The sequence below is a fragment of the Pseudarthrobacter sp. rb genome (assembly GCF_056389225.1).
On sequence record NZ_JBWJAR010000008.1, the window covers coordinates 1 to 57,671 of the forward strand.

The following is a 57,671-nucleotide window of genomic DNA, read 5'->3' on the forward strand; positions in this document are numbered from 1 at the left end:
TCATCGCGTTCGGCGCCGGCATGCTGATCTCCTCCCTGATCCCGGCCAGCGACAAAGAACGCGAAGCCGCGGACCAACTCAAAACCGCAGCCCAGCCCCTGGCAACCCAGGTCACCGACGCCGCCAAGACCATGGCCCAGGACCTCAAGGAACCCGCCCAGGAGGCCATGGAAAACGTCAAGGCCACCGCCACCGACGCCGCCCAAAACGTCAAAACCGAAGGCCAATACGCAGCCTCCGACGTCAAAGACCGCGCCACAGACGCCAAAGACAACATCCAAAACACCTAGTCCGCGCGGGCAGCAACGGACTGCAGCAAAGCCGGTTCCGCGTCATGCGGGGCCGGCTTTCTGTTATCCGGCCACCCACCAAATACCTGGAGGCCCCTGGGCTAGCGCTTGCCCTTCTTCCGCGACCCCTTGCCGCGGCCCTTGTCCGGGTTGGGGGCATATCGCTGGGCCACCTTGGGCGCTTTCTTGGTGCCGGTGCCGCGGCGGTCGGGTTTGGGTTCCTTCTTCACCTTTTGCGGCTGGGCGGAGGGCTGCCGGGAGCTCTGCGCGGTGCGGCCGCGCACGACGCCAATGAATTCCTCCAGGACGTCGTCGGTGGCCTCCGCGGGCCAGGCCAGGGCGATCTCGGTCCCCTCCGCGCCGGTGAGCCTGCGCGCCACGGTGTCTTTGACGTTGAAGTGGCGCGCCACTGACATCGGGAGGATCAGCAGCCCGGCCCCGGAGGCCACCACCTGGAGCGCCGCCTCGGGTCCGCCCAGGGCAGCAGCATCGAGGAAGGATTCCTGGGCGAGGTCGGCAAGCGCCACTTCCTCGAACACGGAAATCTCGTGGCCCTTCGGAGCAACCACCACCGGTTGTTCCTCGTACAGCGGGATGACGCTGAGGCCCTCCCGGTCAATGGGAAGGCGGACGAAGGCCATATGCGCTCTGCCGCCATCCAGCACCTGGCGCTGGGCGTCGTCGTCGATCATGAATGCTTCAAGGGGAATATGCGGCATCCGCTCTTCCCAGCGGCGGATCCACTTGCCCGGCGTTACCCCTGCCACATACGCGATGCGCAGCACCCGCGGCGCCGCCTCGTCGGGGGCGGGCTGGGCATCAGGCATGGGGGTATCGTCGGCGGGCACGTCTTCACAGTACCCGCCGCCCGGATACCCTTGAAGCATGACCTCTGCAAACTCCCAGTCCATGAAGCCGGCCACCGTTGCCAAGAAACTTGGCATCTACCTGCCGGCCACCCCGCAGGAGTTCCAGGATTCAACCATTACCCGCGAGGAGTTTGCCGAACTCCAGACCAACCCGCCGGAATGGCTTGCCGAACTCCGCCGCAACGGGCCGCACCCCCGCCCCGTGGTGGCCCAGAAGCTGAACGTGTCCATCAGCGGCCTGGCACGCGGCGGCGTGGAGGAAGCGCTTACGACGGCGGAGATCACCGCGCTGCTGCAGGCTCCCCCGCAGTGGCTCGTCACCGAACGCGCCACGCACGCTGCCGTCCGCGCCGAAGCCCAGCGGGTCAAGGACGAGGCCGCGAAGAAGCAGGCCAAGAAGGACCGCGCGCAGGCGTAACAGGCGCAGCCACTCCGTTCGTCCCGGGCCCTCAGTCCTGGTGGATCTGGATGTAGTTGCCGCACCCGTCGTCGAACACGGCGCTGGTCCCGAATGAATCGGTGGTGGGCGGAGTCTTGAAGCTGACCCCGGCAGCCGACAGGCGGTCATACTCTGCCTGGACGTCGGCTACCCCGAAAACGATGGCGGGGAGGCCGGCCTCACGCACGGCGTTCATGTAGCTGGCGCCGATCGGGTTGTCGCTGGGTTCCAGGAGCAGCCCCACCGAACTGTCGGCCGCCCCCGGATCCTTGATGATGTACAGGTTGTACTCCGGCATGGCCATGAGGGTGTCAAAGCCGAGCGTGCCGGTGTAGAACGCATGGGCGGCTGCGGGGTCCTGGACGTGGATGCTGCACATTTTGAGTCGCATGGTCCCACGCTACCGCCCATCATGGCGCCCTTTGGGGTGCCTGTGTCCGCATTTTGCAGCCATTGACGCTGTGACCGGAAGACGGTCCAATGGAAGGACCAGCCCGGGCTTTCCGGCCGGGGCCAAGTCTTTGTGGGGAATGACGGGCGCGGGAGGTGCAGGATGTCAGTCGTGGCGGAGTCCTTGACCCAGGGACTGCTTCAAGGTGCGGGGGTGGTCCTGCTGTGCGGTCCCGTGTTGGTTGCCAGCGTCGCGGCCACGGTTTTCGTTGTACGACGACGGTCCCTGGCGTCCCCAGGCGGTGCCCCGGAGGCTCCGGACCAGCTGTTTTGGGACCTCTTCCTTGGTTCCTGCGTGGCGCTTCCGGCCCTTCTGATCCCGGCCCTGGTTTCGCCCTGGGCGGGGCTGGTGCTCGCCGGGGCAGCTGCGGCTTCGGGCCTTGCGGCCTACCGGGGCAGCCCGAAGTTCCTGGTGTGGCGCGCCGCCCGGCGCGAACACCGGGAACAGCTCACCGCCCATCAGGCCGCGCGGATACAGCACGACGAGCTCATGCTTCGCTGGCGGCGCTATGAACTGGATCCTGTCTGCAGCATCGACTACCCGGCATTGACCGACGTGCGGCTGCCGGAAACGTCCGCGCTGATCAAGGCCATGCGGACCGCTGACCAGCTGCGGACGGCCACGCACAAGGGCTACCCGGACGCCGTCGGAAGCCTGGCTGCATCGCTCGCAGCAGCGGAACGGGCGGCGGGAATTCCGGCGGCCATGCCGATGAAGCAGGCCGGCTGAGGTTAACTGCTGTGTCGAAGGGGTTGGATCGGCGCGGAGGCCCGGCGATAGCATCCCAAGATGAAGCCTGAGGAACTGCCTGTCCATGACGAGTACGGCCGGCTGCTGGAGGACCGCGGAGTCTGGCGGCAGGCCACCACGCTGGAGGCGGCCGGCGAGCTGACGGCACGGTGGCTGGAAGGCGGAAGTTCGTACCAGCCGGGCCATTTCGCTGCAGCGTTCGACGCCGAGACGGAACCACTGGCCGCGGAACTGGCGGAGTTGAACCGCAGCGGACTGTTCACCAAGGAGTCCCAGCCGGGCATCCTGGCCGATGGGGCGGCGCAGCGGCAGTACGTCACTGGCTTCTGCAGCGCGGAAACCGCGCGCGGCCTGCTGGCACTTTCCACCCGGACCGAGCTGGTGACGGTAGCCCACGCTCCCGGTGAGGCAAGCAGCGCCGCCATTCCCGTCACCCTGGCCGGAGCAGAGATCACCACGGTGCTCGGCTCCAGCGAGAACCCCGTGGAGGAGGCCCAGATCCAGGATTGGGCCGGGGAGACCAACGATGCACTGGCCCTCCTGCTCGCGGATTCCTGGTATGTGGAAATCCTGGATCCTGTGTGGGGCCGCAATGACGTGCTGCTGCCTGCAGTCCTGGAGACATTGAAAGGGGCGGAGCAGCAGTAGCCGCCCCGCCCCTCGTCAACAGCCCGCGCTACAGCTCCACAGTGCCGCTTTCGCCGACGCTCATCCGGCTGTTGGTGACCTTTGACTTCACCCACTGCAGAACCGTGGCGGCCGTGCCGCCCGGGCTGGTCCAGTACTCGGCAGAGTCCGAATCGATGCGCAGCAGGCACACCTCGGGAGTATCCGGGCCGTCGGGGAACCAGGCTTCAACCGCCTGGTTCCACAGTTCATGGATCTTGGCCCGATCCGTGACCACCTCGGCGGTTCCGGCCACGGACACCCATTCAGTGTTCTTGCCAAAGGCGACGTTGACGCGCGAATCAGCCCGGACATGCGCAACCTGGGACGTGCCAAGGCCCGTGAAGAACCACATGTCGCCGTCGTCCTTCACTTCCTGGACGGCCAGCGGCCGGCTGACGAGGGCGCCTTCTTCGTTGATGGTGGTGACCATCCCGATCTTGGAATCGTTGATGATGTCTGTAACCTTGCTGATGCTCTGGGCGTCAGTCATGCCTCACCTCGTTCGTCGAAAGTCGGGGACGCTCCCCGTCGCCAGCCTATTAGTAAGCATGCTTATTTACCAGCCGGCGGTTACCGGCACCTTCGCGACCTCGGCGATGCGGGCAGCGGTGATGCGGCCCATGCGGATGGCGCCGTCCACGTGCTGGTAGCCTTCGGCGGCGAGGTCGGAGGATGACCAGTAGATGGGGCCGACGGGGGCATGCTGGTCCTTGCCGTAGCGGTGGAGTCCGCCCAGGTCGTAACTGGAAGCGTAGGCGCCGCGGGTCCACTCCTCGGAGCCCCAATCGGACTCGTAGTAGACCTCCGGCACCAGGGCGCCCGCACCCAGGTAACCGGCGATCGAGTCAAGGATCGCCTTCCTGCGCTCTTCGGCACTCAACTCTAAAACGGCGTCGGCCTTCTCATCGGAGACGAAGCCCACCAGCGTGCCGCGGGCGTCGCCGTGGTTGGTGTTGTCGTAGACCTCCTGCACCAGGGCGTCGGCACCGAAACAGGTCCCGGAGAGTCCCTTGTCCCGCCAGAACGGGGTGCTGTAGACGGCGTGCACCTTGATGACCAGGCCCAGGGACTGGTGCTGGTGCATCTGGTGCTGGCGGCGCGGCAGCGGCGGGTTGAAGGAGACACGGGAGTACAGGTTGGGCGGCACAGCCATGATGACGAACCGGGCGTTCACTGTGGCCCGGTCGGATTCAACGGTGACGCGGTGGCCGCCGTCGGCATCCGGCTCCCAGTTGATGGTGCGTACCGGGGAGCCAAGGACCACGTCTTCCCCCAGTTCCTGTGCCTGCAGCAGCGAGACCTGCTGCATTCCACCCACGACGCGGCGGTCCAGGATGAAGTCCTCGTCCGTCAGGTGGGTGAAGGATCCGGCGGAGGCGGCCATCAGGACCGCCTGCAGGGCGGAGAAGGAGTGCGCGGGTTTAGTGAGCATGCCGCCGGCGATGAACAGGCCGATGTTCCTGCAGGCTTCCTCGTTGGCTGAGTTCTGCCGCAGCCAGTGATGGAAGGAGATGGTGTCCAGTTCGCGCGCTTTGGGGTGTGCCCAGGGTTCGGTTGGTCCAATCTCTGCGGCGAGTCCGTCCAGCAGCGCCACCAGGCGGTCCATTTCGACGGCGGTGTCCGGGTTCACCGGGAAGGTGTCCCCGGTGTAGCGCACGGGTGAGCCGTCGGCGCCGATGTAGATAGACTCCCCTTCGCGGTAGCGCGGGTAGGTCTCCAGGCCCAGTTCCTGGAGCAGTTCCAGGAGGGCGGTTTGGTCCGGAGAGACCCACTGGCCGCCGATTTCGAGCATGGCGCCATCCACGGTGTCGGTCCAGGTGCGGCCGCCCACCCGGTCGCGGGCCTCGAGCACGGCGACGGTGAGGCCGGCTTTCTTCAGTTCACGGGCGGCGGTGAGTCCGGACGGCCCGGCTCCAACGACCACGACGTCGCGGTTCAGGTTCAGCATGATGTCCTCTCTGCGGCCCTTGGTGACGGGGACCACTAAATGAATATCATTCATTTAGCTAGAACTATAGCCGGTGCCTGCCGGGAGCGGAAGTGCTGGATGGAATAATGCAGGGGACGCCGACGAAAGGGCAGCAATGCCGGCAGTATCAGCCGCACAGGGGCGCTCCGCCAGCAATGGCGGCGCACAAAGGAGGCGGGCAGGCCGGCCGTCGGCTGCAGTGCTGGACAAGGCGGGGATCACCGCAGCCGCCCTGGAACTGGTAAGCCGCAAAGGTTACGACGGCCTGACCATGGCAGCGCTGGCCAAGGTGCTCGACGTGGCACCTTCCGCCCTTTACAACCATGTGGCATCAAAACAGGACGTACTGCTCCTGGTGGAGGACCATCTGATGTCGCTGGTGGACGTCTCAGGCTTCGGGGACGGCAGCTGGGAAGACGCCGTCCGCACCTGGGCGTGGAGCTACCGGGATGTCTTCGCCGAACATACCCCGCTCATTCCCGTCATCGCAGTCCTGCCGGTGACGGACGCCCCGCAGACCCTTGCCATGTATGAAACCGTCAGCAAGGGGTTTTCCGACGCCGGGTTCCCCCGGGAGCGCATTGTCCCCGCCATCGTGGCACTGGAGTCCTTTATTTTCGGCTCTGCGTACGACGTCACGGCACCGGAGGACATCTTCGATTCCGGCTCCATGGCCGGGTCCACGCCCCATTTCACGGCGGCCGTGCAGAGTTCGGCCCAGGGGCAGGACAAGCCGGCCGGGCAGGAACGTGGCCGCCCGGCCGACACCGCCTTCCAACTGGGGCTCGAGGCCCTGATTGCCGGGTTCGGGGCCATCAGGACCTAGCGGCTGCCCCGGGCGTCAGGGGGTTTGGTCCACTGCCACAACAATCTTGCCGCGGGTATGCCCGGCCATGTTGAGCCGGAATGCGTCTGCGGCCTGGTCCAGCGGGAATACCTCGGCAACCTCCACGCGCATCTTCCTGTCGTCCACCAGGTCGGCAAGCTCCTGGAGCTGGGCGCCCACGGGGCTTACCCACATCCAGGTTCCACCATGTTCCTCGACGTCGCTGTCGGCGATGGAGGCATGCCTGCCACCGTCGGCAAGCACCGCGAGGGTGGCCCCGAGATTGCCGCCGACAAAATCGGCAACCACCTCAACCCCGTCCGGACGGAGCGACCTGACCCGGTCGGCAAGGCCGTCGCCGTAGGTGATGGGATCCGCGCCCAGGGACCGGAGGAAATCGTGGTTCTTTTCCGACGCCGTCGCAATGACATGGGCACCCAGGGCCACAGCGATCTGGATACCCAGGGATCCCACGCCGCCGGCTCCGCCGTGGATCAGCACGGTCTCGCCGGACGCGAGGCCAAGACGGTTCAAGACCTGGTAGGCAGTCAATCCCGCCAACGGTAGCCCTGCCGATTCGTTCCATTCGAGGGAGGCGGGCTTTCGGGCCAGGAGCCGTTCAGGAAGGGCAATGTATTCGGCGAAGCTGCCGCTGTGGACATAATCCTTCCGGCCATAGGAGATGACTTCATCCCCGGGCTGGAACTGCCGTGAATCAATTCCCACGGATTCCACCACGCCCGCCACATCCCATCCCGGGACCACCGGGAACTGCACGTCCATCGCAGCATCCAGGTAACCGGCCAAGATCTTCCAGTCCACAGGGTTCACCGAAGCCGCTTTGACCTTGACCAGGACCATTCCGGGTCCCACTTTCGGCATTGGCTGCTCAGTGAGCTCAAGGACGTCGGGGCTGCCATATTCGCTGTAAGTGATCGCCTTCATGCCTGCATCAACAGCCTCCTGGCCTGCAGCTATTCCGGCTGCGCACCGTTAGTGGTGCATCGCACGAACAGCCCTACCTTCTTGTAATACAAGTAGGTAACTTATATCCTAAAAAGGTGGGCGAAGGAGCCCTGTCCCGCCCAAGGAGAATAAATGAGCACCGTCGATCTCATCCGGCACGTTAAGCTGTCCACCGCCAGGCTTCCCCTCGCCGTTCCCATCAGCGACGCCAAGGTTTTCACCGGCCGGCAGAAGCCCATGACTGAGGTGGTGTTCCTGTTCGCGGAGATCACCACCGAACTCGGCCACTCCGGAATCGGCTTCAGTTATTCCAAGCGCGCCGGCGGACCGGCCCAGTATGCCCATGCCAAAGAAGTTGCCGAAGGCCTCATCGGTGAGGACCCCAACGACATCGCCAGGATCTACACCAAGCTCCTCTGGGCAGGCGCGTCCGTGGGACGGTCCGGCGTCGCCACCCAGGCCCTCGCCGCCGTCGACATCGCTTTGTACGACCTCAAGGCGAAGCGCGCCGGACTTCCGCTGGCCAAATTCCTTGGCTCCTACCGCGACTCCGTGCGGACCTACAACACCTCCGGCGGCTTCCTGAATGCCACGCTGGAGGAAGTAAAGGCACGCGCCACCCAGTCGATCGAGGAGGGCATCGGCGGCATCAAGATCAAGGTGGGACTGCCGGACAGCAAGGAAGACCTGCGCCGCGTTGCCGGAATCCGAGACCACCTCGGCCCTGACGTTCCGCTCATGGTGGACGCCAACCAGCAGTGGGACCGCGCCACCGCCCTGCGCATGGGCCGCCGCCTCGAGGAATTCGACCTTATCTGGATTGAAGAGCCGCTGGACGCCTACGACTTCGAAGGCCACGCCCACCTGGCCCAGGTTCTGGACACCCCTATTGCCACCGGCGAAATGCTTGCCTCCGTGGCCGAGCACAAGGGCCTCATTGCCGCGAACGGCTGCGACATCATCCAGCCGGATGCCCCGCGCGTCGGCGGCATTACCCGGTTCCTCCGCCTCGCCGCCCTTGCGGACGAGCGCGGACTGGGACTTGCCCCCCACTTCGCCATGGAGATCCACCTCCACCTCGCTGCTGCCTACCCGCGCGAGCCCTGGGTGGAGCACTTCGACTGGCTGGACCCCTTGTTCAACGAGCGCCTGGAAACCAAGGACGGCCGGATGATCGTCCCCGACCGCCCCGGCCTGGGCGTCACACTAAGCGACCAGGCACGCGCCTGGACCACCGAGAGCGTGGAGTTCGGCGCGTAACCCCGAACCCGTACCCTTGAGCCATGAGCCGGAACCTCACCGCGGACCTTGCCGCTGACCTCCGCAACCGCATCGTGGACGGCGTGATCCAGCCGGGCGAAAAGCTGCCCAGCGAGAACACACTCATCAGCGACTTCGGCGTCAGCCGCACTGTGGTCCGGGCCGCCCTCACCCGGCTGCAGGCGGAGGGCCTCGTCGAAACCGAGCGCGGCCGCGGCAGCTTCGCCCTTACTCCCCCCGCGGAAGGACCGCTGGCAGTGCCCGGAGCCCGCCCCGTGGCCACTACAGAGGACCGGCTGCACCTGCTGGCATTCCGTATGGGCGTGGAGACGGAAGCTGCGGCCCTGGCCGCCCGGAACCACACGGACCGGCAACTGCGCGCCGTCAGTACGGCACTGGACGCCTTCAACGGAAGCGCCGGCCATCCTGCCAATGCCATGAAATCGGACTTTGAGTTCCACCGGGCCGTGGCTGCAGCATCCGGCAACCCCTATTACTCGGATTGCCTGGCGGCCCTGGGCCAGACCATGATTGCCATGCCCCGCACCCGACTGATGACCGGCGTCGAGCATTACGCGCGGGACCATTTTGACCAGGTGGTCCAGGAGCACCGGTCCATCCTGGAGGCGATCGCCGACCGTGACGAGGCTGCCGCGGCGGCAGCCATGCGCAGCCACCTGGCCAACTCACGACGCCGGTTCAAGGCTTCGGCGCGCCCGTCCAGCTAGAGCCCCGTCCGTTTGCGGTGCCGGACAGGCGCTCAACGCACCCGCCACCGGACGAACCACCCTGGAACGCGCGGGTGCAAAGTCCGTGCGCGGGTGCAATCCTTCAGAACCGCCGATCCATGCGCGAAAAGCAAAAGAGCCCCGGTCCAAGACCGGGGCTCTTCCATTTGCGTGCGCGAGGGGGGATTTGAACCCCCACGCCCTTTCGGACACTGGCACCTGAAGCCAGCGCGTCTGCCGTTCCGCCACTCGCGCGCAACTTCTTCCACTCCGCGGGTCCGGTTTCCCGTTCCGCGCCTCGTAAAAGCAGCGAGATCAAGCATAACGGACAGATGCCGCAAATTACCAATTGGCCCCCGTCCACGCCCCCGCATAACTCCACACCAGGCAAAAAACCGCGCAAAAGCAGGGATCACCGGGCAATCGGCCGCGTCCGTCATTCCCCGCCGCAACAGGCCGGAGCAGTCAAGCATCCGAACTTTTGCCGGCGCCCGGCCGTTGTGGATTAAGGTCATTCGCAGGACTGGCCATTAGTATCGGATGTAGGAGTGGCCACTGCCCGCGGGCGTCACCGCACATCGGTGGACTGCCCTGCAGGTGCTGGCCAGCAACAACTACTGCCCCGGAGCCGGGGGGAAAGGAGAAGAACCATGGGTCTGCTGGACAAGGTTGAACGTGGCATTGAAAAGGCCGTCCGCGGTGTCTTCTCCACCGGTTCCAAAGCACAGGTTGAGCCCGTTGAGATCGCCAGCCGGCTCCGCCGCGAGGTGGACCACAAAGCCCTTACGGTGGCTGCCGGGCGCACGCTGGTACCCAACGTTTTCGACGTCCAGCTCAGTGACGATGACTTTGGCCGCGCGCAGGAATGGGGCACGCCGCTGGCCGAAGAGCTCTGCGACGTGGTCATCAACCACGTCCGCAGCCAGGGCTACACCCTCCAGGGCCCCGTCCGCATTTCGTTCCGGCGCGACTCCGAACTTCGCGCAGGCGATTTCGAAATAGCTTCCTCCACCGAAAAGTCCCAGGGATCCGGCGCCGGCCAGCCGAAGCCCCAGCCCAACGTTCCCGCGGCCCCGAGCCGGCAGCCTGTCAGGCTCCAGCCGGTGCTGGACATTGACGGCCAGCGCTATTCGCTCAACGCCCCGTCCATCGTCCTGGGCCGGTCCTCAGAGGCAGACATCCACATCGAAGATACGGGCGTTTCCCGGCGCCACCTGGAGATCCGCACGGCCAACGGTGTCACCAGCGCCGTGGACCTGGGATCCACCAATGGCAGCTACGTCAACGGCCAGAAGGTGTCCGGAAGCACCGAACTCACAGACGGCTCCACCATCACGATGGGACGGACAAAGATCATCTTCCGCCTGCTTCCTGCCAACCAGGGTGGCCACGCATGAGCGACCTCACCATCACCGCGCTGCGGTTCGGCTTCCTGCTGCTCCTCTGGGTCCTGATCTTCAGCATCGTCTCCGCCATGCGCCGGGACCTGATGCTGGGCCGCAAGGCTGCCGCCGGCGCGCCCACGGCCCGGCAGCTCCGGCGCAACCCGGAACTGGCTGAAGCGCCGCCACAGCCTGTTAAGCAGCAGGCCCGGCAACTGGTGGTGCTCGAGGGTCCGCTCAAGGGCCGGACCCTGCCCCTGGCTGCCAGCCCCATCCTGCTGGGACGCGCCCAGGAAGCCACCTTGGTCCTTGAGGACGATTACGCCTCCGGCCGCCACGCCAGGCTCTTCCCGCAGGGCAGCCGCTGGTTCATCGAAGATCTTGGTTCCACCAACGGAACCTACCTGGGAGACCAGCAACTTACCCGTGCCCTGCCTGTCGAGCCAGGGGTACCCGTGAGAATCGGCAAGACGGTCATTGAATTGAGGCCGTAGCTGTGGCCGAGGCTGAAAACCCCGCAACCGGCTCGAGTCCGGCTCAGCGGCCCCTCATCATGCGCTTCGCCGCGCGGTCGGACGTCGGCCGGATCCGTTCCAAGAACGACGATTCCGCCTACGCCGGCCGCCACCTCGCAGTGGTCGCGGATGGCATGGGCGGCCACGCGGGCGGCGATGTTGCCTCAGCTGCGACCGTCCTGGACATGATCCACCTGGACAGCGCGGACCACGGCGAGGACGCCGGGACCGTTTTGGCCGACGAGATCCAAACTGCCAACTCCCTGCTCTCTGAACTGGTGCACATCAACCCCAAGCTCGCGGGTATGGGCACCACCGTCACCGCGCTCCTGCTGGCGGATGGCAAACTGCATTTCGCCCACATCGGCGACTCACGCGCCTACCGGCTCCGCGATGGCGAGTTCAAGCAAGTCAGCGTGGACCACACTTTCGTCCAGCGGCTCATCGACGAAGGCCGGCTGCGGCCTGAGGAAGCGGAAACGCACCCGCACAAGAACGTCCTCATGCGCGTCCTGGGTGACGTCGACGCCAGCCCGGAGCTGGACCTGGACACCCTGGATGCCCGGCCCGGGGACCGCTGGCTGTTGTGCTCGGATGGCCTGAACTACGTAGCCGCGCATGCCGTGGAGCGGACTGTCCGCGAAACCCACAACCTGCATGAGTGCGCCGAAACCCTTGTTGAGCTGACCCTCGAGGCCGGTTCCCCGGACAACGTCACCGTGGTCATGGTGGACATCGTGGAGGAAACGCCCGACGACGTCAGCACGGCCGCCGTCGAAATTGTCCCCCCGGTGCAGGGCAGCAGGCCCGCTGCCGCGGCGGATGCTTCCCCGGCGGCCCAGGCTGCTGCCGCCGCCCCGCCCGATGGCCAGGAGGCAGCCGGTTCGGAATCTGGAGCTGCCAGGCCGGGCTCCGGGCCTGCCAAGGAATCGGCAGGCGGCGCCGACGCCAGGGACGGCGACGCCAACCCGGCTGACTCCGGCGGCACCGACCCCCACCTTGGGGAACACCTCTCCGCTGAGGTCCTGCGCGAAGAACTTGCCTCCCGCCCGCATGAGCTGGTGGGCGCCGCCGCTGCTGCCGCAGAGTCCGGTTCCATCCCCACCGTCGCGGGCCGTACCGTGGCCCGTCGGGCAGCAACGCTCCTCACGCACAAGGCGGAACCGGCTGACGGGGAAGACACCCTGCCGCCACTGCGTCCCCGCCGCTGGTTGACCTGGTCCATCGCGGCCGCCGTGCTGGTTGTGGTGGCCGTTGGCCTTTGGCTTGGTTACGCGTGGACGCAGACCCGCTACTACGTGGGTGAGTTCGACTCCCGGGTGGCCATCTACAACGGGGTGTCGCAGAGGCTGGGTCCCATCCAGCTTTCCTCCCTCGAAGCAGTGACGGATATCCGGATGGACTCCCTCCCGCCGTTCTCGCAGCAGCGCGTGCGCCAGACGGTTCCCGCCAATGACCTCTACGACGCCCAGCGGATCGTCAAGAACCTGGAGCTCACCGGGACAACTTCGCCCGAGGAAGAGTGCCCCAAGCCTTCCGCGTCCGCCAGTGCCCCGGCACCCTCCAGCAGTGCGCCCCCTGCCAGTGCAGCGGCGCCGCCACCGGCACCGGATGCGTCCGCTCCTGCCCCGGCGCCGTCTGCACCGTCACCCTCACCTACTCCCACCATCACCTGCGAGGCGGCCAAATGAGCCAGGTAAGCACCATGCCCAAGCCTCGCCGCAACGTGGAACTTGCGTTGCTGCTGCTGGCCCTTGCCGTAGGCATCGGCGCCAACATGATGGTGGGCGTGGACCAGGAAAAGGCCTTCGACTCCGATTTCTGGTTCCAGTCGAGCCTGCTGGCGGTGGCCGCCCTGGTGTTCCACGGCGTCCTGCGGTTCCGTGCTAAATATGCCGATCCAGTAATACTTCCCATTGTTGTTGCCCTGAACGGCCTGGGTCTGGCAATGATCCATCGACTTGACGCGCCTGGCGAGGACACCGGCAACAACCAGCTCCGGTGGACCCTCATCGCCATGGCGGTGGCCATCGCCGTGGTCTTCTTCCTCAAGGACCACCGCATCCTGCGCCGGTTCACCTTTATTTCGCTGGCAGCCTCGGCCCTGCTGCTGATCCTGCCGCTTGTCCCGGGGATCAGCGCCGGCGAAATCCTGGGCGCGAGGGTGTGGATCAGGGTCGGTCCCATGACGTTCCAGCCCGGCGAAGTCGCCAAGATTACGCTGGCCATATTCTTCGCCGGGTATCTGTCCTCCAACCGCGACCTCATTCTGCTCGCCGGCCGCAAGATCGGCCCCATGCAGTTCCCGCGGTTTAAGGACATGGGCCCCATGATCACCGCCTGGCTGGTCAGCATCGGCGTGCTCATCTTCCAGCGCGACCTGGGCTCCTCCCTGTTGTTCTTCGGCCTGTTCATCGTCATGATCTACGTGGCCACCAGCCGGATCAGCTGGGTGGTGATCGGGCTGGCCCTGATCATTGGCGGCGGCTTCGTGGCGGCCCAGGTGTTCGCCCACGTCCAGCAGCGCGTCTACGGCTGGCTCAACGCCTTCTCCCCCGACGTCTATGAGAACGGCAGCCGGCAGGTCATCGAAGGCCTGTTCGGCATGGCCAACGGCGGCCTGGTGGGAACCGGCCTTGGCCAGGGGCGTCCGGACCTTGTCCCTTTCGCCAACAGCGACATGATCATCGCCTCACTGGGCGAGGAACTGGGGTTGATCGGCCTGTTCGCAGTGGTCCTGCTGTACCTGCTGTTCATCACCCGTGGCTTCCGCGCCGCCCTGGGCACCCGGGACGCGTTCGGGAAACTCCTCGCCTGCGGCCTTTCCTTCGCGGTCGCCCTCCAGTGCTTCGTGGTCATCGGCGGCGTCACCCGGCTCATTCCGTTGACCGGGCTCACCACCCCCTTCCTCGCGGCCGGCGGATCGTCCCTCCTGGCCAACTGGATCATCGTGGGACTGCTCCTGATGATTTCGCACACCGCCCGCGGACCCGTGGATACCACTCCGCTCCCGCCCGCAGGCGTGGCGGCGGCAACCGGCATTGACACTCCAACCGAGGCGGTGAAGCAGGCGTGAACCAGGCAATCCGACACTCATGGGTAGCCGCAGTGGCCATGTTTGCGCTGCTCTTCGGCGCCATCAGCTTTGTGCAGGTGGTGGGCGCCGACGATCTCAAGACCAATCCGCTGAACCAGCGCGCCATTCTCCAGAACTACTGCAATGACCGCGGCGCCATCATCGTTGGCGGCACTCCCGTGGCCGAGTCGGTGGAGACCGGCTCGGAGACCTGCAAGTTCCAGCGCACCTACGCCCAGCCGGAGCTGTATGCCGGGATCACCGGCTACTTCTCGAAGAACTACGGGGCCACGGGCCTTGAACAGGCCATGGGCGCCGAACTGGCAGGCAACTCGGACCAGCTCTTCCTGGACCGGGTGGGCCAGCTCTTCCTGGGCAACCAGCCCAAGGGCGCCTCGGTGGAACTGACCATCGACCCCCAGATCCAGCAGCTTGCCTACAGCCTGATCCCGGACGGCCAGCGCGGCTCGATCGTGGTCACCAACCCCAAGACCGGTGCCATCCTGGCCATGGCATCCAAGCCGTCCTACAACCCGAACCTCGCCGCCACGCAGGATGCCGCCGCCGAAAGCGCGAACATGAACGAACTGGTGAAGGTCCCCGGCATCAACCTGAACCAGAACGTCAGCGGCCCCACCGGCGAGCTCCTCGCCCCGGGATCGGTCTTCAAACTGGTGGACACAGCCGCGGCCCTGGCGTCGGGGAAGTACAACAAGGACAGCGTCCTGCCCAACCCGGCAGAGATGCCTTTCGATGGCATCCAGTACAAGCTTCCCAACTACGCCGGCGGCAACTGCTACACCAGGGACACCGCCGGTTTTGCCTTCGCCCTGCAGCAGTCCTGCAACACCCCGTTCGCCAGCATCGCCCTGGACCTTGGCCGCGACGCCATCGCCGCCCAGTACAAGAAGTTTGGGTTCGGCGAGGACGTCGGGAACCAGCTGAAGCTTGGCCACGCAACGGGGAACGGCTTCCCTGACAAGCTGGACGCGCCGGGCCTGGCCCAGTCCGCCATCGGCCAGAAAGATGTCCGGGTGACGCCGCTGCAGGTGAACATGATGACGAACGCCATCGCGAACGGCGGCGTCCAGATGGCGCCCAGCCTGGTCAAAACGCTGCGGTCCCCGGACCTGCGGGTCATAGATGAGCCGCAGCCGGCCCAGCTCAGGACATCCACCAGCCCGGAGATCGCCAAGCAAATCACCGAATGGATGACCAGCGTGGTGACGGACGGTATCGCCAAGGGTGCTGCGGTGCCCGGCGTGCAGGTCGCGGGCAAGACCGGCACCGCCGAACTCGGCAACGGAACCAACAACTCGTGGTTCACCGGGTTCGCCCCCGCTGACAATCCCAAGGTCAGCGTCACGATCGTCATGGAAGGCGTAGACATCTACGCGGGAGCAAAGCTGACCAGTCCTAACGCGAAGAAGATTTTTGAGGCGGTGTTGAATAAGTGAGGCCTACAACGGGAATCACCCTCGGCGGCAGATTCCAGCTGACCACGCGGATTGCGATCGGCGGCATGGGGGAAGTCTGGAAGGCCAAAGACCTCGTCCTGGGCCGCATCGTCGCCATCAAGGTGCTGAAGGAGGAGTACACCGGCGACCCGGGATTCCTCCAGCGCTTCCGCGCCGAGGCCCGCCACACTGCCCTCCTGAACCACGTGGGGATCGCCAACGTCTTCGACTACGGCGAAGAAGAGGGCTCAGCCTACCTGGTCATGGAACTGGTCCCGGGCCAGCCGCTGAGCAGCATCATCGAACACGAGCAGGTGCTGTCGCCGGACCGTACGCTGTCGATCATCGCGCAGACCGCCCGCGCGTTGGCCGTTGCGCATGCCCAGGGCCTTGTCCACCGCGACGTCAAGCCCGGCAACCTCCTGATCACCCCTGACGGCCGGGTCAAGGTCACCGACTTCGGCATCGCCCGCCTCGCCGACCAGGTGCCCCTCACCCAGACCGGGCAGGTCATGGGAACCGCCCAGTACCTGGCACCCGAACAGGCGACGGGCCAGACCGCCACCGGTTCGTCGGACATCTACTCACTGGGCGTCATCGGATACGAGTGCCTTAGCGGCCACCGCCCGTTCTCCGGCGAATCGCAGATCGCCATTGCCCTGGCCCAGGTGAACGACGCCCCGCCGCCCCTTCCGGAGAGCCTGCCCACGCCGGTCCGCGCGCTCCTGATGTCGATGCTGGCCAAGGATCCCAAGGACCGGCCGGCGAATGCCATCAAGCTCGCCGAAGCTGCGGAAGCCATCCGCAACGGGGATGTGGGAGCGGCCCGTGCCGCGGTGCCCGGCATGCTTCTTTTCGACGCCGAAACCGGCCCCATCACCGCACCCGTGGACACGGCCACGGCCCCCACGGGCGTCATCGGCACGCAGCGTGACTCCGCCCCCACCGCCACATCCGCGCTCCCGGTGATGGGCGCGGCCGCGGCCGGCGCTGCCGCCGGTATGGCTGCCAGCGCCCACGGCGCATCAGCCGATGGCGGGGAGCGTGCGCCGGGACCGCTGGCCCGCGCCAACGCATTGGCTGCCGAGCGGAACTGGGACCAGGAGGAGGAAACGTACGACGACGCGCCCTCCGATGAGCCCCGGCGCAAGGGACGCAGTCCGTGGACCTGGCCCTTGGTGGCCCTGATCCTGCTGCTCCTCTTCGCCCTGGTGGGCTTCCTCCTGAACCAGGTGGGGCTCTTCTCGCCGGCCGTCACCCCCAGCTCCACCGCCACCGCCAGCAGCGCACCGCCGTCGTCCGCAACGCCCACGCGGACCAGCGCCTCGGCCACGCCCACGCAGACGCGCAGCACGCCGACGCCCACACCCACCACGCAGCCCACCCAGGCCACGGTCAACGTAATACCGGCCGCGTACCTCGGCAAGGACTACCGCCAGGTCCAGTCCGCGCTGGCAGGCCTGGGACTCCAGGTGACCGTCCTTCCGCAGGAGAGCAGCACCGAGACGCCCGGTACTGTACTGGAGCTCAACCCCACCGGGACAGTGCCCAAGGGTTCGCTCATTACCGTCATCTACGCCACGGCTCCCAGCCCCGCGCCCACCACGGCGGCGCCAAGCCCTGCCCCCACGTCCTCGTCCCCGGTAGCGGGACCAACGCCCATCTCGCCCCTGGCAACCTGTGCGGCCGGTCAAACGGCGGGAACGCCCCCGACCTGCGCACCTTAAGCCTCGGGACTACCACCAGTGAATGAGTCACCACGCACACCGTTGCACCGGGAGGACAGCCTGCCGGTGGACAACCGGCGTGTCCTGAACGGGCGCTACGAGCTGGGTAACCTCATTGGCCGCGGCGGCATGGCGGACGTCTACAAGGGCACCGATACCCGCCTGGGCAGGACAGTCGCCGTCAAGCTGCTCCGGCCCGACATGGCCCGGGATCCGCAGTTCCAGGCACGGTTCAAACGTGAAGCGCAGGCGGTGGCCGCCCTCAACCACCCCTCCATCGTGGCGATTTTCGACACCGGGGAACACGTGGTCCACGACGGTTCCGCCGAGGACGTGCGGGTGCCGTACATCGTCATGGAATACGTGGAGGGCAGGACCCTGCGCGAATTGATCCGCGCCAACGAGGTCACTATCAGCCAGGCAATCGATTATTGCCTGGGCGTCCTGGGAGCCCTCGAATACAGCCACAAGGCCGGCATTGTGCACCGGGACATCAAGCCTGCCAACGTGATGTACTGCCCGGGCACCAACTCCGTGAAGGTGATGGACTTCGGCATTGCGCGGGCCATCGCCGATTCCTCCGCCACCATGACGCAGACCCAGGCAGTGGTGGGAACGGCCCAGTATCTCTCGCCGGAACAGGCCCGGGGCGAAACCGTCGACGCCCGCAGCGATCTCTATTCCGCCGCGTGCCTGCTCTACGAAATGCTGACCTCGCGGCCGCCGTTCGTCGGGGACAGCCCGGTTTCCGTGGCCTACCAGCACGTCCGCGAAATCCCGGAGCCGGCCAGCAGCCTCAACCCCGAGGTGTCACCGGCACTGGACACCGTCCTCGCCAAGGCCCTGCAGAAGAACCGCGCAGACCGCTTCCAGGATGCGGCAGCCTTCCGGCGTGCCCTGCGCGCTGCAAAGGCCGGAGTGGCCGTCCCGGCTGTGCCGGCGTCTGAGGCACCCACCGATCCGAATGACCACGTACCCCAGGCGGCGCCGCCCACCGAGGCGTTCGCCGCAGCGGGGGCAGGCTTCCTTGATGACGCGCCCACCGGGCGGTTGGCTGCCACCAGCCTGTTCGGTGACGACGGCGGATCCGCGGTTCCCCTGGAGCTGGCGGATGGGCACGATTCGGATGGGCACGGGCCGGATGGGTATGGTGCGGATGCCTTCGGGGCCGGTCCGCTCCCGCTTGGCCTCGCTCCCGAAGGCGAGCGGTCCACCCGCCAGAAGTCCCGCCGTCGTGCCTGGATCGCCACCCTGGTGATCTTCACCCTGCTGATTCTTGCGGGCGGCGGGCTGTGGCTGTACCAAACGGTGAACCGGCCAGCTCCCGCTCCGCCAAAGGTAGCAATCCCATCGGTGGCGTCCATGACGGAAACCGCTGCACTCCAGGAACTGTACAACGCGGGCCTTCGCCCCAGGATCGCCAGGTCGGCAAACGACACGGTGCCCAAGGGGACCGCCATCGGGACGGATCCGGCGGCGGGCGGTTCCCTGGATCCGGGGGCCGAGGTAATCCTCAACGTCTCTGACGGCCCCAGCTCGGTGAAGATCCCGGACAGCCTCCCCGGCAAGACCGAGGCAGCAGCACGGGACATCCTCCGCCAGGTGGGGCTGGTTGGCGCTCCGTCAACCACCACCGCCAACAGTGCCACTGTCCCGGCCGGAATCGTCATCACCTCCAACCCGGCACCGGGGCAAAGCGTCGGCGTCGGCACCAGCGTGGAGCTCATCGTCTCCACCGGCAAGGTGGTTGTCCCCGAACTGCGCGGCATGACCCGCGAAGAGGCCGAGGCCACACTGAAGGAACGGGGCCTGGTCGCTTCAGTGGTCGAGGCGGAAAACTCACAGGTGGAGCCAGGCCGGGTCACGGACCAGAGCGACCCCGTCAACGCCGCCGTCGACCAGGGAAAGACCATCACCATCGTGGTGGCCAAGGCTCCGCCGCCACCACCGGCGCCCACGGAAACCCCCACGGAAACGCCCACGCCGACAGCAACGCCGACGCCGACGCCGAAGCCGACCAGGAAGGGCTGACGCCCGGCCTGGCGGGTGCGGGCCCTGCTAGTGCTGGATCAGCGGGCTCAGCTTCGCAGCCCGCGCGGCCGCGCCCTTCATGCCCAGCGACTCCAGCCAGTTGCCGAGCATCTGGTACCCGCCTTCGGTGAGGACCGATTCAGGATGGAACTGCACCCCGCACAACGGTGCAGTCCGGTGCTGCAGCCCCATGACCACGCCGGACGCGGTCTGCGCCGTCACTTCCAAAACATCGGGAATGGACTCCCGGACCGCCGCCAGCGAGTGGTAGCGGGTGGCAGTGACGGGGGAGGGGAGCCCGGCGAACACGCTGGTGCCGATGTGCTCCACCTGGGACGTCTTGCCGTGCATGAGTTCGGGGGCGTGGGTCACCTTGCCGCCGAAGGCCTCTGCCAGGGCCTGATGGCCCAGGCACACGCCGAACATGGGAACGCTGTTCTCACCGCACCACTTGATCAGCTCGATGCAGACGCCCGCCTCCGCAGGATTTCCGGGACCGGGGGAAATGAGGACGCCGTCCCGGGTACTGGCAAGCTCGATGGCCTCGGCCAGGGTGACGTCATCGTTGCGGACCACCGTGGTCTCGGCACCGAGTTCCTGGAGGTAGCCCACCAGGGTGTAGACGAAGCTGTCGTAGTTATCCACTACAAGGATCTTGGTTGTGGTCATGGCTGGTCTGCGGAACCAATCGTTGAGTCGGTGAATTGGGTGAAGTGGGACATCCAGGGGAAAAGGAACTGGACCATCAGGACCAGGGCAACGAAGATCAGCGCCAGCGAGATGATGATCCTGAGCCAGAGCGGCCCGGGAAGGTGGCGGAAAATCCAGGCGTACACGGTCAGCTCCTTCCGGTGGCTGCTGCAACCTGCGCCGCGATCTCGGCCGGCGGCCCTGCCGCTGCCGGCCGCCAACTGTCCAGCAGGGCGTAGGCGATGATGCGTTCTTCCGCGCCGAAACGGGGGTTGCAGCTGGTCATGGTGAGGTAGCTTTCGGTGGGCGCGACGCCCGGCTGGGTGGGGACAGGTTCCAGGACGTCAGTGCGGGAGGGCATCACGATCTGGTTGTTCCGGAAGACGTAGACGTAGTAACCGTCCTTGGTTTGCACGTAGATCTTGTCGCCGGGCACCAGCGTGTGGATGTTGTCCAGCACCGCCCCGTGCGTCTGCCGGTGCCCTGCGACGGCAAAGTTACCCACCGCGCCGGGCATTGCCGTATTGCTGTAGTGCCCCAGGCCGAGCGTGTCCAGGACATCCTGGCTGGTCCCCTGAACGATGGGACGCGTGTAGGTGGGGCCGAACCGGGGGATGTACATGATGCCGATGGTGCCGGCGTGGCCGGGAGCGGTCCCCACCATGGGTTTTCCAAAATCCTCGCCGCCGGCAGGTGGCGCCGCGGGGGCTGAGGCTGCCGGCGCGGGAGCGGCACTGCCCAGGTCCTGGGCGAATTCCTTGATGACCTGGCTCTGCTTGGCATCGGATTCCACGTTGGTCCACCACAGCTGCCACGCCACAAAGAGCAGGAGGATGACGCCGGCAGTAATCAGCAGCTCGCCCAGCACAGAGATGGTGCCACTGAGGAGGGCACGACGGCGCGCGGGCGCAGTGGCGGGCTCCGCCTTCTCCTGCAATACCACGCGTTCCCCTCCGGGCATTCACCCTGGGCACCGGGTGCCCATCAACTGCGGCTAGAATTGGCTGCTAGTAAGAATCCAGATTTGACCAAGATCGCGCAGACCGCTGGCAAGTTCCTTCTTGCAGGATACCAAGCCCGGACCGCCGAGCTTGCCCAGCCCGCCAAGGAGAGCCAGTGCCAGAGTCAAAGCCTCGCAGGAAGACCGCCAGCACCGCCCAGCCGGCATCCCCGCAGGCGTACAAGCCCAACCCCGTGTGGTTCAAGCCGGTCATGTTCGGTCTCATGATCATCGGGCTCTTCTGGATCATCACCTTCTACATCAGCGAGGGACGCTTCCCGGTCCAGGCCTGGCAGTCATGGAACATCGTGGCAGGCTTCGGCATCGCCATCGTCGGGTTCCTGATGACCACCCGCTGGCGCTCCTAGCGCCTGCCGCGGAACTGTTCCAAGGAGGACCACACTGGCTCCCGATTCCAGCGGCGTGATCGTTGGCGAGGATGGCCTGGCCCGTCCTGCCTGGGCCGCCACGGATCCGCTCATGCGCGACTACTACGACCAGGAATGGGGACTGCCCGTCACTGACGAGCAGGGCATGTACGAGCGCATCTGCCTGGAGGGCTTTCAGGCCGGTCTTTCCTGGGCCACCATCCTGCGCAAGCGCCCTGCCTTCCGTGCCGCCTTTGCCGGGTTCGACCCCGAGCAGGTGGCCCTGTTCAGCGGCGCGGACGTGGAACGGCTGATGCAGGATCCGGGAATCATCAGGAACCGGCTCAAAATCCTTGCCGCAGTCAAAAATGCACAGGCCACCCTGGAACTTCGCAACGATGGCGGACTGGTCGACTTTGTTTGGAGCTTCCGCCCGTCAGCCACCCCGGAGCCCGCGGTGGCTGCCGATATCCCCACGCAGTCGCCGGAATCGGTGGCCCTGTCCAAGGCGCTCCGGAAACGCGGCTTCTCCTTCGTAGGCCCCACCACCATGTTCGCCCTGATGGAGGCCGTGGGAATCGTGGACACCCATCTGCTGGACAGCCACCGTCGCGGCTCCTCCGGAATCTGGTCCATGCAGGCCTAAAGACCCTACCGCCGCCCGTTATCCCCAACTGTTGGGAAGGTTATCCACAGTGTGGACAACCTTCCCCTGGTTTCTGCAGAAGGCGCCAGCATGCCCGTGAAGCGCCCCTTCCGCCAAAACGTGCCCGCAAGATGTGGTTATTAACAGTGTGGAATACCTGTGGATAAGTCCAGGAGCCTAAAGGGTGCGCATCCGCGGAGGGCCGGCCATTGAGGCTACGGGCGGTTCCGCCGGACGGGGTGGTGGCTGGTGATGGACACCCTGTTGAACGCGTTCATGGTCACTGCAACCCAGCTCACCGCTGAAAACTCATCAGCCGACAGGCGCTCCCGCGCATACGCCTCTGCATGCTCCCGGGCCTCCTCATCCCCGAGTTCGGTGATGCTTTCCACCAGGGCCAGCGCCGCCCGCTCCTGGTCCGTGAACAGGGCAGTCTCACGCCATGCAGGCAACACCGCCAGCCGCTGCGCGCTTTCTCCCGCCTCGCCGGCCTTCCGCACGTGGAGGTCCAGGCAATAGGCGCAGCCGTTGATCTGGGAGATCCGCACGTTGAGCAGTTCCAGCAGGCCCCTCGCGATCCCAGCGTCTTCTGCGGCTTCCTGCACCTTGAGGCCCAGGCCACTTATCGCCCTCCACAGGTCCGGATGCTGTTTATCCAGGTACAGGTGCTCGGTGGCGGTCACAGATGTCCTTGTCAGTTGAACGGCTTGGCAGGCAACCATCATAGGCAGGCCTCCACGTCCCGGCCCCTGGTGTTATCCACTTACCAACAATGCGATACCCACAAGTTATCCACAGCTGTGGGAAACCGCGTGGAAATCCGCGCCCCTGGCCGGGCCCGCCCCTACTGCCGCGGGACGCAGGGCAATCCGAACCACAGCATTGTGACTTATTAACAGTGTGGATACCGGTGTCGATAACCTGCCGCAAAGGACGGCAGAGCGGTCCTGCGGGCGTTCCATGGACCAGCTTTTCCACAGAAGCGCCCACAAAGTACGGCTTATCCACTTACGCACAGCAATATCCCCACAGGTTATCCACAACTGTGGAGAAGCGCCCGGCAGTTGGATCGATATCAGCTGCCAGGGGCCGGTATGGGCCAAATCAGCATCTGAACTACAGCCATGTAAGTTACCAACACTGTGGAAAAGCACTGTGGAAAACACGAATGCCCCCGTCACCATTGGTGACGGGGGCATTCCGGTTGATTGTGGACCAGCGGCGCCTAAAGCGTCACGCGCACCCAGCTCGCGGCCACAAGCAGCGCAAAAACGGCGGCCAGTCCCAGCGCCTGGAGCAGGCCCTGACGGCGTCCCCGGGGTGTATAGGCAAGGACCGCGGCGCAGAGGCCGCCCGTGATGAGGCCGCCCAGGTGGGCCTGCCAGGCGATGTGCGGAATCAGGAAGCCGATGACGCCGTTGATGGCGATCAGAACCCACAACTGCCGCGTGTCGCCGCCGCGCTGCCGTTGGACCAGCAGCATGGCGCCGAAGAGGCCGAAGATGGCACCGGAGGCGCCCACCAGCCCCACCAGGCCCTGCCCTGGCACCAGCACGGGGTTCATCAGCAGGTAGCCCACTGAACCACCAAAGGCAGAAATGAGGTACAGCGCCAGGAAGCGGACCCGGCCGAGGATGGGCTCCAGGGCCTGGCCGAAAATCCACAGCGTGTACATGTTCAGGAGGATGTGCAGCAGCGAATCCGGGGAATGGAGGAAGGCAGACGTCACCATCCGCCACGGCTCGAACGCGCCGTACTGAGGGGCGGCGAAGATGTTGTTGTAGGCGAACTGTTTGTATACCCAGTCCCCGGGAATCAGCATCTGCAGCGCGTAGACGACAACGCAGGCTGCAATGATGCCGTACGTCACCAAAGGTTTGCCGGTAGCAACAGCACCGCCGTAGACGCTCCGTACTTCCGGCGTCGTACGTTTTGTTTCGTTGACGCAGTCAACGCACTGGAATCCGACGGCGGCCGCCCGCTGGCAGTCCGGGCAGGCGGGGCGCCCGCAGCGCTGGCAGCGCACATAGGACGGCCGGTCCGGGTGCCGGGGGCAAACCGGGACCTGGGCGGACGGCTCAGCCGACGGAATTCCGTAACTCATGGTGGGGCGTTACAGCTGTTCGATGTCGATGCTGTTGATGGTGACGTCCTCGACCGGGCGGTCACCCATGCCGGTGCGGACACCCTCGATGGCGTCTACGACCTTCTTGGATTCCTCGTCAGCCACTTCACCGAAGATGGTGTGCTTGCCCTGGAGCCAGTCCGTGGGAATGGTGGTGATGAAGAACTGTGAACCGTTGGTGCCCTTGCCCATCTGGATGCCGGCGTTGGCCATGGCCAGCTTGTAGGGCTGGTTGAAGCTCAGTTCAGGGTGGATCTCGTCGTCAAAGCGGTAGCCGGGGCCACCGGTTCCACGGCCCAGGGGATCGCCGGCCTGGATCATGAAGTCCTTGATGATGCGGTGGAAGATCGTTCCGTTGTAAAGCGGCGTGCCGGTCTTGTCCTCACCGGTTTCCGGGTGGGTCCACGCCTGCTCGCCAGTGGCAAGGCCAACGAAGTTCTTGACCGTCTTGGGCGCGTGGTTGCCGAAGAGGTTAACCACGATGTCGCCGAGGCTGGTGTGGATGGTTGCTTTTGCAGTTGCGATGGCAGTCATAGGTTGATTCTCCCATGCCGGTCCTGGGCAGCCACGGCGGTTGGGGCAGTTCCGCGCTGGGTGAAATCACCCTAAAATCCGCAGAGTGAATAGCCCGTGGTGATCTGGGCACGTAGGCTAGCGACAGAACCGTCACATTAATCGGGAGGTAGTTGTGAAGAAATCGGATCGTATTGCCCGTGACCTTGAGCAGTCGGTCACCAGTGCGGTGGAAAACGCCAAGGATTGGGCGGCCCCCCGGGTGGAAGCTGCCGTGGATTGGGCTGTTCCCCGGCTGCAGCAGGGCCTGGACAGCGCATCTCCCAAGATCCAGGAAGGACTGAAGACGGCGGCCCACAGCCTGGCCGACGGCGTGGCCACTGTGACTCCGCGGATCCAGGACGGACTGGCCCACCTGGCCCCGAAGATCAATGACGTGGTTGAAGGCGCATCGCCCAGGCTGCACGAAGCCCTGGACAAGGCCACCCCGGTGGTCCTGAATGCCCGTGACCGGGTAGTGGTGGAGTACCTGCCCAAGCTCTCGGACCAGATTGGCGTGGCGTCCGGCGCCGTTCACCGCACCCTGGAAAACACCCCTGCACGGGTTGACGCAGTCGCGCAGAAGCTCGGGGACGTGGGAATCATCCACGCCCTCCAGGAGCAGGCCCAGGCCACCGGCACGCAGCTGAAGGCAGCCGCGGCAGGAGCAAGCCGCGCCGTCGATGTGCAGCTTGCCCAGCCGGAGAAGCCCAAGAAGCGTGGCTGGCTGATCTTCGGCGTGGTGGCCGCTGCCGTTGCCGCGGGCGTTGCCGCATGGAAGGCATCCAAGCCCGTGGAAGACCCGTGGAAGACCCCCTCGCCGGTCACGCCGACTCCTGCGCCGGTTCCGGCCACCACCGTCAGCGATGTCAAGGAAACCACTGCTGACGCCGCTGACAAGGGTGCTTCCGCGGCTGCTTCCGGTGCCGGTGCCGTGGCCGACAAGTCCGCCGACGCAGCGGACGCGGTCAAGGAAAAGTCCGCAGAAGCTGCCGACAAGGCCAAGCACGTTGCCGACGACACCGAAGGCGGCGCCAAGACGGTTGCCGATGAAGACAAGGGCAGCAGCCAGGCCTAGTTCTCACGCTGTTGCAAGGGGCTCCGTTTTGCGACGGGGCCCCTTTTGCATGCCTGGACAGGCCCTGGAAACCGGCTGTCCCAGACTCCCGGACCGCGGTTCATCCGGACCGCGGTGACCGTGGCAGGACGTTTCCCGGATGCTAGATTTGAAGTGATGTCAGCCAATCGATCCTCTGGGGATGCCGTGAACGACGCAGCCGTACAGCTCCGCGTGTCAATCGTCATCCCGGCGTACAACGAGGAGAGCGTGATCAGGCAGTGCCTGATAGCTGCGATTTACCAGTCCGTTCCCGCCCACGAGATCATCGTGGTGGACAACCTTTCGAAGGACCGGACCGCTGACATTGTGCGCCAGATGCAGCTCGAGTATCCGGAAAGCCCCATCATCCTCCTGAGCCAGGACCGGGAACAGGGACTCATCCCCACCAGGAACTTCGGTCTGGACAGTGCCACCGGGGATATCCTGGGGCGGATTGACGCTGACTCCATCGTGGAACCCGACTGGGTTGAACAGGTGCAGAAGGCCTTCGCTGACCAGTCGGTCCAGGCCGCCACCGGCCCTGTGGTCTATTACGACATGCCGATGCGCCGGTTCGGACTCAAGGCGGACGACAAAATGCGCCAGCTCATGCTGAAGCTGGCCAAGCACCAGTACCATTTCCTGTTCGGCTCCAACATGGCCCTGCGGGCCACCGCCTGGGAGACCATCCGTTCCGAGACCTGCCGGGACGAGAAGGACGAGATGCACGAGGACATCGACCTGTCCCTGCACCTGGCCGACCATGAACTGCCGGTGCGCTACTGGCCGCAAATGGTGTCCGGGATGTCTGCGCGCCGCCTGGAGGATTCACCGCGGGACTACCGCTACTACGTCACCCGCTTTGACCGGACCTACAAAGCCCACAACGTCAGGAAGATGGCGCTCAAGGCCCCCATGGTGGTCTTCTTCTCGGTGTACTTTCCGGCCAAGCTCCTCAGGGCCATCCACACGGTCAACACTGCACAGCCGGTCCGCCGCGGCGGACAGTAGCGCTCAGTCAGTTCCCAGCCCGGCCAGGCGGTCCGACGGCGGTTCCTCCGTGGGTGCCGTTCCACGGCTGCCGCGCCTGCCGCTCCCCTGGCCCCTGCTGCTCCTGTGACTTCTGCTGTTCCTTTGACCGAGGACCACGACGGCGAGTCCCGCCAGGATCAGGCCGAGCCCGGCATAGGTGCCTGCGGGCAGGGTCTCATGCAGGAACACGGCTGCCAAAAGCGCTGCCCCCGGGATTTCCAGGAGGATGATCATGGAGACGATGAGCGGGCTCATGGTGGCCAGCAGGTGGTTGAAGGCGGTGTGGCCAACCAATTGTGCGCAGACGGTGATTGCTGCGATGCCCAGCCACCCGGCCGGCTCAAACCCCGTCAGGGGCTGGCCCGCGAACAGGGCAAGGACGGCCACGAGGGCGGCGCACATTCCGTAGCAGAGCGTGGTGTAGGTTCCTGTGGTCATACTTTGCCGCGCCTTGCCACCCGCGAGCGTGTAAAGGCCGGCAAGGGCGCCCCCGGCCATCGCCAGCAGGTCTCCCGTGAGGGCCTGCGGGGAAGAGCCCATATCGAAGCCGGTGATCGCCACAACCCCGCCAAAGGCGATTCCCAGCCCCGCCAGGACCTGCCAGCGATGGCGGATGCCGCGGAAGAGCTGGAAGACGGCAATCCAGGCTGACTGCAGGCAGACCAGCGCGGTGGCAGCTGCAACGGATGTCAGCTGAAGGGATGTGATGAAGCAGGCGAAGTGCAGCGCAAGCGCGATGGCAGCCAGCATCGACCAGCGGAACTCGCGGCGGCTGATCCTGCGGAACTGGCCGGGCTCCCGGACCAGGGTGGGGGAGGCCATGACGGCGGCGCCGATGGCGTTGCGCCAGAAGGCGATGGCAAGGGCGCTGACACTCGTGGCGCCGAGCGTGGCCGCGATCAAGGGCCCGGATGATGCAACGCCCAGGACCCCCAGGGCAGCGAAGAAGAAGTTCAATGCAGCCCCCTTGGTGCTGGTTCCTTGCGCAGATGGAAAGCAAAAAGTCCCGGCCGGCGTTTCCGCTGACCGGGACTTCCCTATGGTGGAGGCACGGGGACTCGAACCCCGAACCCCCTGCTTGCAAAGCAGGTGCGCTACCAATTGCGCCATGCCCCCATAAGAAGCAACCCGTCCATCATACCCTAGAACCAGGAAGCCCTTGACAGGCTCCCGGAGCAGGTGTCCGGCCTAGTCCACCGTATCGGTTGACTTGCTCCAGACTGTCTTCCGGGCTTCGGATTCCTGTGCTTTCCGGTAGACCAGGAAGCCTGCGATTGCCGCTGCCAGTACAAGCAACTTTTTCACATGCTCCCCGTTCCGATCCGGTACCGGATGAATCCGGACCAAACCTCCGTTTGAAACCTGCACAGGTTCCGTGGGCGTACCAGGACTTGAACCTGGGACCTCTTCGTTATCAGCGAAGCGCTCTAACCGCCTGAGCTATACGCCCTCAAACCCTCATCGGGCCGAGACATGACTTTACAGCACACCCCGGCCCGATCTCAAATCGGGCCTTTTCGCCGGTGCGGGCCCGGCGAAAATGGTTCCTAATCGTCGGTGAGGGTCACGCCAATGCCGCCCACCAGGGTGGCAGAGATGTTGTAGAGGACAGCCGAAAGCATGGACAGTGCTGTCAGCAGGACAACGTTAACCACGGCGATGATGGTGGCGAACGAGGCAACCTGGCCCAGCGAAGCCACCTTCTTCAGTTCGAAGCCGCCGCTTTCCGAGCCGGCGAGCGTGCCGAGCAGGCTGTCCACCTGGTCGAAGATCCCGGTGAGGTCCAGGACCGTCCACAGGACAATGGCGGCCACCACAGTCACGATCCCCAGTGCCACGGACAGCAGGAATGCCATCTTCAGGACGGACCACGGGTCCACCTTGCTGATAAGGAGCCGGGCCCGCCGGACCTTTGCCTTCGGCGCCGGCTTCACCAGGCCAGGGGTTCCCTGGCTGGAGGCGCCCTGCGCAGGACGCTGTCCGGGCTGGCCCTGGAAGGGGCGCTGGCCGGGCTGCACGGGGCGGTCGCCCTGCTGCGGCCGCTGGCCAGGGACGGCAGGGCGCTGGCCCGGAGCGCCGGCTGGCGCCGCGGGGCGCTGCTGCGGACGAACGGGGGCGTTCACGCGGGGTGCCGCTGAAGGCCGGTTCCCGTCGGGAACAGTACTGTTCGGCTTGGGAAATGAGTCGGAATTACTCACTCGTTACCTCCGTGTTGTCTTCGTTCGGCTCAGCGTCGCCCGAGGCGTCCTCTGACTCAACGGCCGGTGATTCTTCTGCCATTGCTGGCGCGGCGGATTCCCCAGCGGTCCCGCCATCTTCAGCCAACGTTACGTCATCCCCGGCGGATTCCTCGTCCTCAAGACCGCGTTCGCTGTTACGTGCCACCTCGATAATCCGGTCATTCTTGTCCGGTTTGGCAAAGATGACGCCCATGGTGTCGCGGCCCTTGGCAGGAACCCCGGTAACGGAGGAACGGACAACCTTGCCGCCTTCCATGACCACCAGGACTTCATCTTCTTCCTGGACGATCAGCGCACCTACCAGGTGGCCGCGTTCTTCCTGGTATTTGCCGACCTTGATACCCAGTCCGCCACGGCCCTGCAGGCGGTATTCCTCCACTGCCGTGCGCTTGGCGTACCCGCCTTCGGTCACGATGAACACGAACGAACCGTCGGTGACCACGTCGGCGGCCAGCAGTTCGTCGTCCTCGCGGAACTTCATGCCGGTAACGCCGGATGTGGCACGTCCCATGGGGCGCAGTGCGTCATCGGTGGCGGTGAAGCGGATGGACTGGCCCTTGCGGGAAACCAGGAAGAGGTCGTCGGTTTCCGAGACCAGCTGGGCGGAGACCAGTTCGTCGCCGTCGCGCAGGTTGATCGCGATCACGCCGGCGGAACGGTTGGTGTCGTAATCCTCCAGCCTGGTCTTCTTCACCAGGCCCCTCTTGGTGGCCAGCACCAGGTACGGCGCCTGCTGGTAGTCCTTCAGGTCCAGGACCTGGGCAATATGTTCATCCGGCTGGAACGCCAAGAGGTTGGCCACGTGCTGGCCCTTGGCGTCCCGGCCCGCTTCCATCAGTTCGTACGCCTTGGCACGGTAGACGCGGCCCAGGTTGGTAAAGAACAGCAACCAGTGGTGGGTGGTGGTGACAAAGAAGTGTTCCACCACGTCGTCACCACGAAGCTGGGCACCCTTGATGCCCTTTCCGCCGCGCTGCTGCGACCGGTAGTTGTCGCTGCGGGTGCGCTTGACGTAACCGCCGCGGGTGATGGTGACCACCATCTCCTCTTCGGGGATCAGGTCCTCCATGGACATGTCACCGTCGTAGCCCATGAGGATCTTGGTCCGCCGGTCGTCGCCGTGCTTGTCCACGATTTCGCCCAGCTCGACGCTGATGATCTCGCGCTGTCGCTGCTCGGAACCCAGGATCGCGTTGTACTCCTCGATCAGGGCCTCAAGTTCGGCATGCCGGTCCTGGATCTTCTGGCGTTCCAGTGCGGCCAGGCGGCGCAGCTGCATGTCCAGGATGGCCCGGGCCTGCAGCTCATCGATGTCCAGCAGTTCCATCAGCCCGTCGCGGGCGGCTTCGGTGGTGTTGGAAGCGCGGATGAGGGCGATGACCTCGTCGAGCATATCCAGTGCCTTCAGGAGGGCACGGAGGATATGGGCTTCCTCTTCCGCTTTGCGCAGGCGGTACCGGGTGCGGCGCGCAATCACGTCCATCTGGTGCGTCACCCAGTGGCGGATGAACGCATCGAGGCTCAGCGTCCGCGGCACACCGTCAACGATGGCCAGCATGTTGGCGGAGAAGTTGCTCTGCAGTTCGGTGTGCTTGTAGAGGTTGTTCAGCACCACCTTGGGTACTGCGTCACGCTTCAGCACAATGACCAGGCGCTGGCCGGTGCGTCCGGAGGTCTCATCGCGGAGGTCGGCGATGCCGGAGATTTTGCCGTCCTTGACCAGTTCGGCAATCTTGATGGCCAGGTTGTCCGGGTTGGCCTGGTACGGAAGTTCGGTGACCACCAGGCACGTGCGGCCCTGCAGTTCCTCTACTGCGACCACTGCGCGCATGGTGACCGATCCGCGGCCGGTCCGGTAGGCGTCCTCAATGCCCTTGTGGCCAAGGATAGTGGCTCCGGTGGGGAAATCCGGGCCCTTGACCCGCACCAGCAATTCCTCGAGGAGTTCCTCGCGCGTGGCACCGGGGTTGGCCAGGTACCATTGCACGCCGTCAGCCACTTCGCGGAGGTTGTGCGGCGGAATGTTGGTGGCCATACCAACAGCGATACCGGAGGAACCGTTCACCAGCAGGTTGGGGAACCGTGCCGGCAGGATGGTGGGTTCCTGGTTCTTGCCGTCGTAGTTGTCCTGGAAATCAACGGTTTCCTCGTCGATGTCCCGGACCATTTCCATGGCCAGGGGCGCCATCTTGGTTTCGGTATACCGCGGTGCGGCGGCGCCGTCGTTGCCCGGCGAGCCGAAGTTGCCCTGCCCGAGCGCCAGCGGGTAGCGCATGGTCCAGTCCTGGATGAGGCGTACCAGGGCGTCGTAGATCGCGGTGTCGCCATGGGGGTGGTACTGGCCCATGACCTCGCCGACCACGCGGGCGCACTTGTTGAAGGACCGGTCGGGGCGGTAACCGCCGTCGAACATCGCGTAGAGCACGCGGCGGTGCACCGGCTTGAGGCCGTCGCGAACGTCCGGGAGGGCACGCCCCACGATGACGGCCATGGCGTAGTCCAGGTAGGACCGCTGCATTTCCGTCTGCAGGTCCACCTGTTCCACACGGTCGATCAGCACGTCGCCTTCAAGAACGGTGTCCGGAGTTCCGGCCTCAGGGACGGAATTCTCGGGGGTTTCGTCGCTCATTAGATATTTTCCGTTTCAGGTATATGTCTGGTTCCGAATACTTTGGAGCGGATCCTTAGATGTCCAGGAACCGGACGTCCTTGGCGTTCTGCTGGATGAAGTTGCGGCGGGATTCGACGTCTTCGCCCATGAGGACCGAGAAGATCTGGTCGGCAGCCAGGGCATCGTCCATGGTCACCTGCAGCAGGGTGCGGTGGTCGGGGTCCATGGTGGTGTCCCAGAGCTCGGTGTAGTCCATCTCGCCAAGGCCCTTGTAGCGCTGGATGCCGTTGTCCTTGGGGATGCGGCGGCCGGCGGCCTGGCCGGACACAAGCTTGGCATCGCGTTCGCGGTCGCTGTACACATAATCGTGCGGGGCGTTGGACCACTTGATCCGGTACAGCGGCGGCTGGGCCAGGTATACGTAGCCGTTCTCGATGAGGGGCCGCATGTAACGGAACAGCAGTGTCATCAACAGCGTGGTGATGTGCTGGCCGTCCACGTCGGCATCTGCCATGAGCACGATCTTGTGGTACCGCAGCTTGGCCAGGTCAAAGTCCTCGCCGATGCCGGTACCGAAGGCAGTGATCATGGACTGCACTTCCGCGTTGCCCAGGGCCTTGTCCAGGCGTGCGCGCTCCACGTTCAGGATCTTGCCGCGGAGGGGAAGGATGGCCTGGGTCTCGGGGTTGCGGCCGCGCTTGGCGGAGCCGCCGGCCGAGTCACCCTCCACGATGTAGACCTCGCATTTTTCCGGGTCCTTGGAGGAGCAGTCCGAAAGCTTGCCAGGCATGCCAAAGGATTCCAGCGGGCTCTTGCGCCGGGCGTTGTCGCGGGCCTTCCGTGCCGCCATCCGGGCCTGCGCGGCAGAGATCGCCTTGCGGATCACGTCGCGGGCGGGACCGGGGTTGCGCTCCAGCCAGTCGCCCAGGCCGTCTGTGACCACGCGCTGGACGAAGCCCTTCACCTCGGAGTTGCCCAGCTTGGTCTTGGTCTGGCCCTCGAACTGGGGTTCGGCCAGCTTGACCGAGATGACGGCGGTGAGGCCCTCGCGGATGTCGTCGCCCGTGAGGTTGTCGTCCTTCTCCTTGATAATGCCTTTTTCGCGGGCATACCGGTTGATGAGGGAGGTCATGGCGGCGCGGAAGCCTTCTTCGTGCGTGCCGCCCTCGTGGGTGTTGATGGTGTTGGCGTAGGTGTGGACGCTTTCCGAGTAGGCGCTGGTCCACTGCATTGCCATTTCCAGGGCAATGCGGCGCTCCGTGTCCTCGGTTTCGAAGGCGATGACGTCCTCGTGGACCACCTCCACCTTCTTGCCCGAGTTCAGGTGCCTGACGTAGTCCAGCAGGCCTTCGTTGTACTGGTACACCACGGTGCGGTGTTCGGCGCTGACCTCACCCTCGGTGCTGAGGTCGTCCAGGTCCAGGTCACCGTCGGCGTCGTCGCTGGCTGCAGCACGCTCATCCGTCAGGGTGATGCGCAGTCCCTTGTTCAGGAAGGCCATCTGCTGGAAGCGGGCGCGCAGCGTTTCGAAATCGAATTCGGTGGTTTCGAAAATCGCCGGGTCCGGGTAGAAGGTCTGGGTGGTGCCGGTGGCGTCTGTCTCTTCGCCCTTGACCAGGCTGCCCTGCGGCTTGCCGCCGTCAGCGAAGGACATCCGCCACACGTGCCCCTGGCGGCGCACTTCGGTATCCACGCGGCTGGACAGTGCGTTGACCACCGAGATGCCCACGCCGTGCAGGCCACCGGAAACGGCGTATCCGCCGCCGCCGAACTTGCCGCCCGCGTGCAGGATGGTCATGACCACCTCGACGGTGGGTTTGTGTTCCGTGGGGTGCATATCCACCGGAATGCCACGGCCGTCATCGACCACTTTTACGCCGCCATCGGCCTGCAGGACGATCTCGATATGGCTGCAGTAACCGGCCAGCGCCTCATCCACAGAGTTGTCCACCACTTCGTAGACCAGGTGGTGCAGGCCACGGGGACCGGTGGAGCCGATGTACATGCCCGGACGCTTGCGGACAGCTTCAAGGCCCTCCAGCACGGTGATGTCACTGGCGCCGTATTCCCTTGGGGTGGCTGGCGCGGGTGGAGTATCAGGGGTGCGGCCATCCTCGACTGCTGTATCTGCTGCCAGAATATCTGTATTGTCGTTAGCCACAGGCGCTGCGACTCCTCTGTTCTCGATGATGGCCGGCCGGTGCCTTTTCCCAGGGAAAAGGCACCCGCCAACAGGCACAAACTTATGGCGCCGGTGACCTGCTGACGGTTGGTGGTCCGCTCTCCGCGCGCGGAGAGCGCGCGCAGAACGGACTGAAGTCAACGTTTCATCCGCGCCCAGTTATCTGCACCAATTCTACCGTGAACCAGGACATATCCCCGCATTCCGGAGCCTTCAGCGCCGGTGAATATGGCTGTGCGCGGCTCTTGGCCGCGCCTAGGGCGGCCCAGCGGTACGGCCTCCGGGTGCCTATACACGCCGCGGTGCTTACAGCGCCCTACACGCCGTTGCGCGCAGTTTCAAGAGCAGCCGTCCTGACTATCCGTACGTGTCCCGCGGACCACGGCCGTTGACACTGCGTCCGCCCTTGCGCCAGCTTGGTGCGGAGGGTCCCAGCACCTGGATGCTGGTGACCACCCCGTCGCCCAGTTCGCGGCGGAATTTGTCGAGCAGGCTGCTGCTCAAAAGACGAAGTTGGGTGGCCCAGGCAGTGGAATCGCACCGCACGTGCAGGGTGGTGGCGGTGAAGCTTTCCGGCGTGCAGTGGGCAGAGATTTCCGGCCCCACCAGCGTGGACCACTCGGCCATGACCGATCCGACAGCCACAGGTGAAGTCCAGCCCCGCTCGGCCACCAGCCGTCCCACCACCTTCCCCAGGCCCAATGGATCCCGGCCGGTGGCGTGGAACTGGCTGAAGCCGCGGGTGTCCCGGATACTGCCTTTAGCCTTTGGGGAACCGGGCCGTGCAACTTTCCGGCGGACTTCGCCCCGCGCGGCCGCCGCTTCGCGCATCCGGTTCAGTGCCGCCTGCGGCGCATCGATGTCGTCAGGCTCGCGGCCGGGCTGGAGCCCGCCGCCCTGGTCACTGCTCATCGATACCTCCCGGGATGACCTTCACCCGCCGCCCGGACAGTTCCTCCGGAATATCGGCGTCGACGGCGGCGGTCACCAGGACCTGTTCCGCGCCGGAGACTATTGCCGCCAGTTTACGCCGCCGCTGGACGTCCAGTTCGGCAAAGACGTCGTCAAGGATGAGGATGGGGGCAGAACCTCCGGTCCGGGCGTCGTCCAGCATTACGTAGTACGAGGCCAGCCGGAGGGACAGGCACATGGACCAGGTCTCACCATGGGACGCATATCCTTTGGCGGGCGCCTGCCCGAGCATGAGTTCCAGTTCGTCTCGGTGCGGTCCAACCAGGGATATGCCCCGTTCCAGTTCCTTCTTGCGGGATTCGGCGAACGCCTGGACGTAGCGTTCGGTGAGCTGTTCCACGGAGAGAAGGCGAAGATCATCCTGGCCGTCTGAAGCACCTCCTGTTGCGGAGCGCTGCGCACTTCCCGCAGGGACGCCGTCGTCGTCCATCTGGCTTTGGAGCGTCGACCGGTAGGTGGCATCCGCCGGCTTGGACGCGTCCGTGAGTTGGGCGTAGGCCCTGGCAAGATGCGGGCGGAGTCGTTCGACCAGTTCCAGCCGCGCGTGCAGCAACTCCGCTCCCGCCCGGGCCATGTGCTGGTCCCACACGTCCAGGGTGGATTCGTGTGCGGCGGTAAACCTGCCGGCGCGCGCCGATTTGAGCAGGGCGTTGCGTTGTTTCAGGACCCGGTCATAGTCGCTGCGGGTGGCAGCATGGTGCGGGATAAGGCTTGCCAGCAGCTCGTCCAGGAAGCGGCGGCGGTTCGATGGATCCCCCTTGACCAGTGCCAGGTCCTCCGGGGCAAACAGGACCGTCTGGCAGATGCCGAGTATGTCGCGGGCCCGGACGGGGTTGCTGCGGTTGATGCGTCCCCGGTTGGCGCGGCCGGCGTTGATTTCCAGCTCAAGGACCGTGGTCTGCGTGCCGCGGACCAGCCGCGCGCGGACCAGCGCGCGTTCCGTTCCGAACCTGAGCAGGGGCGCGTCCGAGCTGACCCGGTGGGAACTGAGCGTGGCCAGGTACCCGATGGCCTCCATCAGGTTGGTCTTGCCGATGCCGTTGTAACCCACCAGGACGGTGACGCCCGGTCCCAGGGTGAGGTCAACCTGGGCATAACTGCGGAAGTCGGTCAGGGAAAGGTGTTCCAGATACACGCGGTTTTCGGCAATTCTGGGAACTCTGCTGGTTCCCGGTGGGTACTACTTGGCGGGACGGGTTGCGTGGCCGCCGAACTGGTGGCGCAGCGCGGAAACCATCTTCATGGCGGGCGAGGTATCCTCCCGGGATGCGAACCGGGCGAACAGCGCGGCGGTGATGGCCGGGGCGGGGACCGCGTTGGCGATGGCTTCCTCCACGGTCCACCGGCCTTCGCCGGAATCCTCCACGTAGTCGTCAATGGTGGCCAAACCGGGATCTTCGTCAAGGGCCTTGACCATGAGGTCAAGGAGCCATGAACGGACTACCGTTCCCTTCTGCCATGCCCTGAACGTGCCGGGAAGGTCGGTGACGATGTCCTTGGCGGCGAGCAGTTCGTAGCCTTCGGCGTAGGCCTGCATCAGGCCGTATTCGATTCCGTTGTGGACCATCTTGGCGTAGTGGCCGGCCCCGATGCCGCCGACGTGGACAAAACTGTCCGCCCTTTCACCTTCCGGCCGCAGCGCATCGAAGACGGGCAGGGCACGTTCGATATCCGCGGCGTCGCCGCCGGCCATGAGCCCGTAGCCGTTCTGCAGGCCCCAGACTCCGCCGGACACGCCGCAGTCCGCGAAGCGGATTCCCTTGGCGGCGAGGAGTTCGCCGTGCTTCTGGTCCTCGGTGAACCGGGAGTTGCCGCCGTCGATGACAAGGTCGCCGGTTCCCAGCTTCTCGCTGAGCTCAGTGATGACGGCGTCCGTGATGGGGCCCGAGGGCACCATCACCCAGATGATCCTGGGCGCCGGAACGGCAGCGATCAGGTCATCGACGCTGGCGGCATCCGTGACGTCAGGGTTCCGGTCGTAGCCGGTGACTTCCAGGCCTCCCTTGCGCAGGCGCTCACGCATGTTGAATCCCATTTTGCCGAGGCCGATCAGTCCAATGTGCATGGTGGAACTCTTTTCTGCGCTAGTGGGAGGAACCGGGTTGGCGGTGGGTGGGGCCTAGTTGGGGAGTCGGACCGGCATCACCAGGTAGCGGTAGTCATCCTGGTCTTCGCCGTCTGCGTCCGCCTGGGCCGTGATCATGGCGGGCTTCGGAGCGGTGGTGAATGAGAACCGGACGAACTTAGTCTCGATGACGCTGAGTCCCTCGATCAGGTAGTGCGGGTTGAAGGCGACCGTGATGTCATCACCGGACAGCTGGGCTTCGAGTTCTTCCGATGCCTGGGCATCCTCACCGGTGCCGGCATCGAGGTTCAGCAGGCCTGCCGTGAAGGCCAGCCGGACCGGAGTGTTGCGCTCTGCCACGAGCGATACACGGCGGACAGCTTCAACCAGCTCCTGGGTCTGCACTGTGGCGTGGATGGGTGTGGACTCGGGGAACAGAGAACGGATCTTCGGATAATCCCCGTCCACCAGCAGTGATGTGGTGGTGCGCCCGCCGCTTTCGAAGCCGATAAGCCGGCTGTCGTCGTCGGACAGGGCGAGGTTGATGTCGCCGCTGTTACCAAGCGTTTTGGCTACCTCGTTGAGGGTTTTGGCCTTGACCAGGGCGCTGGTGGAGATGCCGGGCGTGACCGGCTTCCACGGAACTTCGCGCATGGCGAGCCGGTAACGGTCGGTGGCCAGCAGGGTGATCAGATCGTCCTCGATCTCCATCCGCACACCGGTGAGGATGGGGAGGGTGTCGTCCTTGCTTGCCGCGATGATGACCTGTGAGACGGCCTGCGCAAAGGCATCGCCGGGGACGGTTCCGCTGATGGCCGGAAGGGAAGGCAGCGGCGGGTATTCGGCTTCCGGCATGGTGGCGAGATGGAAGCTGCTTCGACGGCAGGTGAGCGTGACCTTGTTGCCGTCGGTTTCCACGTCCACGGGAGCAGAAGGCAGGCTCCGGCAGATGTCGGCGAGCAGCCGGCCGGATACCAGGATGGTGCCCTCGTCCCTGATGTCGGCCGTGATTTCGAGCCGTGCCGAGGTCTCGTAGTCAAAGCTCGAAAGGCTGACGGTTCCCGCTTCAGCCTTCAAAAGCAGGCCGGAGAGGACAGGCACGGGCGGCCGCGGAGACAACGACCGGGCTGTCCAGGTGACGGCTTCTGCCAGGACGTCCCGATCGACTCTGAACTTCACGGAAGGGTGCCGCCTTTCATTGCTGCTGCCATGTAAAACCCGGGAATTTCGCAAGAAACTCCGGAAGAAGTTGGGCGCACCCCGGCTGGTGCATGGTCCGCGAAGACGGAAACCACACGAAAACCCAGGGATGGGAGCGCTGCTGACAGCTTAGCCGGAAGATCGGGGATTAACCCATCCCCCGGGGTCCGGTCCAGCCCGCCGGGGGCCCGCAGGCCCCCTCTGCCGGATGTGCGGATCGTTCTTGTTGTTTGAGGGATTTCAATTTTTTGGGATTAGTAGTGTTAATAACTGCTGTGGAAACTGTGGATAACCCAGTTCTGCCGCGTGGTTCCGCGCTTAAGCCCTGTTCACCGGCTGTGCGTTAAGTGGGTTTTAAACAGGGTGTGGATGGGGACAACGCAAAGGGCCATTTTTAACGATCCACAGACGGCTTAAGGGTTTTAAGCCCATTAACCGCGCTTGTCCCCTTAAGTATCCACAGGCTTATCCACATGCCCCTGTTAATAAGGTATAGAGTGCCGGGCGCAGTGTGGATTCAGGAGTCGCGCTGTTGCTGCTTGATCCGGTTGGTCAACTCGGTCACCTGGTTGTAGATCACACGGCGCTCCGCCATCAGCTCGCGGATCTTCCGGTCGGCATGGATGACGGTGGTGTGGTCGCGGCCGCCGAGTTCCTGGCCGATCTTGGGAAGTGACATGTCCGTCAGCTCCCGGCAGAGGTACATGGCGATCTGCCGTGCAGTTACCAGCGTCCGGGTCCGGGATTTGCTGCACAGTTCTTCCATGCTGAGTTTGAAGTAGTCAGCGGTCTGCTGGAGGATCTGGGCGGACGTGATCTCCTGGGCGCCGTCGTCGGTAATCAGGTCCTTCAGGACCATCTCGGCAAGGGCCACGTCCACCGGCTGGCGGTTCAGGCTGGCGAACGCCGTTACCCTGATCAGTGCACCTTCAAGCTCGCGGATGTTGCTGGAGATTTTGGACGCGATGTACTCGAGGGCGTCGTCCGGCGCCGACAGGCCCTCGCTGAGCGCCTTCTTGCGGAGGATGGCGATTCGGGTCTCGAGTTCCGGCGGCTGGATGTCCGTCAGCAGGCCCCACTCGAAGCGTGACTTCATGCGGTCCTCGAAGCCGGCCAGCAGCTTGGGCGGCTGGTCCGAAGTGATGACCACCTGCTTGTTGTTGTTGTGCAGGGCATTGAAGGTGTGGAAGAACTCCTCCAGCGTCCGGTCCTTGCCGGCCAGGAACTGGATGTCATCGATCAGCAGGACATCCACATTGCGGTAGGTCGTCTTGAAGCTCGTGCCCTCGTCATCGCGGATGGAGTTGATGAAGTCGTTGGTGAACTCTTCGGAATTTACGTAGCGGACCCGGATTCCGCTGTACAGCCTCCGGGCGTAGTGGCCGATGGCGTGCAGGAGGTGGGTCTTGCCCAGGCCGGAGTCACCATAGATGAAGAGTGGGTTGTAGGCCTTGGCCGGCGCTTCGGCAACAGCAACGGCGGCGGCGTGGGCGAAACGGTTCGAGGAACCAATCACGAAGGTGTCAAAGACGTACTTGGGGTTCAGCCGGCCGAATTCGTGCGAGGTGCTGGGCAGCATGGGCTGCGGTTTCTGCTCGACGACCTGGTCCGGTGCGAAAGCCGGCTCGACCGTGGCTTCGGGTTCCTCGTGGATGGGGACCAGATCGGTGTCCACGTCGATGGCGCAGCGGATGTCTTCGGAGAAGACATTGTGAAGTGCATCGTCAAGGGCTTCCTTGACCTGGGTCTGGAGCACCTCGCGGGTGAGTTCGTTGGGTACGGCAACCAAAAGCGTGGAACCAATGAGACCCTGCGCCTGGGCAAGGATGACAAAGCCACGCTGGCGGGGTGATACGCGGTGGTCCTGTTCCAGCAGGCTGACAACCCGGCGCCAGGAACTTCCGACAGTATTGGCGTGGTTGGCTTCGTCTACTGTCATCAATCGGTTCCCTCAAAACTTGCTATGCCTGCATTGCCTGCAGCCCCAAGTCCGGAACCAGGGTGCTGGCCCAGCTTAATCCACAGGGTTATGCACAGTCCGTGGATAATCGGCTACTGGGACACTCTAGGGGATGAAAAGCCTAGAAGATAGCTGGCTATCCGGCTGTGGATAATTACACGGTTGTGGTTCCCGAAGCACCCCTGTGAGCCACTTCATCCACAGGCTGTTGGGGATACTTAGGAACAGCTGGGGACAGCCGTTACGGGGCGCCCCGGTTTGACTCGGGCTTGCAGATTGCCCTAACGTTGTGAAGTCCTTTGTGTCCGCTTTTTGGCCCCATCTGAACATCCAAGCGCAATGCGCCTGGAGCAGCCGGGGGAAGCGTGCATATACAAAACTTAGCGTCGGCCAGTTCTTCCCCATTACTGATCGGGTGGGCGCACCTTTGATCCACTGGAGTAACTAACGTGAGCAAGCGGACTTTTCAGCCGAATAACCGCCGTCGAGCCAAGAAGCACGGCTTCCGCCTTCGTATGCGTACCCGTGCCGGCCGTGCCATCCTGGCAGCCCGTCGTGGCAAGGGCCGCACCGAACTGTCGGCCTAAATAACTGGCTTATCGGTAGACATTCCTTTGCGAGTTTAAGGTGCTGGCCACCCGCAACCGCCTGAGGACCTCAACTGATTTTTCAACAACTGTACGTTCCGGTGTCCGCAATGGGCGCCGGAACGTAGTGTTATATGCGGCAGCCATTGCTGCCGACGAACCCAGCCGGATCGGGTTCATTGTTTCCAAGAGTGTAGGGAACGCTGTGGTCAGGAACCTCGTTAAGAGGAGACTGAGAGAAGCGGGTGCTGCATCGTTGCGCGAGCACGGTACAGGACTCGCTATCGTGGTGCGGGCGCTTCCTGCGTCCGCCTCGGCCAGCTGGGACCAGCTGCTGTCGGACTACAACGCTGCACTGGAATCGACGCTGAACCGGCTGGCCGGCCGCCCTCCACGGGCTGCCGCCAAGGGTTCAGCCGGTACAACACAGGAGGGGACACCGCGTGCCTAACGCCATCGCCGTCGTCGCCCATCTCCGCAACGTGATTGCCGCCGTCGGGAAGTTCCTCTGGAACCTGCCCCGGAACATCCTCATCCTTCTGCTGATGGCCTACCGCAAGGTGGTTTCTCCCTTGTACGGTCCAGTCTGCCGATTCTTCCCTTCATGCTCGGCCTATGCCCTGGAAGCGGTCACCGTCCACGGCGCCGTCAAGGGAAGCTGGCTTGCCGCCCGGCGGCTTGGCCACTGCCACCCATGGAACGCCGGTGGAGTGGACCACGTCCCCGCCGGCGGCCGGGAATGGCCTGCAGGCCAGACCCCCACAATTGTTGTGCTGAACAATCCGGACAGGTACCTGGTTGCTCGGACTGATGAAGAAGGCCGCAGTGCGGCCTGACGAATAGGGATAAGTATGGACTTCTTTGGAACAATCATGGCCCCGTTCAAGTGGCTGGTTTCAATCATCATGATTGGATTCCACGATGGCCTGAGCGCCATCGGGATGCCCGCTGCGAACGGCTGGACGTGGACACTGTCCATCATCGGACTGGTGCTGGTGATCCGTGCCGCACTGATCCCGGTATTCGTCAAGCAGATCAAGGCCCAGCGCGGCATGCAGCTGCTGCAGCCGGACCTGAAGAAGCTCCAGGACAAGTACAAGGGCAAGACTGACCAGCTGTCCCGCCAGGCGATGGCCCAGGAACAGATGGCCATGTACAAGAAGCACGGGACCAACCCGTTCTCGGCGTGCCTGCCCATGCTGATCCAGATGCCGTTCTTCTTTGCCCTGTTCCAGGTACTCTCCGGTATTTCCGCCGCAAAGGACCAGGGCGCCGGCATCGGAGCCATGAGCCACGAGCAGGTAGTGGAATTCGACGCCTCAAGCATTTTCGGGGCTCCGCTGTCCGCCTCCCTGCTGCATGGCGGGGGTGGCGGCAACCAGGTCGCCGTGTGGATCCTTTCCATCGTGATGATCCTGGCCATGACTGCCTCGCAGTTCATCACCCAGAAGCAGATCATGGCGAAGAACATGTCTGAAGAAGCCATGGCCAGCCCGTTCATGCGCCAGCAGAAGATGATGCTGTACATCCTGCCCATCGTCTTCGGCGTCGGTGGCATTAACTTCCCCATCGGCGTGCTGATCTACTGGACCACCACCAACCTTTGGACGATGGGCCAGCAGTTCTTCGTCATCCGCCGCATGCCGACGCCGGGATCCCCCGCAGCCAAGGCCCTCGCCGAACGCCGTGCCGCCAAGGGCCTGCCGGCCCTGTCCGTCCTCAGCGGAAAACGGGATGAAGCAGCGGACGCCGCAGCGGCGGCCGCAGTTGAGATCAAGGCACAGCGCGTCCAGCCCCAGCGCAAGAACAGGAAGAAGAAGTAATGTCAGCTGAGAGCACCGAACACGCCTTTTCTGAAGAAATCGAAGATCAGGACGCGTCCGTGGGCCATGACGATTCGTCCCCCAAGGGTTCCGCCGCCAGTCGCCTCGAAGAAGAGGGGGACGTGGCTGCCGATTACCTGGAAGAGCTGCTGGACATCGCCGACATCGACGGTGACATCGACATCGAGGTCCGCAACGGACGGACCTACATCTCCATCGTCGCCGAGGATGAGGCCGAGGGGCTGGAGGGCCTGGTTGGCGAAGACGGTGAAGTCCTGGAAGCTTTGCAGGAGCTCACCCGCCTGGCAGTGCTGTCCGCAACGGAGAACCGTTCGCGGCTTGTCCTGGACATCAACGGCTACCGGCAGGAACGTACCGGGCATTTGCAGAAGGTCGCCGAGGACGCCGCGGCTTCCGTGAAGGAAACCGGCAAGCCGGTGGCCCTTGAGCCGATGAGTGCCTACGAACGCAAGATCGTGCACGACGCCGTGGCCGATCTCGGCCTGGTCAGCGAGTCCGAGGGCGAAGGCGCCGGACGCCACATTGTTGTTTCCGCAGACTAGAGAATGCTGACCCAATAGTTATGGTTGACATCACGGCAGCAGAGCTTCGCGCTGCTGAGAAGATCTTCGGCGACCGCCTCGAGCTGGCCAAGCGGTATGTTGAGCACCTCGCCACGTCCGGGACGGAACGGGGCCTGATTGGCCCGCGCGAGGTTCCCAGGCTGTGGAGCCGCCACGTGCTCAATTGCGCGGTCATTGAAAGCCAGATCGCCCACGGGAGCCACGTGGCCGACGTCGGAAGCGGCGCAGGACTGCCTGGCCTTTGCCTTGCCATCGCGCGTCCCGACCTTGAGCTGACCCTCATCGAACCGCTGGAGCGCAGGGTGATCTGGCTCCAGGAAGTGGTTGATGACCTCGGCCTGGACAATGTCACGGTGATGCGTACGCGGGCCGAGCTGGCCGTGGGACACGTGGAGGCCGACGTGGTGACGGCCCGCGCCGTTTCGGCGTTGACCAACCTTGCCGGCCTTACCATCCCGCTGTTGGGAGGGCACGGTGAAGTGGTGGCGATCAAGGGCCGCAGCGCCGGCGAAGAGATCGAGAAGGCGGCAAAGACCATCCGCAAGCTGGGTGGTGTGGAGACCTCGGTGCTGACGGTGGGTGACAACCTGCTGGAAGAACCCACCACGGTGGTCCGCATCGTGGTGAACAAGTCCCAAAAGAAGTCCTAACGCGGGCCCGCTGACGGCTGTCAGCAGGTGCGAGCAGTTAGGCTAGACAACGGCAGCAAAATTGGCTGAACGAGAGTGAGTGTGCCCCAGTGACCAGTAGTGAAGCCTCCGCACAACGGATACCGCCGTTTGTGTCCTTGGGGTCGGCACGTTCTGTCGCTGGGTCAGGACTGTCGGGTACCGCCATGGCTCCTGGTAGGGGCGGTAATCACCCTAAAACGGTTTCCTCTCCCTCTTCCGGAAGCGTGGTTTCACGTGAAACAACCTCCAGCGGTCGCTCCAACGTCATTGACGCCATCGACGACTCGAGCCCCATCGCCCGTGAGCTTGCCCACGAGACGAAGCGCCGTGAGCGCTTGATGGGGCGAAAGCTTCCGCGCCCGGAAAAGACCCGGATCTTCACGGTGTCCAACCAAAAGGGCGGAGTGGGTAAAACCACCACCACCGTGAACATCGCCGCTGCGCTGGCTGCTGCCGGACTCAACGTCCTGGTCATCGATATCGATCCGCAGGGCAATGCTTCCACTGCATTGGGAATTGAACACCACGCAGACGTAGACAGCATCTACGACGTGCTGATCAATGACGTCCCGCTGGCTGATGTTGTTGCCCCGTGCCCGGACATCGGAAAGCTCATCTGTGCGCCGGCCACGATCCACCTCGCCGGTGCGGAAATTGAACTGGTATCGCTCGTGGCCCGCGAACAGCGTTTGCGGCGAGCCATCGACGTCTATGCCAAGGTGCGCGAGAAGAACGGTGAAGAGCGCCTGGACTACGTCTTCATCGACTGCCCGCCGAGCCTGGGCCTCCTGACCGTCAACGCTTTTTGTGCGGCCAACGAGGTCCTGATCCCCATCCAGTGCGAATACTACGCGTTGGAAGGCCTCAGCCAGCTCCTCAAGAACATTGAGATGATCCAAAAGCACCTCAATGCAGATCTTGTTGTCTCCACCATCCTGCTGACCATGTACGACGGCCGCACAAACCTCGCTGCACAGGTGGCCGCTGAGGTGCGCCAGCACTTCCCCGACCAGGTGCTCTCGGCCGTCGTGCCGCGGTCTGTGCGGATCTCCGAGGCCCCCAGCTACCAGCAGACCGTCATGACGTACGACCCTTCCTCAAGTGGTGCACTGTCCTACTTGGAAGCCGCTGCTGAAATAGCGGAACGCTAGAATCTTCAATACCGCAACGCACGGAGCCAGGCTGGTCCTGGGTCTACCACTGGAGGGATTTACCCATGAGCGAGAAGCGACGGGGCCTAGGCCGCGGTCTTGGCGCGCTGATTCCTAGTTCCGCCGCAGCCAATGGGTCCTCCGGTAACGGTGGGGCGGTGTCCCGGCCCGTGGATCTCTTCTTCCCCGAGGGCCGGAAGAAGACCGAACCGTTGGAGCAACCTGCGACCCCTGCGGCGCCTGCCGCTGCCAAGACCCAGGCAAAGGATTCTGCGGGTTCGAACAGCCGGTCCTCAGCCAAGCCGGCAGCCGCCAGTTCCTCTGGGGACAAGGTCAGTGAGGACGGGAAGAAGGATGCAGCTTCTGCTGCAGCTGCCGCTCCAACGAAAAAGGCTCCCGCCAAAAAGGCGCCCACTCCTGAGGCCAAGGCAGCAGCTGAAACTGACCCTTCAGTGGAAGCATCTGCTGCTGTGGCAGAGCGCAACGCCGATCCTGTTGCCGAACCTGCTGCCGCCGAGGTAACGAGTCCTGTGGACTCCGGTGTCGAGCTCGTGGAGGTTCCGGGCGCCCGTTTCGCGGAAATCCCCGTTGCCGATATCCATCCCAACCGGAAACAGCCCCGAAGCGTCTTTGATGAAGACGACATGGCCGAGCTTGTTCATTCCGTGCGGGAAATCGGCGTCCTTCAGCCAATTGTTGTCCGTACTTCAACCGAACACGGTAGCGAGCCCTATGAGCTCGTCATGGGTGAGCGCCGCTGGCGTGCTGTGCAGGCAGCAGGGCTGGAAACCATCCCCGCCATCATCCGTGACACAACGGATGACGACCTCTTGCGGGATGCCCTGCTCGAGAACCTTCACCGCAGCCAGCTGAACCCCCTGGAAGAGGCGGCGGCTTACCAGCAGCTCCTGGAGGACTTCGGCACCACCCACGAGCAGCTGGCGGACCGTATCGGCCGTTCCCGACCCCAAGTGTCCAACACACTTCGTCTCCTCAAGCTGCCCCCGCTGGTGCAGCGCCGCGTGGCCGCCGGTGTGCTGTCCGCAGGCCATGCCAGGGCCCTTCTGTCGCTTCCGGATGCAGCAGCCATGGAGCGGCTGGCCCAGAAGATCGTGGCGGAAGGAATGTCCGTTAGGGCAACAGAGGAAGCAGTGACCCTCTACCAGGATCCTGCCAAGTCTGCCAAGAACAACATTCCGCGCCCCGGTGCCAGGCACGAACGGCTTGACTATCTTGCATCCTCGCTCTCTGACCGTCTTGACACCAACGTCAAGATCTCGCTGGGTGTCAGGAAAGGCAAGGTCAGTATCGAGTTTGCCAGCGTTGAGGACTTGAACCGGATCATGGACGTTCTGGCTCCGGGTTCCAGCAACTAGTCTCTGAGAAAGGCCCGATTCCTTGTGGATCGGGCCTTTCTCATGTCTTGGGGGCCTAGAGGCGTATCCAGACCGCCCGACGGCATGCTGTTAGGGGGAGGTTCTCATCCCTGTAACCGCCCCTACCGGCATCTTGTCATTTCGCTGCCCCTTGTCCGCGTCGGAAAGGGAGACGCCAGGCACTGTCGTCAGCGTGCAGGTTTTGGTCGCTTGGCAGGCGAGGAGCAGCCCGCGCCCTCCCCGTCTCGAGCGTACCGAAATGGACGTCTGAAGGGTTTTTCCTGGTCCAGGAGTATTTCGCCACGATTCGCGCGTCTAGTGAGCGGTTGAAGAGGTTTCCGATCCGCACTTCTGGGATTCCACCAAGCGTTCATGATCCTTGCCCGGATCGCGTTTCACTGCGTTGACGTCCCGCGGCTACGTTTCACGTGAAACCCTGACCGTCCAGATCTTCCGAGGTCGTCTGATGCATTCGTTCGGGTGCTGGAGCTCCCCTGATATGAGGCGTCTGCATCGTAGAAGCCAGCAGCGTCCGCCCTTTTCCGCCCGTTAGTACGGGCAAATGGCGTTGGACAACGGGCATTTCTCGCTGCTCAGAAGGAACGGTGAAGCTGGCACTGACTTGAGCGGGTGGAGGCGCAGGCCGTGAGCTCCCAAGCGCACGCCACTCCCAGGGCAGGACACGGTCTATGAGTCACTCATCCGGCAGCTAGCGCCTACCGCCGGTTCAAGGTATCTCCTGGTGTGCTTCACTTGTCATCTCTCGGCGATCTGTACTAGATGCGTGGATGACCGCCCTGGCTGCACATGAGCCGTGCGCTGATACGGCCACCAGACTGATGGGGTCCCCCGCATTCAGTGACGCAAGAATCCGATGCCTCACTGCCACTGCCAGCCGCCTGCCCCTGACGCGGCTCACCCCCCGGTGAGGCAACGTGTGCTGCGCCGAAAGCCGCTTTCATAGTTACGGGACGGACTACTAGGAGCATCCGTTGGTGCTGGTTAGCCGGCGAGAAGATGACTCTGACTTTGTGAGACTTCGGCTCGTCGACGAGTGGTTGTCTGAGGGAAGAGCCTAGGCTGGTGGGGACGAGTACCGGTTTCACGTGAAACATACAGTGGCCCATGGTGGCGACTGCAGCGTTTCACGTGAAACATTCCACTGCACCTCGACTACCCTCCGTGGATGCGGGCCGGCACTTGTCGGCCGAGCACGGGATCGTCCCATAAGGTTCTGCACCCCTCCTCTGGCGTCCACCGCCGAGGACCGCACTCAGAGGTCTCCATTTGAAGCACGAATCCAAGTGGATCGCTATCGTACGGAGGCTCGTCTTCATAGGTAAAGCTACTTTCTTTGCCATGCCAACGCGTTTCGCGTGAAACAAGCGATACGCTGCGTCATGTAGGAGAACTAACTAGCTAGCTGTAGTCACGGCAGAGAGAGGGCATTGCAGGCGGATACCCCCGTCCACAAGGGCCCATCAACCCTCAATGGGCCTCAGCACGCCCGAGTCCTCGGTAAAACTAACGTGCTACTTAGTTGGTCTCAGTCGCTCGACACCTGGTACCGACCGGGAGCGACAGTAGCTATGCCTCTATACGCGGTGGTCCGGGTGACAGCCTGGAATACAAGCCGCGGGGATGTAGGGTGGCCTGCCTTGAAGTGTTGACGCGTTAGGGCTCGTCTCCCCTTGGAGATCGTTCTGTCCCGGTCAGGAGGCAGATCCAAAGCCGGAACGCCGCCCGCAGGTGAATAGGAAGTTTATGCTTCGGACTCGGGCCCTTTGACCATGCCCTCCATGGTGTTCCTCTGTAGCGGGCGACATCAGTCCCACAAACTGGTGCGCGAGGCCAGTACCGTTGGCACTTGAGGGCTATGCTCAGGGACGTAGCCCGCTACCTGGGGGCATGGCGACCTCCTCGAGCAACCGGCCGCGTGCTGCAGGAGGCCTCCGTATATGACATCCGAGGAGAGCCGCCACTCCTATTACCGGCCCATACGGACGGTTCCAGCTCATGTCTCGGGCTAGTCCTCCCCCTAGGCCTCTTGCTGACTCAGGGATGCTGCATAGCTGGTTGCCGGTAGTGAGCCTGCAGCAGTCCTGCCAGCGCACGGGTAAGGGGCTGACCCTGCGGACGTGCAGTCTTCTTGTCGGCGCAGGAGTTTCCGGCTGTTCCCTGGTAAAGGCTGTCTTCTAGTCGGGTCACCTGCTGGCGAGCAACCTTCCAGGAGGCCCCCCGCATTTCTGGTCGCCCGGGCCCAGATGCTGCAGGACCCGTTCTTACCGTGATGAGAAGGGCAGATTCCCAGTGGATATCCCTGTGGATAACCTTGGGGATATTGTCCGCCCACAGTTGACTGGGATTAGCCTCAGTGGCAGCGGCAAGCCGCTGGGCACGGCCGGACGCGTAGGGACGTGGAGCAGGTAGCGCGGGGTGTGCACGGGGATGTTTCACGTGAAACAGCTCGTGCTCACCGCACTAGAGCGCAAATCGTGAAAAATCGATGCAAATTGGTTACCTAAGAACCAACACAGCAGGCCTGGTAGACCAGATGAACCCGTGCTGCGTCAGAGAGATCACAGGACAAGAGTCTAGTATGAGCCAGTCCAGCTACGGGCCCCGCATTGAATCCAACTGGCTCAGACTCAGCGCAGCCGCAGGGCTGTGGATAAGTCTGTGGAATACCATGATGCTATGTTGTGGATAACAGTGTGGATAAGATCACAGTCCCCAGCCGCCTAGGGGTGTGGTCCAGCGACAGGACCACCGGAGGGGTCGCCGTATTCAGCCCTGTTCCTCCGTGCATATTCCAAGCCGCCGCCTGGGCCTCGGCGTGGGATAGAGGGGCGTTTTCGGTATGTACTGAGGGTGCTTCGATCGGACTCCTATTTGCCTGCAGGGGATGCATGCTCAGGGCGGGGGCAGGTGGTCATCGCTACGCGAAGCCACCGTGCATAGAACGGGCATATTCTGCCAGCGAATACTCGAGCGGGAGAAGGCGACGCTGAAGAGCCCACACGATACTTGGTTTCCTGGGGCGGGGGCCTACAGGGGCTGCCGGCGGTCCACCATTGCCCCGCACGCGCCGCATTCGGGCTGCCCCATCCAGGTCGGGTTGCCGGTTGGATCGCGGCCGGTCCCCCTGTTAGCCGGGGGCGGCGGTCGCACCGCCAGCCGGCGGTGATGCCAATCGCTTGCCACTGCCACGAGTCGGCGTGGTCCCGCTCTCTCTTAGTACGATAAAGCCGTGGCCGAGACCCTATTCGACCTCTCAGAGAGCTGTGCCCCGAGTGTTCAGGGCCGCCGTTTCACGTGAAACATTCCGGTGATCGCTAATGGCGTGTTTCACGTGAAGCAGTACAGGATTAGGTGGAGCGCAGGCGCGGTCTGGTCCGAGTTCCCAACCGCGTGATGGAACTACTTGTGAACCTGCGAATGGACATCGGGCATCCGCCAAAAGGCAGGCGGACGATCAAATCTATTGGGCACACTTCCTTCGGGCCCGGTCCTCACAACCGCGGCCCTGATTGTCACTTGCGATGCCGAGCCGCCACCATTTGTGGCGGGTGCCGGATCGCCCGCTACGGATCTGTGCGGGTAAGCGCCTGTGTATCTGGCAGACGACCTCCGGGGGCCCCTTTGTACGCAAGATGATGGCCAAACTAGGGGGACCTATCGTCGACTGGCGCCGTGACTCGGCGTCCTCTGTACCTGGCCCTTAAGTGCGCTCCCCCAAGGCTACCTGATCTACATCGGCACGCGTTTTGTCCAGCCGCATCCAATCCGGATCCGCGCATCTAAAGATCTGGTGTTCGGCACTCGTCAAGCCCTGCCGATGCACAAGGTTCTTATCCAGGTCCCTTTACCTTCGACTCTGGCACATACGTCACTGATGCGAATAACCCCCTTCCGTAATGGCGCAGGAAACAGGCTGGGCACTGGATCTATGTGCCTGGACGAAGAGCCATTTACCTGTTGAAGTCGGAGCCAACTCAGTTCCGCTCGATACACGCGCGATATGTGTGGAGTCTTCTCGTGCTATTCCTGCTTGAAGGTGACTTGCTCCGGGGTGCGAAGTGGTGAGCATGCCCGATGCTTAGCGGACAGATAGTGAGGCATGAGGCGCAGCATGTTTCACGTGAAACAGTCGCCGGCTGACCATCCCGGGTTCATCGGTGGGAGAGGTACCCGCCGCCTTCAATGGTGGTGAGTGCTCCAAGCAGGGGCATCCCCGGCGTTGCGGGCATAACGCCAAGCAAGCGTACTTGATGATTTTTCCCGTTCATCAATCGCCGGGGCACTCTGCCGGCGCTGCGGACAGTCGCACTCACCCGCAGGGGTGGCTGGCCTCAGTTACGGGCCGCGAAATCACTGTCGCCACAGGCCAAAAGCTGGGTGGTAACGAATCGGTGCGGTTGCAGGAGACAAGTTCCGCGCTGGTCGTGTTTCACGTGAAACGCAACGGCAAAGGCCACGACAGCGCCGGCGTCGGAGCATCCGCCCCGATAGATCCACGTCCCACATTTAGTGACATGATTACCAGAAATTCAGGAGCTGACATGCAAAAAGTGGCCACCGCCCGAAGGCAATGGCCACTTTCCGAAAACTCCTACATCGAACCCTGCAGGGCCCGTCCAAGATCAGGACAGAACGTCAGAGAATTCCTTTTCGAAGAACTGCTTCGGCTTGGCACCGATAACGGTGTTCTTCACTTCACCACCCTGGAAGAGGTAGACAGCAGGAATGGAAGTGATTCCGTACTGGGCAGCAATGGCAGGGTTGTCGTCGACGTTGACTTTGACCACGTCAACCTTCTCGCCGTACTCAACCGCAATTTCATCCAGGATGGGACCGAGCTTGCGGCAGGGGCCGCACCATTCGGCCCAGAAGTCAACGATTACCGGCTTATCGGCGGACAGGACATCGGTGCCGAAACTTGCGTCAGTTACATCTTTTGCGTTGCTCATAACCTTTTCTTTCTCTTCGAATAACAGTGGCGCAGATTATGCGGGCAGGTCTGCCAGGTAGTGTTCAACATCGATGGCTGCAACACATCCCGAACCCGAGGCGGTAATCGCCTGGCGGTAGGTGGGATCCACAACGTCACCGGCCGCGAAGACACCCGGGAGACTGGTCCGGGAGCTCCTCCCCTCTACGGCGATGGTTCCTTCCGGTGTCAGATCCAGGACATCCTTGACGAGGTCGGTGCGGGGGTCATTGCCGATGGCGACAAATACGCCCGTCACGGGAAGATCGGACAGGGAACCGTCCAATAGGTTCTTCAGCCGCAGACCGGTCACCTTGTCCGTTCCCAGGACGTCATCGACGGTGCTGTTCCAGACGAAGTTGATCTTTTCGTGGGCGAGTGCGCGGTCGGCCATGATCTTTGATGCCTTCAACGAGTCACGTCGGTGGACAACCGTTACCGATTTCGCGAACTTGGTAAGGAACAAAGCCTCTTCCATGGCGGAGTCGCCGCCGCCGATGACAGCGATGTCCTGGTCCTTGAAGAAGAAACCATCGCAGGTTGCGCACCAGCTCACACCGTGGCCCGAGAGCCGCTTCTCATTGGGCAGACCCAATTGCCGGTACGCAGAGCCCGTGGAGAGAATGACAGCCTTTGCCTTGAAGGTCTCCCCCGTAGCGATGGTGACCGTCTTGACGGGGCCGTCGAGCTCAAGGGCAGTTACATCCTCGAACTGGATCTCCGTCCCGAACCGTGCCGCCTGCTTCTCGAAGTTTTCCATCAGGTCCGGGCCCATGATGCCTTCCGGGAACCCGGGAAAGTTTTCCACGTCCGTGGTGTTCATCAGTTCGCCGCCGGCGGTTACCGAACCAGCCAGCAGCAAAGGCTTGAGGTTTGCCCTGGCTGTGTAGACGGCGGCCGTGTAGCCCGCCGGACCTGAGCCCACAATAATTACGTCGCGAACGTCCGACGCCGTCTTCTCTTCGATGGTCACTGGACCGTGAACCTCTTCCTTGTTCGACTCGCCTCCCCGTGGAGGCCGGCCACATGGCACAACTGTGTCCGGGTGCTGAATATTCCAGCGCCCGGACACCGTGGGCCATCGCAGGAGGCAGAGGTCCAGCCGTCGCAGGGCGCTCTTTGTAGACTACATTCCCTGCTGCTGTGGACTGGATTCCAGCAGCAGGTCTGCACTATTGCGACTGAGCGCTACTGGACCTTGATTTCGGCGAGCCGGAGACCGTAGCCGTACCGGGTCTTGGGGGCCGCAAGCTTGGGCAGTGCATTGATCGAGACGATGACGTACTGCGCCTGGACGGGTTCCGAAAGGGGCATGTTCAGGTCTGTGGACGTGAAGCTGTTTGTCCCCACTGCCTTGGCTCCGTCCATGGAAGGCCGGTCGTTGGTGTAAACGGTGATGTTGCCGCCCGATCCTCCGAGCTGGGAGAGCGTGATGGAAGAGATGGTGGCAGTGCCCTTCAACTTCACAACCAGCGGCACACCTTGGGGAGCCAGGCCTCCCCAGTTCTCTGTTGCGAACTCCATGTCCGACCAGTAGCTGGCGGCGTTGCCGTCATATGCCTTGACCAGGTCACCGTCAAAGGTCGCGGCGAAATCAAAGTTCCCCTGGCGGGTGACACTTTCGATGGCCGGCGGGACGACCGGGGGCGCGGACGGGGCTGCCTGCGTTGCCGGTGCAGAGTTCTGCTGGGCGCTACTGGTAACAGGGGCAGCCGTCGGCTTGGCCTGCGGTTCCGACGTGAAGAGGCTTCCCAGGTTGGTCACGGCGAAGATCAGGCCGGCGATCAGTACTACAGCCAGCAGTCCCCCAACCAGCCAGCGCATCGACCGGGGCTGGTTTTCGGACTCATCACGGTCATCGTCGTAGTCGTCGCGGTCAGCAAACGACACACCGGCGGCAGCGGGTGCTGCGGCGCGGGCGAAGAGCGCTGACTTGCTCTTGACCGGGCGGGGTTCCTCCGGTGCCTCGTCTGTGTCTTCGTAGTGGTCCTGGTCGGCCGCCTGGGCGTAGTCGTCATTGGACCAGAGGGACACCTTGGGCTTGCGTTCCCCGGCGGCGGGCTGGACACCTGCCGCAGTGTGGGCCACAGCAGCGGTATCGTTCGGGCCGGTGTCCGCGTCTGCGGAGGCTGAACGCTCGGACGTGGTTGCAGCATTGTGGGCCACAGGCTGCGCGGCGGTGGCATCGGGATCGGTCCGTGAGGAGCCCGTCCCCGTCTTCGTCGCGGGGGCCGCGGCACCAGCAGCCGCGGCACCAGCAGCTGCCGCGGCAGCGCCCGCACCGGCGGCAGCCGCGCCAGTGCGGCCCGTTGAAGCCGGCTGCTGGGCTGCGGGCCGGACCGGAGGCCTGGGCGGGACGGCAGGAGCCGACCGGGCAGGAGCCGGCCGGTCGGGAGCAGAACGGTAGGGATCAACCTGGTTGGGGTGCGAATCGGCGTAGCTGATGTAGCCTGCCTCGACGTGGTCTTCCTCGTCGTACGGTTCGGGTTCGTGCGACCGCGCCTGTCCGAAGATTTCACTGCCCAGCGTGTCCGTGAAGAACGGCTCCACGTAGGGCGGATTGGGGGCCACAACCAGGTCCAGGAGGTCGGCGGCCGAAGTGTGGTTGGTGATGAGGTAGGTGGCGTCCTCGGTTACGCCAAGGTCCAGGACCTGCACCGTTCCGGGACGTTCGCCGGTGGCCACTTCGCGGGCGCTCTGTGCAACCTGCTCCGTGTTCTCCGGTCCGGCAACCAGGATGCTGACCGGGCGGTTGAGGACCTGGTCCACACCATCCAGCACCAGATCGTGGTCGTGCGAGGCCAACACTGTGGCGGTGACCTTGTAGCGGCCGCCCAGTACTGATCCGACATCGATCGGGTTGGACACGTGTTCCTCCTAGACTGTCCGGGATTGCCGGCCTCGATGACGCAACCGCCCTTCAGGTGCCCGCGTCGCACGGCCTGCCCTGAATGCAACTACCCCTGTACCTGTTCGATCCTAGCCGATCCGCTCCCGGCGGCTGCGGAGAAGACGGGCGCCGCAGCGCACGGGATTTACTTTTTACGCTTGCGCCGGCTGCTGAAAAACGGGTTCTCGCCGGCCTTCCCCTGGTAGGTCCGCCGGCCGGGAAGGGGAATCTGTTCGCTGAGCAGTCCTCCACGGGCCGTGCTGGGCTGGTCCTCACCCGGCAGGTAGTCGCCTTCGGCACCCTGCGTCGGGCCGGCGTCGTACGGTTCCGGGCGGCGGGCCCCACGCTGGGGGTCCGGGCCCGCACGGAACGAGACGGCGTCGAACTCGCCGGAAATTCGGGGAATGAGGCCAGTGTCCACGGAGGTGGTGGCCCGCTCGGGATGGTTTCCGCGGCCAGTGGGGGACCCTTCAGAAGGAGAGGGCGACGGCGCGTCCCCGGCTTCCGGAGCAGGGGCCTGGCCGCCCCGGCCAAACCGTCCCAGCAGGGGCCGCAGCATGTCGCTGAGCTCAGAGACGCGGAACACCCGGAGGAGCAGGAAGTAGACGGCCAGCATGACGGGCCCGACGACGGCGAGCGTCACGAGTGCCTGGAGGCGGCCGCTCCACGCGAAGCCGTCCGGGTTGTAGCTGCCCATGAGCCACAGGGCGCCTGCGCCGGCAATGGCCGAGCCCAGGGCCGCGTACCCCATGCGGATGTACGAGTTGGCGATCCGCGGACCATCGAGGTGCCCCAGCATGCGGCGCAGGAAGAATGCGCTGATGACTACAGAGAGGATGTTGCCCACCATGTAGAGGACGGCGATGGCATAGATGATCTGGCCCACCGGCAGGAACTGGATTGCAAACGCACCGGCCACGTAGACCACTGCCAGGAGCAGCTGCACGTAGAACGGAGTGCGGGCGTCCTCGTTGGCGTAGAACACGCGGGACATCATGAAGTTGGCACTCATGAACGGGGTGCTGAGGGCCAGGATGGTCAGCGTCTGGGCCAGCATGACGCCGTCCTGCACCTTGCCGCCTGAGAAGAACATGCCCAGCGGACCTGCCAAGGCAAACAGCGCCAGCGCACCAAAGACGGTGGCCACGGCCATGGTCCGCAGACCGTGCGAGAGCGCATCCCGCAGTTCGGCCCGGTTGCCCTCCTGGGAGGCGCGGGTCATGCGGTTGAACAGCACGGTGGCCAGGGACAGCGCGATGATCGAGTGCGGCAGCAGGTACAGCTGGCTGGCCACCTCGAGGACGGCGTTGCCGGGCAGGGTGGACGCGGCCGGGTCCCCTGCCTCCTGCAGCCGGATGCGTTCAGCGCCGGGGATGGTGGCGATGCGCATGACATAGAGGAAGGCCAACTGCCCGACGGCGGCCGTCAGGAGCGTCCACACGCTCAGCTTGGCAGCGTGGCCAAGTCCCACGCCCCGCCAGCCGAACCGGGGTCGGAGTCCGAGTTTCAACCGGAAGACCGGCACCAGCAGGATGGCCGTCTGGGACAGCACGCCAATGGTGGAGAACCCGGCCACCAACAGTGTCTGCGTGGAACCCCAGTTGTCCAGGGTGTGGGTATTGACGTCGTTGGTGCCAAAGATCCAAATGAACATCCCCAGGCCGGCGATGGCCACCACGTTGTTCAGGATGGGCGCCCACATGGCAGGGCCGAATGCGCCGTTGGCGTTCAGGACCTGGGTGAGCAGCGCGTAGAGGCCGTAGAAGAAGATCTGCGGCAGGCACCAGAACGCGAAGGTGACGGCGAGGGCCTTCTGCTGTGGCGAGTACCCCTGCGTGGTCAGTTCGATGACCCCAGGCGCCGCCAGGGTAACCAGTGCTGTCAGGCCGAAGAGGAGCAGGACAGCCAGCGTCAGCAACCGGCTGATGTAGTCCGCTCCCCTGTCCGGAGCCTTGCTGGCCTTAATGATCTGCGGGACCAGCACGGCATTGAACACGCCGCCGGCCACCAGGAGGAAGATCAGGTTGGGCAGGTTGTTGGCATTGATGAACGTGTCATTGACCGTTGAACCGAGGCCCAGGGCGGTGCCGAGCATCCAGGTCTTGGCGAAGCCCAGGAAACGTGACACGAGCGTCCCGGCAGCCATGATGGCGCTGGAACGGGTCTCGCTGACGCCTGCTGCTGCAGGCTCCGCAAGGTCCGGTGCCGCCGGCTCAGGGGGTACGCCATGGTGCGCGGCGTCATCGGGCCGGCCGGACCGGTCGGAAGGGAAGTTGGTAGCTGACATCGACTTCATCGTCTCACCCGCGCGCACTTAACACCGCAACGGCGACGGCGGCGTCCGGGCTTAAAGGTGTCCGGGCAGGACCTCACGGGCGAGGTCGGCGATGCGGCGTTCGTTGGGGAAGGACAGCTTCCGGGCCAACTCCTGGATCGGCACCCAGGCCACATCCACGGCTTCCTGGTCGGGATCGTTCTCGATGGTCAGCTCGCCGCCCGTGGCACGCAGCAGGTAATGGTGCACGGTCTTATGGACCCGGTGGCCGCTGACGGTGAACCAGTAGTCGATGCTGCCCAGCGGTGCCAGGATGATGCCCTCGATGCCAGTTTCCTCGGCGATTTCCCGGACCGCAGCCTCTTCGTTGTTTTCCTTGCCCTCCGGATGGCCCTTGGGCAGGCACCACTCGAGGCGTCCACCCCTGTTAAGGCGGGCGATAATCGCCACCCTCAATTCGGCGTCGGACGTGTCCACCACAACGCCGCCCGCCGACACTTCCTCCACCGTGGGCAGCGATGCCGGTGCCGACTGCTGGGCAGGGGCAACGTGCGCACCGATTGCCGACGGCAATGGTGCGTTTGTCCTCCTGCCTGGAGCGCTCGGTACTGGATGGGCCATGGAGTCCACTCTAACGACTGTTGCCCTCCCGTGATGACCGGAACATGACACCAACATGGACGGGATATGACGCACTTTCCGGAGGGGAAGACGAATCAGCGCGGATCGTGACGCTTTTTTGGACTGCCAAGGCGCTGGTTTCTGCCAAGCTTAAGGAACTATGGCGCACGCACATCACAAGATTGATTCCCACACTGTCGACTTCAAGGTGCCCCCGGTGGTCCTGGAGCTCGGGCAGCGCTTCGTGGACGCCGGCCACGAATTGTCCCTGGTGGGCGGTCCCGTGCGCGACCTGTTCCTGGGCCGGACATCCCCCGACCTCGACTTCACCACGGACGCCACACCGGACCAGACCGTGGCCCTGGTCAAGAAATGGGCGGACAACTTTTGGGAGATGGGCCGGGCTTTCGGCACCATCGGCATGCGCAAGGCCGGTTTCCAGATCGAGATCACCACCTACCGGGCAGAGGCCTACGATCCTGATTCCCGCAAGCCTGTGGTGGCGTTCGGTTCCTCCCTGACGGATGACCTGCTGCGCCGGGACTTCACCATCAAT

52 protein-coding genes, 3 tRNA genes and 1 pseudogene (1 of these 56 running past the window's edge) are annotated in these 57,671 nt (G+C 64.1%); 27 read left to right on the top strand and 29 right to left on the bottom strand.

Translation table 11 applies throughout. The features are described 5' to 3' along the window. Positions 1–290 (top strand): annotated as a pseudogene (locus ACWRN3_RS12155) (DUF3618 domain-containing protein); the annotation flags it as partial. A gap of 101 nt (positions 291–391) precedes the next feature. On the opposite strand, the gene ACWRN3_RS12160 reads toward ACWRN3_RS12155, so the two are convergent. Then, positions 392–1,117, bottom strand: a complete 726-nt coding sequence (locus tag ACWRN3_RS12160) for a LysR substrate-binding domain-containing protein (RefSeq protein WP_476740906.1) — start codon at positions 1,115–1,117, stop codon at positions 392–394. A 58-nt stretch (positions 1,118–1,175) separates the two neighbouring features. Here ACWRN3_RS12160 and ACWRN3_RS12165 point away from each other — a divergent pair, with 58 nt between their 5' ends. Beyond that, positions 1,176–1,577 (top strand): DUF5997 family protein, encoded by a 402-nt coding sequence (locus tag ACWRN3_RS12165; protein ID WP_476740780.1) that lies wholly within the window; start codon positions 1,176–1,178, stop codon positions 1,575–1,577. Between the two features lie 31 nt (positions 1,578–1,608). Here the strand turns inward: ACWRN3_RS12165 and ACWRN3_RS12170 are convergent, their stop codons facing one another. Then, on the bottom strand, positions 1,609–1,989 hold the full coding sequence (locus ACWRN3_RS12170) for a VOC family protein (RefSeq protein WP_255173859.1): 381 nt from the start codon (positions 1,987–1,989) through the stop codon (positions 1,609–1,611). Positions 1,990–2,151: 162 nt separating this feature from the next. On the opposite strand from ACWRN3_RS12170, the gene ACWRN3_RS12175 reads away from it, so the two are divergent. Then, a complete protein-coding gene (locus ACWRN3_RS12175; RefSeq protein ID WP_476740781.1) occupies positions 2,152–2,778 on the top strand; it encodes a hypothetical protein in 627 nt (208 codons plus the stop codon). A gap of 60 nt (positions 2,779–2,838) precedes the next feature. Continuing rightward, positions 2,839–3,447, top strand: coding sequence for a DUF6919 domain-containing protein (locus ACWRN3_RS12180; RefSeq protein ID WP_476740782.1), 609 nt, complete (start codon positions 2,839–2,841; stop codon positions 3,445–3,447). Between the two features lie 28 nt (positions 3,448–3,475). Here ACWRN3_RS12180 and ACWRN3_RS12185 read toward each other — a convergent pair whose 3' ends face one another. Beyond that, positions 3,476–3,958 carry a pyridoxamine 5'-phosphate oxidase family protein gene (locus ACWRN3_RS12185; RefSeq protein ID WP_255173856.1) on the bottom strand — a complete coding sequence of 161 codons (483 nt, stop codon included), beginning with the start codon at positions 3,956–3,958 and terminating at the stop codon, positions 3,476–3,478. Between the two features lie 66 nt (positions 3,959–4,024). Continuing rightward, a complete protein-coding gene (locus ACWRN3_RS12190; RefSeq protein WP_476740783.1) occupies positions 4,025–5,470 on the bottom strand; it encodes a flavin monoamine oxidase family protein in 1,446 nt (481 codons plus the stop codon). Between the two features lie 82 nt (positions 5,471–5,552). On the opposite strand from ACWRN3_RS12190, the gene ACWRN3_RS12195 reads away from it, so the two are divergent. Beyond that, the gene (locus tag ACWRN3_RS12195) at positions 5,553–6,263 is read left to right on the top strand and encodes a TetR/AcrR family transcriptional regulator (RefSeq protein ID WP_476740784.1); all 711 of its coding nucleotides are present in this window, start codon (positions 5,553–5,555) and stop codon (positions 6,261–6,263) included. A 15-nt stretch (positions 6,264–6,278) separates the two neighbouring features. Here ACWRN3_RS12195 and ACWRN3_RS12200 read toward each other — a convergent pair whose 3' ends face one another. Then, the gene (locus ACWRN3_RS12200) at positions 6,279–7,208 is read right to left on the bottom strand and encodes an NADP-dependent oxidoreductase (protein WP_476740785.1); all 930 of its coding nucleotides are present in this window, start codon (positions 7,206–7,208) and stop codon (positions 6,279–6,281) included. 153 nt (positions 7,209–7,361) lie between these two features. Here ACWRN3_RS12200 and ACWRN3_RS12205 point away from each other — a divergent pair, with 153 nt between their 5' ends. Next, entirely contained in the window at positions 7,362–8,489 is a 1,128-nt protein-coding gene (locus tag ACWRN3_RS12205; protein ID WP_476740786.1) for an L-talarate/galactarate dehydratase, read from the top strand. 23 nt (positions 8,490–8,512) lie between these two features. Beyond that, complete coding sequence (locus tag ACWRN3_RS12210) at positions 8,513–9,217, top strand: FadR/GntR family transcriptional regulator (RefSeq protein ID WP_476740787.1); 705 nt, start codon at positions 8,513–8,515, stop codon at positions 9,215–9,217. A gap of 172 nt (positions 9,218–9,389) precedes the next feature. Here ACWRN3_RS12210 and ACWRN3_RS12215 read toward each other — a convergent pair. Beyond that, positions 9,390–9,472: transfer RNA gene (locus ACWRN3_RS12215), tRNA-Leu, on the bottom strand. A gap of 395 nt (positions 9,473–9,867) precedes the next feature. On the opposite strand from ACWRN3_RS12215, the gene ACWRN3_RS12220 reads away from it, so the two are divergent. Genes ACWRN3_RS12220 through pknB form a run of 7 tightly spaced genes read left to right on the top strand, consistent with a single transcriptional unit; the run spans position 9,868 to position 19,405 of the window. Then, positions 9,868–10,614 (top strand): FhaA domain-containing protein, encoded by a 747-nt coding sequence (locus ACWRN3_RS12220; protein ID WP_476740788.1) that lies wholly within the window; start codon positions 9,868–9,870, stop codon positions 10,612–10,614. Next, complete coding sequence (locus ACWRN3_RS12225; RefSeq protein ID WP_255173850.1) at positions 10,611–11,093, top strand: FHA domain-containing protein FhaB/FipA; 483 nt, start codon at positions 10,611–10,613, stop codon at positions 11,091–11,093. Before ACWRN3_RS12220 ends, ACWRN3_RS12225 begins: the two co-directional genes overlap by 4 nt. A gap of 2 nt (positions 11,094–11,095) precedes the next feature. Further along, complete coding sequence (locus ACWRN3_RS12230; RefSeq protein WP_420716235.1) at positions 11,096–12,805, top strand: PP2C family protein-serine/threonine phosphatase; 1,710 nt, start codon at positions 11,096–11,098, stop codon at positions 12,803–12,805. After that, entirely contained in the window at positions 12,802–14,190 is a 1,389-nt protein-coding gene (locus ACWRN3_RS12235; protein ID WP_476740789.1) for an FtsW/RodA/SpoVE family cell cycle protein, read from the top strand. The genes ACWRN3_RS12230 and ACWRN3_RS12235 overlap by 4 nt, the downstream gene beginning before the upstream one ends. Next, complete coding sequence (locus ACWRN3_RS12240; protein WP_255173848.1) at positions 14,187–15,647, top strand: peptidoglycan D,D-transpeptidase FtsI family protein; 1,461 nt, start codon at positions 14,187–14,189, stop codon at positions 15,645–15,647. The genes ACWRN3_RS12235 and ACWRN3_RS12240 overlap by 4 nt, the downstream gene beginning before the upstream one ends. Next, the gene (locus ACWRN3_RS12245) at positions 15,644–17,374 is read left to right on the top strand and encodes a serine/threonine-protein kinase (RefSeq protein ID WP_324643637.1); all 1,731 of its coding nucleotides are present in this window, start codon (positions 15,644–15,646) and stop codon (positions 17,372–17,374) included. Before ACWRN3_RS12240 ends, ACWRN3_RS12245 begins: the two co-directional genes overlap by 4 nt. Before the next feature lie 18 nt (positions 17,375–17,392). Then, a complete protein-coding gene (pknB, locus tag ACWRN3_RS12250) occupies positions 17,393–19,405 on the top strand; it encodes a Stk1 family PASTA domain-containing Ser/Thr kinase (RefSeq protein WP_324643636.1) in 2,013 nt (670 codons plus the stop codon). Between the two features lie 27 nt (positions 19,406–19,432). Here pknB and ACWRN3_RS12255 read toward each other — a convergent pair whose 3' ends face one another. The 3 genes from ACWRN3_RS12255 to ACWRN3_RS12265 are packed head-to-tail and all read right to left on the bottom strand — an operon-like array spanning position 19,433 to position 21,038. Beyond that, positions 19,433–20,074, bottom strand: a complete 642-nt coding sequence (locus ACWRN3_RS12255; protein WP_255173846.1) for an aminodeoxychorismate/anthranilate synthase component II — start codon at positions 20,072–20,074, stop codon at positions 19,433–19,435. Next, positions 20,071–20,241: a hypothetical protein gene (locus ACWRN3_RS12260; protein ID WP_201302364.1), complete on the bottom strand. Its 171-nt coding sequence runs from the start codon at positions 20,239–20,241 to the stop codon at positions 20,071–20,073. The genes ACWRN3_RS12255 and ACWRN3_RS12260 overlap by 4 nt, the downstream gene beginning before the upstream one ends. Before the next feature lie 2 nt (positions 20,242–20,243). After that, positions 20,244–21,038: a class E sortase gene (locus ACWRN3_RS12265; RefSeq protein ID WP_324643634.1), complete on the bottom strand. Its 795-nt coding sequence runs from the start codon at positions 21,036–21,038 to the stop codon at positions 20,244–20,246. A gap of 173 nt (positions 21,039–21,211) precedes the next feature. On the opposite strand from ACWRN3_RS12265, the gene ACWRN3_RS12270 reads away from it, so the two are divergent. Then, positions 21,212–21,463 (top strand): cell division protein CrgA, encoded by a 252-nt coding sequence (locus ACWRN3_RS12270; RefSeq protein WP_141158788.1) that lies wholly within the window; start codon positions 21,212–21,214, stop codon positions 21,461–21,463. A 55-nt stretch (positions 21,464–21,518) separates the two neighbouring features. After that, positions 21,519–22,109: a DNA-3-methyladenine glycosylase I gene (locus ACWRN3_RS12275; RefSeq protein WP_420716234.1), complete on the top strand. Its 591-nt coding sequence runs from the start codon at positions 21,519–21,521 to the stop codon at positions 22,107–22,109. Between the two features lie 215 nt (positions 22,110–22,324). Here ACWRN3_RS12275 and ACWRN3_RS12280 read toward each other — a convergent pair whose 3' ends face one another. The 3 genes from ACWRN3_RS12280 to ACWRN3_RS12290 form a co-directional block, all read right to left on the bottom strand. Further along, positions 22,325–22,792, bottom strand: a complete 468-nt coding sequence (locus ACWRN3_RS12280; RefSeq protein ID WP_255173845.1) for a carboxymuconolactone decarboxylase family protein — start codon at positions 22,790–22,792, stop codon at positions 22,325–22,327. Between the two features lie 542 nt (positions 22,793–23,334). After that, complete coding sequence (locus ACWRN3_RS12285) at positions 23,335–24,213, bottom strand: rhomboid family intramembrane serine protease (protein ID WP_255173844.1); 879 nt, start codon at positions 24,211–24,213, stop codon at positions 23,335–23,337. 9 nt (positions 24,214–24,222) lie between these two features. Next, positions 24,223–24,768 (bottom strand): peptidylprolyl isomerase, encoded by a 546-nt coding sequence (locus ACWRN3_RS12290; protein ID WP_255173843.1) that lies wholly within the window; start codon positions 24,766–24,768, stop codon positions 24,223–24,225. Between the two features lie 154 nt (positions 24,769–24,922). Here ACWRN3_RS12290 and ACWRN3_RS12295 point away from each other — a divergent pair, with 154 nt between their 5' ends. Continuing rightward, positions 24,923–25,864, top strand: coding sequence for a hypothetical protein (locus ACWRN3_RS12295; RefSeq protein ID WP_255173842.1), 942 nt, complete (start codon positions 24,923–24,925; stop codon positions 25,862–25,864). Between the two features lie 156 nt (positions 25,865–26,020). Beyond that, on the top strand, positions 26,021–26,896 hold the full coding sequence (locus ACWRN3_RS12300; RefSeq protein ID WP_159629370.1) for a glycosyltransferase family 2 protein: 876 nt from the start codon (positions 26,021–26,023) through the stop codon (positions 26,894–26,896). Between the two features lie 3 nt (positions 26,897–26,899). On the opposite strand, the gene ACWRN3_RS12305 is transcribed toward ACWRN3_RS12300, so the two are convergent. The 12 genes from ACWRN3_RS12305 to dnaA form a co-directional block, all read right to left on the bottom strand. Then, positions 26,900–27,874 (bottom strand): DMT family transporter, encoded by a 975-nt coding sequence (locus ACWRN3_RS12305; RefSeq protein ID WP_476740790.1) that lies wholly within the window; start codon positions 27,872–27,874, stop codon positions 26,900–26,902. Positions 27,875–27,957: 83 nt separating this feature from the next. Beyond that, positions 27,958–28,033: transfer RNA gene (locus tag ACWRN3_RS12310), tRNA-Ala, on the bottom strand. Positions 28,034–28,105: 72 nt separating this feature from the next. Further along, positions 28,106–28,222 carry a DLW-39 family protein gene (locus ACWRN3_RS12315; RefSeq protein ID WP_210411329.1) on the bottom strand — a complete coding sequence of 39 codons (117 nt, stop codon included), beginning with the start codon at positions 28,220–28,222 and terminating at the stop codon, positions 28,106–28,108. 71 nt (positions 28,223–28,293) lie between these two features. Then, positions 28,294–28,367: transfer RNA gene (locus tag ACWRN3_RS12320), tRNA-Ile, on the bottom strand. Positions 28,368–28,464: 97 nt separating this feature from the next. After that, the gene (locus ACWRN3_RS12325) at positions 28,465–29,115 is read right to left on the bottom strand and encodes a DUF3566 domain-containing protein (protein ID WP_275181754.1); all 651 of its coding nucleotides are present in this window, start codon (positions 29,113–29,115) and stop codon (positions 28,465–28,467) included. Next, positions 29,108–31,786 (bottom strand): DNA gyrase subunit A, encoded by a 2,679-nt coding sequence (gene gyrA / locus ACWRN3_RS12330; RefSeq protein ID WP_476740791.1) that lies wholly within the window; start codon positions 31,784–31,786, stop codon positions 29,108–29,110. The genes ACWRN3_RS12325 and gyrA overlap by 8 nt, the downstream gene beginning before the upstream one ends. A gap of 55 nt (positions 31,787–31,841) precedes the next feature. Then, positions 31,842–33,929, bottom strand: coding sequence for a DNA topoisomerase (ATP-hydrolyzing) subunit B (gene gyrB / locus ACWRN3_RS12335; protein ID WP_303694134.1), 2,088 nt, complete (start codon positions 33,927–33,929; stop codon positions 31,842–31,844). Positions 33,930–34,307: 378 nt separating this feature from the next. Continuing rightward, positions 34,308–34,862 (bottom strand): DciA family protein, encoded by a 555-nt coding sequence (locus ACWRN3_RS12340; RefSeq protein WP_476740792.1) that lies wholly within the window; start codon positions 34,860–34,862, stop codon positions 34,308–34,310. Beyond that, a complete protein-coding gene (gene recF, locus ACWRN3_RS12345) occupies positions 34,852–36,057 on the bottom strand; it encodes a DNA replication/repair protein RecF (protein WP_255173838.1) in 1,206 nt (401 codons plus the stop codon). Before recF ends, ACWRN3_RS12340 begins: the two co-directional genes overlap by 11 nt. A gap of 45 nt (positions 36,058–36,102) precedes the next feature. Next, positions 36,103–36,987 (bottom strand): phosphogluconate dehydrogenase (NAD(+)-dependent, decarboxylating), encoded by an 885-nt coding sequence (gnd, locus tag ACWRN3_RS12350; protein ID WP_476740793.1) that lies wholly within the window; start codon positions 36,985–36,987, stop codon positions 36,103–36,105. 54 nt (positions 36,988–37,041) lie between these two features. Beyond that, positions 37,042–38,166 carry a DNA polymerase III subunit beta gene (gene dnaN, locus ACWRN3_RS12355; RefSeq protein ID WP_214945168.1) on the bottom strand — a complete coding sequence of 375 codons (1,125 nt, stop codon included), beginning with the start codon at positions 38,164–38,166 and terminating at the stop codon, positions 37,042–37,044. Between the two features lie 538 nt (positions 38,167–38,704). Beyond that, complete coding sequence (dnaA, locus tag ACWRN3_RS12360) at positions 38,705–40,126, bottom strand: chromosomal replication initiator protein DnaA (RefSeq protein ID WP_324643625.1); 1,422 nt, start codon at positions 40,124–40,126, stop codon at positions 38,705–38,707. 470 nt (positions 40,127–40,596) lie between these two features. On the opposite strand from dnaA, the gene rpmH reads away from it, so the two are divergent. The 8 genes from rpmH to ACWRN3_RS12400 all read left to right on the top strand — a co-directional run bounded on the left by rpmH (position 40,597) and on the right by ACWRN3_RS12400 (position 46,339). Then, positions 40,597–40,734: a 50S ribosomal protein L34 gene (gene rpmH / locus ACWRN3_RS12365; RefSeq protein WP_003800212.1), complete on the top strand. Its 138-nt coding sequence runs from the start codon at positions 40,597–40,599 to the stop codon at positions 40,732–40,734. Positions 40,735–40,774: 40 nt separating this feature from the next. Then, a complete protein-coding gene (gene rnpA / locus ACWRN3_RS12370; protein WP_255173834.1) occupies positions 40,775–41,185 on the top strand; it encodes a ribonuclease P protein component in 411 nt (136 codons plus the stop codon). Beyond that, positions 41,178–41,570: a membrane protein insertion efficiency factor YidD gene (yidD, locus tag ACWRN3_RS12375; protein ID WP_476740794.1), complete on the top strand. Its 393-nt coding sequence runs from the start codon at positions 41,178–41,180 to the stop codon at positions 41,568–41,570. Before rnpA ends, yidD begins: the two co-directional genes overlap by 8 nt. Positions 41,571–41,585: 15 nt before the next feature. Further along, entirely contained in the window at positions 41,586–42,557 is a 972-nt protein-coding gene (gene yidC / locus ACWRN3_RS12380) for a membrane protein insertase YidC (protein ID WP_255173832.1), read from the top strand. Beyond that, positions 42,557–43,120 carry a Jag family protein gene (locus tag ACWRN3_RS12385; RefSeq protein ID WP_476740795.1) on the top strand — a complete coding sequence of 188 codons (564 nt, stop codon included), beginning with the start codon at positions 42,557–42,559 and terminating at the stop codon, positions 43,118–43,120. The genes yidC and ACWRN3_RS12385 overlap by 1 nt, the downstream gene beginning before the upstream one ends. A gap of 20 nt (positions 43,121–43,140) precedes the next feature. After that, the gene (rsmG, locus tag ACWRN3_RS12390) at positions 43,141–43,791 is read left to right on the top strand and encodes a 16S rRNA (guanine(527)-N(7))-methyltransferase RsmG (RefSeq protein WP_476740796.1); all 651 of its coding nucleotides are present in this window, start codon (positions 43,141–43,143) and stop codon (positions 43,789–43,791) included. 89 nt (positions 43,792–43,880) lie between these two features. Beyond that, positions 43,881–44,963 (top strand): ParA family protein, encoded by a 1,083-nt coding sequence (locus ACWRN3_RS12395; RefSeq protein WP_476740797.1) that lies wholly within the window; start codon positions 43,881–43,883, stop codon positions 44,961–44,963. A gap of 65 nt (positions 44,964–45,028) precedes the next feature. After that, on the top strand, positions 45,029–46,339 hold the full coding sequence (locus ACWRN3_RS12400) for a ParB/RepB/Spo0J family partition protein (protein WP_255173828.1): 1,311 nt from the start codon (positions 45,029–45,031) through the stop codon (positions 46,337–46,339). A gap of 4,643 nt (positions 46,340–50,982) precedes the next feature. Here the strand turns inward: ACWRN3_RS12400 and trxA are convergent. From trxA to ACWRN3_RS12425, 5 genes are all read right to left on the bottom strand, one after another. Further along, a complete protein-coding gene (gene trxA / locus ACWRN3_RS12405) occupies positions 50,983–51,309 on the bottom strand; it encodes a thioredoxin (protein ID WP_159629398.1) in 327 nt (108 codons plus the stop codon). Positions 51,310–51,345: 36 nt separating this feature from the next. Next, positions 51,346–52,302 (bottom strand): thioredoxin-disulfide reductase, encoded by a 957-nt coding sequence (gene trxB / locus ACWRN3_RS12410; RefSeq protein ID WP_476740798.1) that lies wholly within the window; start codon positions 52,300–52,302, stop codon positions 51,346–51,348. Between the two features lie 215 nt (positions 52,303–52,517). Further along, entirely contained in the window at positions 52,518–54,197 is a 1,680-nt protein-coding gene (locus ACWRN3_RS12415; protein ID WP_324643619.1) for a discoidin domain-containing protein, read from the bottom strand. A 167-nt stretch (positions 54,198–54,364) separates the two neighbouring features. Further along, positions 54,365–56,506 (bottom strand): murein biosynthesis integral membrane protein MurJ, encoded by a 2,142-nt coding sequence (gene murJ / locus ACWRN3_RS12420; RefSeq protein ID WP_476740799.1) that lies wholly within the window; start codon positions 56,504–56,506, stop codon positions 54,365–54,367. A gap of 60 nt (positions 56,507–56,566) precedes the next feature. After that, positions 56,567–57,067, bottom strand: a complete 501-nt coding sequence (locus ACWRN3_RS12425; protein ID WP_159629410.1) for an NUDIX hydrolase — start codon at positions 57,065–57,067, stop codon at positions 56,567–56,569. Positions 57,068–57,275: 208 nt separating this feature from the next. Between ACWRN3_RS12425 and ACWRN3_RS12430 the strand changes: the two genes are divergently transcribed. Continuing rightward, on the top strand, positions 57,276–57,671 hold the 5' portion of the coding sequence (locus ACWRN3_RS12430; protein WP_476740800.1) for a CCA tRNA nucleotidyltransferase. The gene runs 1,113 nt beyond the window's last position; the window shows 396 of its 1,509 coding nt (coding positions 1–396); it begins with the start codon at positions 57,276–57,278; its stop codon lies off the right edge, out of view.

What these genes read in the sequence shown, in the direction of transcription:
- ACWRN3_RS12160 (WP_476740906.1), bottom strand. Translation starts at nt 1,117, where the DNA reads ATGCCTGATGCCCAGCCCGCCCCCGACGAGGCGGCGCCGCGGGTGCTG.
- ACWRN3_RS12165 (WP_476740780.1), top strand. Translation starts at nt 1,176, where the DNA reads ATGACCTCTGCAAACTCCCAGTCCATGAAGCCGGCCACCGTTGCCAAG.
- ACWRN3_RS12170 (WP_255173859.1), bottom strand. Translation starts at nt 1,989, where the DNA reads ATGCGACTCAAAATGTGCAGCATCCACGTCCAGGACCCCGCAGCCGCC.
- ACWRN3_RS12175 (WP_476740781.1), top strand. Translation starts at nt 2,152, where the DNA reads ATGTCAGTCGTGGCGGAGTCCTTGACCCAGGGACTGCTTCAAGGTGCG.
- ACWRN3_RS12180 (WP_476740782.1), top strand. Translation starts at nt 2,839, where the DNA reads ATGAAGCCTGAGGAACTGCCTGTCCATGACGAGTACGGCCGGCTGCTG.
- ACWRN3_RS12185 (WP_255173856.1), bottom strand. Translation starts at nt 3,958, where the DNA reads ATGACTGACGCCCAGAGCATCAGCAAGGTTACAGACATCATCAACGAT.
- ACWRN3_RS12190 (WP_476740783.1), bottom strand. Translation starts at nt 5,470, where the DNA reads ATGAATGATATTCATTTAGTGGTCCCCGTCACCAAGGGCCGCAGAGAG.
- ACWRN3_RS12195 (WP_476740784.1), top strand. Translation starts at nt 5,553, where the DNA reads ATGCCGGCAGTATCAGCCGCACAGGGGCGCTCCGCCAGCAATGGCGGC.
- ACWRN3_RS12200 (WP_476740785.1), bottom strand. Translation starts at nt 7,208, where the DNA reads ATGAAGGCGATCACTTACAGCGAATATGGCAGCCCCGACGTCCTTGAG.
- ACWRN3_RS12205 (WP_476740786.1), top strand. Translation starts at nt 7,362, where the DNA reads ATGAGCACCGTCGATCTCATCCGGCACGTTAAGCTGTCCACCGCCAGG.
- ACWRN3_RS12210 (WP_476740787.1), top strand. Translation starts at nt 8,513, where the DNA reads ATGAGCCGGAACCTCACCGCGGACCTTGCCGCTGACCTCCGCAACCGC.
- ACWRN3_RS12220 (WP_476740788.1), top strand. Translation starts at nt 9,868, where the DNA reads ATGGGTCTGCTGGACAAGGTTGAACGTGGCATTGAAAAGGCCGTCCGC.
- ACWRN3_RS12225 (WP_255173850.1), top strand. Translation starts at nt 10,611, where the DNA reads ATGAGCGACCTCACCATCACCGCGCTGCGGTTCGGCTTCCTGCTGCTC.
- ACWRN3_RS12235 (WP_476740789.1), top strand. Translation starts at nt 12,802, where the DNA reads ATGAGCCAGGTAAGCACCATGCCCAAGCCTCGCCGCAACGTGGAACTT.
- ACWRN3_RS12255 (WP_255173846.1), bottom strand. Translation starts at nt 20,074, where the DNA reads ATGACCACAACCAAGATCCTTGTAGTGGATAACTACGACAGCTTCGTC.
- ACWRN3_RS12285 (WP_255173844.1), bottom strand. Translation starts at nt 24,213, where the DNA reads ATGAGTTACGGAATTCCGTCGGCTGAGCCGTCCGCCCAGGTCCCGGTT.
- ACWRN3_RS12290 (WP_255173843.1), bottom strand. Translation starts at nt 24,768, where the DNA reads ATGACTGCCATCGCAACTGCAAAAGCAACCATCCACACCAGCCTCGGC.
- ACWRN3_RS12300 (WP_159629370.1), top strand. Translation starts at nt 26,021, where the DNA reads ATGTCAGCCAATCGATCCTCTGGGGATGCCGTGAACGACGCAGCCGTA.
- gyrA (WP_476740791.1), bottom strand. Translation starts at nt 31,786, where the DNA reads ATGAGCGACGAAACCCCCGAGAATTCCGTCCCTGAGGCCGGAACTCCG.
- ACWRN3_RS12340 (WP_476740792.1), bottom strand. Translation starts at nt 34,862, where the DNA reads ATGAGCAGTGACCAGGGCGGCGGGCTCCAGCCCGGCCGCGAGCCTGAC.
- gnd (WP_476740793.1), bottom strand. Translation starts at nt 36,987, where the DNA reads ATGCACATTGGACTGATCGGCCTCGGCAAAATGGGATTCAACATGCGT.
- dnaA (WP_324643625.1), bottom strand. Translation starts at nt 40,126, where the DNA reads ATGACAGTAGACGAAGCCAACCACGCCAATACTGTCGGAAGTTCCTGG.
- yidC (WP_255173832.1), top strand. Translation starts at nt 41,586, where the DNA reads ATGGACTTCTTTGGAACAATCATGGCCCCGTTCAAGTGGCTGGTTTCA.
- ACWRN3_RS12385 (WP_476740795.1), top strand. Translation starts at nt 42,557, where the DNA reads ATGTCAGCTGAGAGCACCGAACACGCCTTTTCTGAAGAAATCGAAGAT.
- rsmG (WP_476740796.1), top strand. Translation starts at nt 43,141, where the DNA reads ATGGTTGACATCACGGCAGCAGAGCTTCGCGCTGCTGAGAAGATCTTC.
- ACWRN3_RS12400 (WP_255173828.1), top strand. Translation starts at nt 45,029, where the DNA reads ATGAGCGAGAAGCGACGGGGCCTAGGCCGCGGTCTTGGCGCGCTGATT.
- trxA (WP_159629398.1), bottom strand. Translation starts at nt 51,309, where the DNA reads ATGAGCAACGCAAAAGATGTAACTGACGCAAGTTTCGGCACCGATGTC.
- murJ (WP_476740799.1), bottom strand. Translation starts at nt 56,506, where the DNA reads ATGTCAGCTACCAACTTCCCTTCCGACCGGTCCGGCCGGCCCGATGAC.